We start from the raw sequence: 54,754 nt of genomic DNA on the forward strand, positions 1-54,754 counted from the left end.
CGAGGAGATCTCCAGCGCCCGCTCCAGGGCCATTTCGGTATAGGACGCCAGGTGCGCCCCGTCGTGCTGGCGATCCAGCTCGTTGATCACGAAGATCCCGCAGACGCCGCCCACCAGGGTGGTGGTGAACAGGATCAGCAGGATCCGTTGCCAGTCGATCCGGCCTTCGACAGCCGTCCCACGCTCGGACATACCTTCTTCCCGATGAAAGAATTGATGGAAAGCACGTCAGATTGCCGAACAGCTTCACGGGCCGGGGGCCGTGCGAAGAACCTTCTCAGATTTGTCCCGATCGTGACAACGCTACCTTCGCCAGCGCCGTCCAGTCCGATTCCCCGTCGCCATGGGCGATGGCCTCCAGCAGCACATCGTGCAGCAGGCTGGCCAGCGGCAACGGTACGTTGCGGCTCTTGCCGGCGGACAGCGCCAGGTCGACGTCCTTCAGCCCGAGGACCAGGCGGAAGCCGGCGGGAGTGAAGCGCTGCTCGACGATCTGCGGACCGTAGTTGCGGTAGACAGGCGCATCGAACAGCGTCGAGGACATGAGTTCCATGAAGCGTCCGGGGTCGACGCCCAGGCGTTTCACCAGGGCGACGCTCTCGCCCATGCTTTCGATGGCGCTGGCGATCATGAAGTTACCAGAGATCTTCACCGCCATTGCGCTGAGTGGATCTTTTCCGAAAAACCATGTCTTCTGTCCCATAATCTCCAGCAGCGGCTTGACATGCTCGATGGCCTCCTCCGGGCCACCGACGACGATGTTCAGCCTGCCGGCGGCGGCCACGTCGGTGCGCCCGAACACCGGCGCGGCGACGAACGCCAGCCCCAGGCGCCGGTGCTCTGCGGCGAGCGCCTCGACGCAGTCGATCGACAGCGTCGACATGCTCAGATGGATGAGACCGGGACGCGCCCGTTCGAGCACGCCGCTGTCGAGCAGTACCCCGCGGGTCGCCTGGTCGTCCGCCAGCATGCTGATGACCACGTCCAGGCCGAACAGCTCGGCGGCCTCGCCCGCCCTGGCGGCGCCCAGCGCCAGCAGCGGCTCGCAGGCCGCCGCGGAACGATTCCAGACCGTGACCTCGAGCCCCGCCTGTACCAGGCGGGTGGCCATCGCCGAGCCCATGCCGCCCAACCCGAGAAAACCGACTTTCATTTGCGTGACTCCTTATTGGTCGTGGGTCTCAACCCGGAATGGTGGTGGTGCGGGACGCCTCGTCCAGCTCCTCGAGGAGCAACGCCCGGCGCTTCCCCCCGCAGGCCGCCGAGCGCCTGGGTCGGCCGGCTCATGCGTCGGCTCCGACGCGGATCACCAGCTTGCCGAAGTTGCGTCCCTGGAGCAGGCCGAAGAACGCCTCGGGGGCGTTCTCGAGACCGTCGACCCGCTCCTCGCGATACTGGATGCGGCCCTCGGTGATCCATTGCGACATGTCGCGCTGGAACTCGCCGTAGCGATGACCGTAGTCGTCGAAGATGATGAAGCCCTGCACCTTGATGCGCTTGCGCAGGATGGTGCCCATCAGCGCCGGCAGGCGGTCCGGCCCCGGCGGCAGGTCGGTGTCGTTGTAGTGGGCGACGATGCCGCATACCGGGATCCGCGCCTTGGCGTTGAGCAGGGGGAATACCGCGTCGAAGACCTTGCCGCCGACGTTCTCGTAGTAGATGTCGATGCCTTGCGGGCAGGCTTCGGCCAGGCGCTCGGCGAAATCCGCGGCATGGTGGTCGAGGCAGGCATCGAAACCCAGGACCTCGACCGCGTGGCGGCATTTCTGCGCGCCGCCGGCGACGCCGATCACCGTGCAGCCCTTGAGCTTGCCGATCTGTCCGACGGTGGCGCCGACCGGGCCGGTGGCGGCGGCCACCACGAGGGTTTCGCCGGTCCGGGGCTGGCCGATGTCGAGCAGGCCCATGTAGGCGGTGAAGCCGGGCATGCCGAGCACGCCCAGGGCATGGGACGGATGTTCCGGGGCCTCGCCCAGCCGGGCCAGACCGCTGCCGTCGGACAGCGCATAGTCCTGCCAGCCGTTGGCCGAAAGCACCCAGTCGCCGACCTTGAAGTCGGCATGCTTGGATGCCTGCACCCGGCTCACCGTGCCGCCGACCATCACCGCGCCGAGCTCCACCGGCGGTGCATAGGACGGTGCGTCGCTCATCCGTCCGCGCATGTACGGGTCGAGCGACAGGTAGACGGTGCGCAGCAGCACCTGGCCGGCGCCGGGTTGCGGCACCGGGACCTGCTCCAGGCGGAAGTTTTCCCGGGTCGGGGCGCCGTGGGGGCGCGACGCGAGGACGATACGGCGGTTGACCTGCGTGGATTGGGACATTTCCAGGCTCCTCTGTCTGACGCTGCACGGCCGGTGCCGTGCAGGTTGAAACTAGACCAGTCGACTAGCTGCGGGCGGAAAAAATACCCGCCTCTTCCGGGGCGGGTCTTCTTGGTCTCGCGAAACTCAGGGCTCCAACTGGCTCCTGGTGGTTTCCATCGCGCTTTCCAGCGGACCGGGATGACGATGCAGCTTGCTCAGCAGGCTCGCCCCCAGCCACAGCTGGTACAGGGCGCTGGCCTTGCGACGGGCGTCGCAGGGCGCGAGGGAAGCGTCCGCGCGGCCCTGTTCGATGCACCCGGCGAGTCGCTCGATGATCCCGTCCGAACCGTCGCGCAGGGTGATCCGCATGCTCTCGGAAAGATCCGCGACCTCGGCGCTGAGCTTGACCACCAGGCACCTCTGCTCGTCGCAGGGAGTGCGGGAGTTGTCCAGCCACTTCTGCCAGTAGCTCATCAGCCGCTCGCGGCCATTCAGCCCGGGAGCGGCGAAGCGCTGGTCCATGTCCGCCAGGTAGGCGCGGAAGTAGTCTTCCAGCAGGGCCTGGCCGAACTGCTCCTTGGACTTGAAGTAGTGATAGAACGAGCCCTTGGGCACGCCCGCGGTCTGCAGGATTTCGTTGAGGCCGACTCCGGAGAAGCCTTTGACCGCCATGATCCGGTATCCGGTATCGAGCAGATGCTGGCGGGTATCGTCGTAGCTGGTTTTCATGGGGCGCACGGTAGCTTGAATTAGACCAGTCGTCTAGTGGGCTTTCCGGGTGAGCATACAACCGCCGCCATGTCCGCCGGCAAGCGTGGCGCGTTTCCCGCCAGCGCCCTGCCCCGGCGACCGAGTGGAGCGCGGCATGCCCCGCTCCGCCCGGTGCCTGTCGCCACCACGAAGCTAGCAGGCCGCCACCGCCACGGCGGAGCGCTCCGGCTGGAAGCGCGCCGCCAGGAATGGCGTGAGGTCCAGGGGCAGTTGCTCCCCGTGGACCAGACGGTCGAGCAGCACCCCGGTGATCGCCGAGGTGAGGATGCCGGTGCGGAAGTGCCCGCAGGCGTTCAGGTAGCCTTCCACCTCCGCCACCGGGCCGAGGATCGGCAGCTCGTCCGGCGAGCCCGGGCGCAGCCCGGCCCAGGTGCGCTTGAGGTTGACCTCTTGCAACTGCGGTACGCAGCGCACCGCGCCCTGCACCAGGCCGGCGATTTCCGGGAAGGTATTGCCGACGTCGAAGCCCTTGTCCTCGGTGGTGCTGCCGATCAGGATCTCGCCGTTGTCCTTCTGCGCCATGTAGCAGTCGCTGGTGGTCAGGCAGCCGTTGAGCAGTCGCGGCATGCGCTCGGTGAGGACGATCTGGCCCTTCACCGGCTTGACCGGGATGCGCCGGCCGCTGGCCATTTCGCTGAGCTCGGCGGCCCAGGCGCCGGCGGCGTTGATCAGGGTCTGGCAGTGCAGCACGCCGGCGTTGTCCGTGCGCACCCCGCTGATCCGCCGGCCCTGGCGCAACACGCCGGTGACGTTGCTTCCCAGCAGCAGCTCGACGCCGTTCTGCCGTGCCCCCTCCAGGTAGGCGTCGGCCAGGCGGAACGGGCTGACCTGGTGGTCGCAGAGGAACTCCAGCGCGCCGTGGGCCGCCTGGCTGACCGCCGGCTCGGCGCGGCGCAGGTCGTCGCGGTCGAGCCAGCGCACCTGATCGGCGAGGTGCGGGATCTGCGCCACGATGTGCTCGGCGTACTGGCGGTCCTCATCGTCCTGGATGACGTACTTCAGGCCGGTGCGCTCGAACTTGAAGTCCATGCCGTGGCGTTCGATGAGCTCGCGGTGCAATTCCGGATACAACGCGTTGGACTGCAAGGCGAAGTCGAAGAATGCCGGCGGCAGGATGTGCGGCGTGCTCGCGTCCACCGCCACCGCGGCGCCCTGGGCCTCGCGCCGGTTGCGGGCGGACATCATGCGGAAGAAGATCACCCCGCAGCCCAGCCCCACCGATTCGCCGATCGCCCATAGCCCGCCGGCCGAGGCGCGGGTGGCGTTGCCGGGGCGCTTGGCATCTACCACGGCGATGCGCAGGTTGCCGCGCTTGGACAGCTGGTAGGCGCAGGACGCGCCGATCACGCCGCCGCCGGCGATCACGATGTCATAGGTTCTGTTCATGTTCAGGCTTCCGTACCGAGGTTCTGAAATGCGGAAAACGGGATCGGGTCGATCGGGAACCGCGGGCGCAGCCAGCCGATGTCGGCGCGCCCGGTGGCGCTACGCAGGCGATCGCTGCAATAGCCGATGCACATGCGCCCCTGGCAGTCGCCCATGCCGACGCGGGTGCGCATCTTCAGGCCGGCGATGTCCTGTACGCCCTGCTCGAGCGCGCGTTCGACGTCGCCACGGGTGACCTGTTCACAACGGCAGATCACCGTATCGGCCCGAGCCAGTTCGACCTGGCGGGCGCCACGCCGGGTGTAGCGCTCGACCCCGGCGCGGAAGCGCTTGATCGCCTCCAGCCGGGCCAGATGGGAATCGCGCCGTTCGATGGCCTCGGCGGGGGACATCGCCTCGCGCTGCAACAGGATCGACAAGGCGGCGATGCGTCCGCCGATCATCGCCGCCTCGCCGCCGCGTATGCCCGCCATGTCGCCTGCCAGGTGGATATGCGGCTGGCTGCTCTGCTGCCAGACGTTGCACTCCGCGCGCAGGTAGCCGTCGTCGCTGAAGCCGTGCTCCAGGCCCAGTTGCTGGCTGAGCTGGGTGCGCGGGATGAAGCCGTAGCCGACGGCAAGGGTCGATGCCTGCACCGACCGGGCGTTTTCCAGGTCGGGCCGCCATTCTTCGTCGTAGGGCGCCACCGTCACTTCCGCCAGTTCCCCAGCGCCGCCGGCCTCGACCACCCCCCAGCCGTAATGCAGCGGGATGCCGTTGAGCTTGAGATAGCCAAGCATGCTCAGGCCGTCGAGGAACAGTTGCGGCTTGTTCAGCAGCGCCAGGCTTTCCCTGGCCATGCGGCCGAACGCGCAGGCCTCGTAGACCCCGGCGACGCGTACCCCCGCCGCATGCAGCTGGCAGGCCACCAGCGGCAGCAGCGGGCCGCTGCCGGCGATCAGGGTATCGCCCAGTGGCTTCACCACGCCGCTCTTGATTTGCAATTGCAGGCCGCCGAGCAGCATCACCCCCGGCAGGGTCCAGCCGGGGAACGGTACGCTGCGTTCGTGGCAGCCGGTGGCCAGGAGCAGGTGCGAATAGGTCATTTCGTGCAGCCGCTCCGCCTCGTCGAGGATCATCAGGCGCTGGCTGTCGCCGCCGACCACGCGGCTGTTCAGACGCAGGTCGATGTGCCCGGCGCAGGCGGCGAAGTCACGCCGCAGCTTTTCCAGGGCCCTGGTGTAGCGCGCGCCGAGGTAGGCCGGGTCGACGCCGGCGCGCAGCGGTCCGCGATAGACCACCCCGCCCGGGCGCGAGGCCTCGTCGACGAGCACGCAGGAGACCCCGTGGCGGGCCAGTTCGATGGCCGCGGCCATGCCGGCCGCGCCACCGCCGACGATCAGCGGACGCTGGCTCATGGACGATCCTCCCGGTCGAAGCGATTGACCTCGGTTTCCACCCGCATGCCTGGCCGCACCACGGTCTGGCAGGCGCGGCGCTTGGGCCGGCCGTCGATGGCGACCAGGCAGCAATGGCACACGCCCATGCCGCAGAAGGCGCCACTGGCCTGGCCGTGATCGTTGCGCGCGACGCGCCGCAGGCCGACCGCGTTGAGCACGTTGAGCACGGTCTCGCCGGCAGCCACCGCGACGGGCTGGCCATTGAGGTGGATGGTCATGTCTGCCCGCGAGAGGGGCTGGATATCGTGTTGGCGTTCAAGAAGGTGCATTGCCCTTTCATCCGTGAGAGAGAGTTGGGAGCCGGCGACACTAGGAGTCGGACCGGGCGTGGACATTGATCCACGACAGGTGGGCACCTTCTCCTGCCAATTCTGGTAGGTGGGCCGCAGGCGCTCGCGCGGAAAATTCGAACCCCGCGCCGGGCGTCGGGCTCGAAGCAGGAAAGCGGCTGTCGAAGCCGCCCAGGAGGTCCCATGCTGCAATCCTTCCAGCCGCCCTGGTGGAGGCGCGCGGTGATCTACCAGGTCTATCCGCGCTCGTTCGCCGACAGCAACGGCGACGGCGTCGGCGACCTGCCCGGCCTGATCGCCCGCCTCGACCACCTGCAGCGTCTCGGCGTCGACGCGCTGTGGCTGTCGCCGGTGTACCGCTCGCCGATGCGCGACGCCGGCTACGACATCTGCGACCACTGCGACATCGATCCGCTGTTCGGCAGCCTCGCCGACCTCGACCGCCTCCTCGCCGAAGCTCATGCGCGCGGCCTGCGGGTGTTGCTCGACTTCGTGCCCAACCACACTTCCGACCAGCACCCCTGGTTCCTCGCCGCCCGGCGCGGGCGCGACGATCCGCGGCGCGACTGGTACATCTGGCGCGACCAGCCGAACAACTGGCGCGCCGCCATCGATGGCGGCAGTAGCTGGACCTGGGACGAGGCCAGCCAGCAGTACTACCTGCATTTCTTCCTGGCGCAGCAGCCGGACCTGAACTGGCGCAACCCGCAGGTAGTAGAGGCGATGCACGAGGTTCTCAGGTTCTGGCTGGAACGCGGTGTCGACGGCTTCCGCATCGACGTCGCGCACTGCATCGGCAAGGATCCCGAGTTCGCCGACGACCCGCGCTGCGCGGCCGGCGAGAGCATCGCGCGGATCAACGACCAGCCCTACAGCCACGAGGTGCTGCGCGGGCTGCGCCGACTGGTCGACAGCTATCCCGGCGAGCGCGTGCTGGTCGGCGAGGTGAACATCCGCTCGACCGCGCGGGTCGCCGCCTATTACGGTGCCAGCGACGAGTTGCACATGTCCTTCAACTTCCCGCCGCTGGACGCGCCCTGGGACCCGGTGACCCTGCGCCTGTGCATCCGCGAGGTGGAAACCACGCTGAATCAGGCGGCGGCCTGGCCGACCTGGGTCCTCTCCAACCATGACAACAGCCGCCACCGCACGCGCTACGGCGGCTCCCTGGCGCGGGCGCGCGCCGCCGCGGTGCTGCTGTTGACCCTGCGCGGCACGCCGTTCATCTACCAGGGCGAGGAGCTGGGCCTGGAGGACGCGCCGATCGAGGCGGCGCATGGCGTCGACCCCGGTGGCCGCGACGGCAGCCGCGCGCCCTTGCCGTGGCGAGCCGCCGCACCCCACGGCTGGGCCGGCGAGCCCGCCTGGCTGCCCTTCCCGCCCGAGGCGGATACCCTGGCGGTGGAGGTCCAGGAGCGCGATCCCGGCTCGGTGCTGGCGCTCTATCGCCGGCTGCTCGCCTGCCGCCGCGGCAGCCCCGCGTTGCAGCTGGGCGACTGGGAGGAGCTGCCGTCGCACCCCGAGGTGCTGGCCTACCGTCGGCGCCATGGCGATGACCAGCGGCTGGTCTGCGTCAACTTCGCCGACGCCGCCCACGGCTTCCCGCTGGCCGGTGCCTGGCAGGTCGAGGTGGCCAGCGATGGCGTCGCCGCCGGGCAGCCCTACGCCGGCGAGTTGCGCGGCGGCCAGGCGCTGCTGCTGCGGCCAGGGGAGCGTGGCGATGGACGCTGAATGGTATCGCCACTGCCTGATCTACCAGATCGATCCATCGCTGTTCCGCGACAGCGACGCCGACGGTTGCGGCGACCTGGCCGGTATCGTCGAGCGCCTCGACTATCTGCGCGAACTGGGCGTCGGTGCGTTGTGGCTGATGCCGCTGTACCGCTCGCCGTTCCGCGACGCCGGCTACGATGTCAGCGACCACCTGGCGCTGGAGCCGCGCTTCGGCAGCGAGGAGGATCTCCGGCGGCTGGTGAGCGAGGCCGCCGCGCGCGGCATGCGGGTGATTCTCGAACTGGTGGTGCAGCACACCTCGGATCAGCACCCCTGGTTCGTCGCCGCCCGGCATGACCGCGAGGCGCCCTGTCGCGACTACTACCTGTGGTCGGACCGGCCGCTGGACGACGGCAACCGGCCGATCTTTCCCTCCGTGGAGGACGGCATCTGGAACTGGGACGCCCAGGCCGGGCAGTACTACCGCCATCTTTTCTACAGCCACGAGCCGGACCTGAACCTGAAGAACCTGCGGGTCATCGAGGAAGTCGAGCGGGTCATGAGCCACTGGCTGGAACTGGGCGTCGCCGGTTTCCGCCTGGATGCCGCCTCGCACCTGGTCGAACAGGCCGGCGGCGGCGACGAGCGACGTGGCGCCTGGCTGCTCGAACGGCTCGCCCGGCATGCGCCGGAGGCGCTGCTGATGGGCGAGGTGGACGTCGAGCCCGACCGTTACCGCCATTACTTCGGCGACGGCAGGCGACTGGGGCTGGTACTGGACTTCTGGATCAACAACCACCTGTTCCTCGCTCTCGCCCGGCAGAGCGCCGAACCGCTGCGCCGCGCGCTGGTCCGCCAGCCGGTGCCGCCGCCGGGCTGCGGCTACGCCCTGTGGCTGCGCAATCATGACGAGCTGGACCTGGAGCGCCTGAGCGAGGCCGAGCGCGAGGAGGTCATGCGCGCCTTCGCCCCCGAGCAGAACATGCGCCTCTATGGCCGCGGCATCCGCCGGCGCCTGGCGCCGATGCTCGGCGGCGACGTCCGCCGCCAGGCGATGGCCTACGCCCTGCTGCTGTCCCTGCCGGGCACGCCGATCCTGCGCTACGGCGAGGAAATCGGCATGGGGGACGACCTGCGGCGCCCGGAACGCCTGGCGGTGCGCACGCCCATGCAATGGAGCGACCAGCCCCACGCGGGGTTTTCCGACGCGCCCGCCGAACGCCTGGCGGTGGCGCCGATCGAGGACGGGCCGTTCGCCTGCACGCGGGTCAACGTCGCCGCCCAGGATGCGGCGCCGGACTCCCTGCTCAACCGGGTACGGCGCCTGGCCCGGGCGCGCGCGGAACTGCCGGAGACGGGCCTGGGCCAGGCCAGCCTGGTACCGACCGACCAGCCGGCGCTGTTCGCCATGCGCCATGATCGCGGCCAGGCGCCCGGCAGCCTGATGCTGGTCAACCTGTCCGAGCGGCCGCTACGCGCGTGCATAGGCGAGCTGGATCTCGGCGCCTACCGGGAAATCCTCGCCGATGACGACTACCCGCCTCCGCACGGCAACCGGGTCTCGCTGGCCGGCTACGGCTACCGCTGGTTCCGTCGCGACGGCTCACAGCCATAGCAGCAGCGCGGCCAGCAGCAGGGCCGCGCCGAGCAATCCCCAGGACACCGTCGCGGCGCTGAGCAACAGCGCCGAGCAGCGCGAGCGGCTGGCGAAACGGCCGCAAGTGGCGTGGCCTTCCTCCAGGGGCAGGAACAGGTTGTCCGGACGCCCTCCCGGCTCGGCCTGTTCGCTCATCTGGCCGACGTAGGCGCGCCGCGCCAGCAGGCGGTCGAGCAGGCCCGGCGCCACGCCGTTGGCAAGGATCGCCTGGAGGGTCGACGCGCCCAGCCAGAGTTCCCGTGGCGTCTTGTCGACCGCCGCGTAGATCGCATGGGCCGCCAGGTTGGGATGGTGGATCGGCGGTACCGGCTGCGGTTTTCGCGGCAGTCGGTTACGCGCCCAGTCGAACTGCGGGGTGTCGAGCGCCGGCAATTGCACCATGCACAGGCGGATCCCGCTGCCCTCCTCCAGCAGTTCGCAGCGCAGCGCGTCGGTGAAGCCGCGCACGGCGAACTTCGCCGCGCAATAGGCGGCCTGCAGAGGGATGGCCCGGTAGGCCAGCGCCGAGCCGACCTGGATGATCACCCCGCGGTCGCGCGGGCGCATGCGCTCCAGCGCGACCAGGGTGCCATGCACCGTGCCCAGGTAGGTGACCTCGGTGACACGGCGGATCTCCTCCGCAGTGAGCTGGCGCACTGGCGAGAACAGCGTGACCATCGCTGCGTTGACCCAGACGTCCGGGGTGCCCAGTTCATGCTCCAGGCGCTCGCTCGTCGCGCGCAACGCATCGGCATCGGCCACGTCGACGCTCAGCGTCGTCAGCGGCACGCCGTAGCCGCGCAGCTCCGCCTCGGTCTCGGCCAGGCCGCGTTCGCCGCGGGCCAGTATCGCCACCGCGTAGCCGGCGCGGGCGAAGACATGCGCGGTAGCCCGCCCGACCCCGGCGCTGCCGCCGCAGATCGCCACCAGCCGTCGTTCCGCCATGGCTGCCTCAGTGCGCGCGTGCCACGCCGCGCAAGAGATTGGCGCTGAGCTTGTCGGTGTTGCAGGTGGCGATGTTGGCCAGCGAGACGATCCCCACCAGGCGCTTGTTGCGATCCATCACCGGCAGGCGACGCTTTTCGAGTTGCGCCATGTTCTTCGCCACATGGTCCACCTCCTCGTCCTCGAAGCAGTAGCGCAGTTCCGCGCTCATCACTTCGCGCACGGGGCGGTCGGCCGCCAGGCCGTCGGCGAGGCCGCGCACCACCAGGTCGCGGTCGGTGACCACGCCGGTCAGGCGCTCGCCCTCGTTGACCAGCAAGGCGCCGATGTCGGCCTGGCGCATCAGCAGCGCCGCCTCGCCAAGGGTGGTCTGGGGGGTGACGGTGCGTACTTCGCGACTCATGATTTCGCGGACTTTCATCGGTCTGTCTCCTCCTTTCGACGCGCCGCTTCCCGGCGCGACTCTCCCTGCTTGTGAATGGCGGCGGCAGCGGGAGTTCGAAGTTTCTTCCCGGCGTCACTCCTGGCTACCGGGGTTGCTGGAGCGATCGCGCTGGCCGCCCTCGCCGGAATGCTCCGGCGAGGCATCCTGGTGGTCGCTGCGGTTGTTGCGCTCGCCGTCGTCGCTGCGCACGGCGCGGCCATCCTCGGTGCGTACCTTGCCGTTCTCGCGATGGGTTTCGTGAGGATCCTGGGCGGTGGGCCCGGCGCCCTGGCCATGGCTCGTACCCTCGCCGGGGCCGGGATGATTGCCGTCCGGCGTCGCCGGTTGCCCGGCCAGGGCGGCGCCACTGCAGAGCGTGGCAACCAGGAGGAAGGCGCGCAGCGGATGGCGGGAAGTGGGTCTGGACATGCTGAGTTCCTCTTCGTCTGATGGAAAAACGGCGCATCCCGGTGGGGATGCGCCGTACGCTTGCGCGGTTCTACATGATCAGGACGAACGGCCGCCGCCGTGGCTGTTCTGGCCGCCCTTGCGTCCTGCCTCGGAAGCTTTTTCCCGGTCGTTGGCGAAATTGCCGCCGCTCTGCTGGCCGCCCTTGCGGCCCGCCTCGGCGGCTCTTTCCCGGTCATTGGCGAAATTGCCCCCGCTTTGCTGGCCACCCTTGCGCCCGGCTTCGGCGGCGCGCTGCGGGTCGTTGGCGAAGTTGCCGCCGCTGGCCTGGCCACCCTTGTGGCCGATCTCCTGGTAGAACTCCTTGCCGTGGCTCCTGGAGGTGGCTTCGCCGCCTTTCTGCCCGGCTTCGCTGGTGCTCATGCCTTGTCGTTTGTCGGTCATGCTCGTTTCCTCCTCTCGAGGGTTGGAAGGGATGCGGCGCTTTTCGCCGCGTGCACTTACTCCGAAGGCTTCCGCCAGGGAACGTTCAAACTCTTTTGCGGATGTCCTGGGACGAAAAATTCATTAGCCGATTCAAGGCCTTCCGCTTGCCGGAATATGCTGGCCGAAGGCCGCCGCGCGTGACCCGGCAAGGCCTGCGCGGGTTCAGGAGTGCACGCTCCAGTGACAGGCGGAAGCGGGTATCGGCGAGTCGTCGACGCTCTGGATCAGCCCGCAGGCCAGCGCGTCGTCGGGACCGAGGATCCGCGGGTAGGCCATCAGGTAGCGCGGGATGTCCAGGCGCTCGGGGGCGTCGCGGGTGTGCTCGGCGACGATCTGCGCGTACAGCTGCAGGTCGTAGTCCAAGCTCATCGCGTATTCCGCCATCCGCGCGTGGTCCACCGCGCCATGCAGGGTCCAGTGGAACGGGTGGAACAGGAACTTGCTGTGGGCGCAGGCGCTGCGGCGCTCGCCGGCGAGGAACAGGATGTTGCCCATCGATTCGACGGTACCCAGGTTGTGGGTATGGACCGGGACCGGCAGCGCGCGCAGGAAGTTGTACAGGGTGAAGCCGTAGCTGCACTCCCCGCCCATGGTGGCGATGTTGATCCGCAATTCCTCGGCTTCCTGTTGCAGGGCTTTCGCGCAGGTATTGATCAGGTTGCCGCAGGTGGACGAATTGATCGGTCCGGTAAAATGGATGATGTGCTGCTTGGACATGCTCGCCTCTCTTCTTTCGTATCGGTTCCTCGACGATGGTTTTCCCTACGGAGGATTGTCGCTCGCGCGCCATGAGCCATCGCCGCGACGAATGGCACTCAGGGCGCCAGGACGAAGGCCAGCACATGGTCCCCGGCGCGGGTGCCCAGCGAGCCGTGGCCGCCGGCGACGATCACCAGGTACTGGCGTCCATCGCGCCCGCGGTAGCTCATCGGGCTGGCCTGGCCGCCTGCCGGAAGGCGCGCGCGCCAGAGTTCCTCGCCGGTGTCCAGGTCGTAGGCGCGCAGGTAGCGATCCAGGGTGCCGGCGTGGAATGCCAGCCCTCCGGCGGTGACCAGGCCTCCGCCGAGGCTGGGGACCCCAAGGGCGAATGGCAGCGGCAGCGGCGTGGCGTCGCGTACCGTGCCGCTGGGGCGGCGCCAGAGCAGGCGACCGCTGTCCAGCTCCAGGGCCATCACCTCGCCCCAGGGCGGGGCCTGGCACGGCAGGCCGAGCGGCGAGCGGAACGGCACGCCGTCGGCGCGATAGCGCGGTTCGCCCGGCGCGCCGGCGACCAGGCGCACGCGGAAGGCCATGTAGCTCGGGTTGAGGAAGGCGATGCGCCGGTGCGGGTCCAGCGCTACCCCGCCCCAGTTGAACACCCCGGCGCTGCCCGGATAGATCAGGCTGCCGGACTCGCCGGGTGGCGTATACGGACCCTCATAGCGCAGCCGGCGATAGGCCAGCCGGCAGAGCAACTGGTCCAGGGGGGTGACCCCCCACATGTCCCGCTCGCGCAGCGGCGGCGGGGAGAAGTCCAGGCTGGAGACCGGCTGGCTCGCTGCCGTGTGGTCGCCTTCGGCGGCGCCCGCCGGTGCCGGCACCTCGCGTACCGGCCAGAGCGGCTTGCCATTGCGCCGGTCGAGGACGAACAGGCTGCCCTGCTTGGTGGCCGCCAGCAGCGCCGGGATCCGCTGCCGCCCCCGGCGCAGTTCGAAGAGCGTCGGCTGGGCGGCGAGGTCACGGTCCCAGATATCGTGGCGGGTCGCCTGGAATACCCAGCGCGGCCGCCCGCTGGCGATCTCCAAAGCCACCACCGAGGAACTGTAACGCTCCGCCGCGGCGCTGCGCCGGCCGCCCCAGAAGTCCGGCTTGGCATTGCCGACGGGCAGGTAGGCCAGGCCAAGGCGCCGGTCGACGCTGATCGTCGACCAGACGTTCGGCGCGCCGCGCGGATACTGCTCGCCGGCGGCCAGCGGACGGCCGTCGACGCGGTCGTCGCCGTACCAGTTCCATACCAGGTGGCCGTCCTCCACGTCATAGGCGCGCAGCACGCCACTGGCGATCCGATGGGTGACATGGCCGCCGACCAGTACCAGGCCGCCGGCCAGCGCCGGCGGAGAGGTGGAGTAGTATTCGCCGGCCTGGAAGTCCGGCAGGCCGCGCGCCAGGTCCACCGTGCCGTCCTTGCCGAAGCCCCGGCAGGGCTTGCCACTGTCGGCATCGAGGGCGATCAGACGGGCGTCCGCGGTGGGCAGCAGCAGGCGGCGCGGACAACTGCCGCTGGAGGCCGGGCCGTGATGGTAGGCGAGCCCGCGGCAGGTCATGTGCGGCCAACTGCGGAAGCCGTCGGCGCGACGGCCGCGCAACTGCGGATCGAAGCGCCAGAGCTCGCGGCCGCTCTCCGCCTCCAGGGCGATCACCTGGCTATGCGGCGTGCACAGGTAGAGACGCCCGCCGACCATCAGCGGGGTGTTTTCCGCGGTGGTCTCCAGCGGGTCGTCCGGACCTGGCAGGTCGCCACTGCGGTAGTGCCAGGCCAGTCGCAGGCGCCGCACGTTGCCGCGATCGATCTGACGCAGCGGCGAGTAACGCTGCCCGCCGGCGTCGCCCGCGTAGAAGCGCCACTCGCCATCCGCCGCACCCGTGGCGCCTGGCCCGGCCGCGCCATGGCTGACCGCCGGCAACTCCACGGATGGCCGCAGCAGCGCCAGGCTCGCCAGCAGCGCGACCAGGCCCAGGGCGCAGGCCAGCAGCGCGGCGTCGCGCGACGCGTGCCGACCACGCAGTCGGCGACGCAACGCCGGCAGGCAGAGCAGGCCGCCGAGCAGGAACCACAGGGCCAGGCGCGGCACCAGCTCCCACCAGCGCAGGCCGACTTCCCACCAGGCCCACAGGCAACTGCCCAGCAGCAGCGTCGCGTAGGCGGCCAGGGCCCGCGCCCGGCCATGCCAGAGGGCGATGGCGCAGACCAGCAGTGCGCCGCCGGCGCACAGGTAGTAGGCGGAACCGTCGAGCAGCCACAACCAGGCGCCGCCGCCGAGCAGCCAGAGCGCGGCGAGCAGGAGCGGGACGGCGAGCAGGCGGTGGGTGCGCATGGGAAAGCCTCCGGTCCGGTCCCGTCATCCGACCGCGTGCCTGCCGCGTCGTTGAATGCGCGGGACCGACGGTGCCCGCCCGTCCCGGCGAATGAACTCCAGCGAGCGGGCGTGCGCCCCATCTGCATCAGCCACGGCCAGGAGCACCGCCATGCGCGCCCTCACCTTCCACGGCAGCCACGACGTCCGCATCGAACGGGTCGCCGAGCCCCGCCTGCAGGAGCCCGACGACCTGCTGCTGCGAGTGACCGCCACCGCCATCTGCGGCTCGGACCTGCATTTGTATCGCGGCAAGATCCCCCTGGTCGAACAGGGCGATATCCTCGGCCACGAGTTCATGGGCATCGTCGAGGAAGTCGGCCCGGCCGTCACCGCCGTGCGCCCCGGCGACCGCGTGGTGGTGCCCTTCGTGATCGCCTGCGGCGAGTGCTTCTTCTGCCGCCTGAACCTGCATGCCGCCTGCGAGACCAGCAACCCCGGGCGTGGCGCGATCCTCAACAAGAAGCAGATTCCGCCGGGCGCGGCACTCTACGGCTACAGCCACCTGTATGGTGGCGTGCCGGGCGGACAGGCCGAATACGTCCGGGTGCCCAAGGCCAACAGCGGGCCCCTGGTGATTCCCGACGCCCTGGATGACGAACGCGTACTGTTCCTCAGCGACATCCTGCCCACCGGCTACCAGGCAGTACGCAACGCCGGTATCCGCCAGGGCAGCAGCGTGGCGATCTACGGCGCCGGCCCGGTCGGCCTGATGTCCGCCGCCTGCGCGCGCCTGCTGGGCGCCGAACGGATCTTCATCGTCGATCACCACCGCTACCGGCTGGACTTCGCCGCCCGCACCTATGGCGCGATCCCCATCGATTTCGGCAGCGAGGACGACCCGGCAGCGGCGATCATCGAGCGCACCGAAGGCCACCGTGGGGTGGACGCGGCGATCGACGCGGTGGGTTTCGAAGCCAAGGGCAGCGTCACCGAAAGCATGCTTGCCGCGCTCAGGCTCGAGGCTGGCAGCGGCAAGGCCCTGCGCCAGTGCATCGCGGCGGTGCGGCGCGGCGGGACGGTGAGCGTGCCGGGCGTCTATGCCGGCTTCATCCACGGCTTCCTGTTCGGCGACGCCTTCGACAAGGGCCTGACTTTCAAGATGGGGCAGACCCATGTGCAGGCGCTGTTGCCGGCCCTGCTCGAGCACATCGGCAATGGCGAACTGCATCCCGAGGCGATCATCAGCCATCGCCTGCGCCTGGACGACGCGCCGCTGGGCTACGCGCTGTTCGACGAGAAGCACGAGGACTGCCGCAAGGTCATCCTGCGCCCCTGAGCCGTCACGGCGCCGTTTCAGGCGTCGCGCCGCTCCGGACTGGCGCAACCGCACTGGCGCTCCTCCTCGGCGGCGACGCTTTCCGGGGTCTCGCCATCCTGCTCGCCCATGCGCTGGTAGCGCTCGCGCAGCTTGCGCAGGGTGTCCGCATCCAGTTCATCCAGGCCCAGCAGCGCATCATGGGCGCGCTGGGTGCTGTGCAGCAGTTCGTCGATCTTGATGTGCAGCGCGTCGGTATCGCGGTTCTGGGTGTTCTGGATGAGGAAGACCATGAGGAAGGTGACAATGGTGGTCGAGGTATTGATCACCAGCTGCCAGGTATCGTTGAAGTCGAAGAACGGCCCGCTGAGCGCCCACAGCAGGATCAAACCGAGGGCGACGACGAAGGTCGGCGGGCGGCCGGCCCAGTTGGACAGGCGTTGGGCGAAACGGGAAAAACTCATGGTGGCGGACTCCCTGCTGCATTCTCCCTATTCATGACCGCCTGCCTCGCCGGGCTTTCCATCGACCGGACGAAATGACCGGCGCCCACGGCCGCCGGTGCTTCAGGCGGGCCGATCGGCTTCGCCACGGCCGGCGACGTCGGGATCGTCGGGGGCGAACTCCGGTTGCGCCTCGCTGGCCTGGTCGTGCTTGTGACGTTCCGGCCGCACGGCCGGCGAGTCCGGAGTCAGCGGGGCATCCTGCTGGTCGGGGGACGGTTTCGTGTTTGTGCACATGCGGAAATCCTCCTGCTTTCGGACTGCGATGCGGGGTATGTCGACGACGGCTTCGCACCTTCGGCAACCGGTCCTGTGCCGTGGCTTGCCCGATGTTTTCCGGAGCCCGGCATATATAGCTTCGAAGGCCCCGGCTCGACGAGGGTTCAGAACTTCTTGCGGACGCGCTGCGCTGGTCCCGGCCGTTCGGAAAAGAAACTGAACGCCACCGACCGGGGCGCCTCTGAGCAGACACATACACTCCGAGGAGAACCGCGATGACGAGCAAACAGGAAAACCTGCTGGACTGGCTGCGCGACGCCCACGCCATGGAGCAACAGGCCGAACAGATGCTGAAGGGCCAGGCGGCGCGCCTGGAGCACTATCCGCAGCTGAAGACGCGGATCGAACAGCACATCGAGGAGACCCGTGGCCAGCAGCGTCTGCTCGAAGAGTGCCTGGAGCGCCTCGACAGCAGTCCGTCGACCCTCAAGGACATGGGCGCCAAGCTGATGGCCTTCGGCCAGGCGGTGGCCGGCATGACGGTCAGCGACGAAGTGGTCAAGGGCGCGATGAGCGGCTACGTCTTCGAGAACATGGAGATCGCCGCCTACACCGTGCTGATCGCCGCCGCCCGCGAAGTCGGCGACAGCGAGACCCTCGCCGCGCTGGAGCGCATCCTGCCCCAGGAAGAAGCCATGGCCGACTGGCTGCGCGAGCACCTGCCGGAACTCACTCGGGCCTTCCTCGCCCGTGACTGCCAGCCGGACACCGAGGCCAAGCGGTGAACCCACGGGGGATCGGGGCGTGCTGCGGACGAGCGGATCCGCAGGCGCCCCTGCTCAAGACCCTGACCTTTGCCGTACTGCACTTCAGCATCGCTTTCGGCGTGGCCTATACGCTGACCGGCTCGGTACTGACCGGTGGCCTGATCGCGCTGATCGAACCCAGTTGCAACACCCTGGCGTTCTATTTCCACGAACGCATCTGGCAGCGCTTCGGCGCCCGGCCGCGGCGGGAAAGCGGGCACGGCCACGGCAACCTGGTGGCGTCGGAACGCCGCGACTGAGACGGTGCTTCTTCAGCCGCCATGCTCTTGGAAGAAGCGCAGCACTTCAGGAGTGGCGTCCAGGCCCCTGCCGCGGTTGCCGTTGCATGGTCAGCCGTGTCCGCCGCGAGCGATGCGCAATAGCACCACCAGGCAGGCCGCGAGCAGGCGGGTGCTGGATGGATGAAGAGCCGCGGATTGCGCCATGCAGATATCCCTCCGTGGTCAGTGGTAGCCGGCATCGGCGCTCTTGCCGCGAAACACGTAGTAGCTCCAGGCGGTGTAGCCGAGGATGAAGGGAATGATGAACAGCGCGCCGACCAGCATGAAGCTCTGGCTCTGTGGCGGCGAGGCGGCGGCGCGGAAGTCCAGCGCCGGCGGCACGATGTTCGGCCACAGGCTGATGCCCAGGCCGCTGTAGCCGAGGAAGATCAGCACCAGGGTGAGGATGAAGGGCCGGGCCTGGGCGTCCGCCGCCACCGCCCGCAACAACTGGCGGAACGTCAGCAGCACGAGGAGCGGCACCGGTAGCAGCCAGAGCAGGTTCGGCAGGCTGAACCAGCGCGCGGCGATCTGCGGATGGCTCAAGGGTGTCCACAGACTGACGATGCCGATCACCGCCAGCAGCGCAAGCGCCAGCGGTCGCGCCAGGTCGTGCATGCGCTCCTGCAGGCGGCCTTCGGTCTTCATGATCAGCCAGGTGCAGCCGAGCAGGCTGTAAGCCACCACCAGCCCCACGCCGCAGAACAGCGGAAAGGGTGCGATCCAGTCCAGCGAGCCGCCGGCGAAGCGGCGATTCTCCACCGGGATGCCATCGATGAAGGCTCCCAGGACCACGCCCTGGCAGAAGGTCGCCAGCAACGAACCGCCGATGAACGCCTTGTCCCAGACATGCCGCCTGGCCGGCCTGGCCTTGAAGCGGAACTCGAAGGCCACGCCACGGAACACCAGGCCGATCAGCATGAACACCAGCGGCAGGTAGAGCGCCGGCAGGACCACCGAGTAGGCCAGCGGAAAGGCTCCGAACAGGCCGGCCCCGCCCAGCACCAGCCAGGTCTCGTTGCCGTCCCAGACCGGCGCCACGCTGTTCATCATCACGTCGCGGTCGCGCGCGTCACGAAAGAACGGGTAGAGCATGCCGATGCCCAGGTCGAAGCCATCCATCACCACGTACATCATGACGCTGAACAGAATGATGATCACCCAGATCAGGGGTAGGTCGATGCCCATGCTCAGTTCCTCCCGGTGGCGTCCTGGTTGTCTTCCAGTTCCTCGCCGGCCGCCGACAGCGGGCGGGCCGGCGTCTGTCTGCGCCCGGCGCCGCCGCCCTCCTCCGTCTGCCGCCCTTCCGCCGTGCGCGGTCCCTTGCGAATCAGGCGCAGCAGGTAGACGAAGCCGACGCCGAAGACAGCGAAGTAGACCAGCACGAACAGCGCCAGGCTCAGGCCCAGCTGTTCGGCGCTGTGCGCCGAGACGGCGTCGCGGGTGCGCATCAGCCCATAGACGACCCAGGGCTGGCGGCCCATCTCGGTGGTGACCCAGCCGGCGAGGATGGCGAGCAGGCCGGACGGGCCCATCAGCAGCACCAGGCGCAGGAACGCCGGCGAGCGGTACAGTCGCTCTCCTCCGCGCCAGCGGAGCCACAGGCTGTAGAGACCGGTGGCGATCATCAGCAGGCCGAGCCCGACCATCAGGCGGAAGGTCCAGAAGATCACCGTCGAGTTGGGGCGGTCCTGCGGCGTGAACTCCTTCAGCGCCGGGACCGGCTCGCTCAGGCTGTGGCGGAGGATCAGGCTGCCGAGCAGCGGGATCTCCACCTTGAAGCGGGTCTCCTCGCGCTGCATGTCCGGCCAGCCGAACAGGATCAGCGGGGTCGGCCCGCCGCCGGCGTTGTCCCAGTGGCCCTCGATGGCGGCGATCTTCGCCGGCTGGTGCTCCAGGGTGTTGAGACCATGGGCGTCGCCGATCACCGCCTGCACCGGGGCGACGATCAGCGCCATCCACATGGCCATCGAGAGCATCTTGCGGATCGCCGGGTTGTCGCGCCCGCGCAGCAGGTGCCAGGCCGCCGAGGCGCCGACGAAGAAGGCGGTGGCGAGGAACGCGGCGACCGACATGTGCAGCAGGCGATAGGGGAACGACGGGTTGAAGATCACCGCCAGCCAGTCCACCGGGATCACCCGGCCGTCGACGATCTCGAAGCCCTGCGGGGTCTGCATCCAGCTGTTGGAGGCAAGGATCCAGAAGGTCGAGACCAGCGTGCCGATCGCCACCATAACCGTGGCGAAGAAATGCAACCCCGGCCCGACGCGGTTCCAGCCGAACAGCATGACGCCAAGGAAGCCGGCCTCGAGGAAGAACGCGGTGAGCACCTCGTAGGTCAGCAGCGGCCCGGTGATGGATCCGGCGAAATCGGAGAAGTGGCTCCAGTTGGTGCCGAACTGGTAGGCCATGACCAGGCCGGACACTACGCCCATGCCGAAGTTGACCGCGAAGATCTTCGACCAGAAGTGATAGAGGTCGCGGTAGACCTCTTCGTTCGTTTTCAGCCAGAGCCCTTCCAGCACCGCCAGGTAGCTGGCCAGGCCGATGGTGATGGCCGGAAACAGGATGTGGAAGGATATGGTGAAGGCGAATTGCAAGCGCGCCAGGTCCAGGGCTTCCAGTGCGGGCATGCGGCGGTCTCCTGTGGCTGGGGCTGGCGGCGGTGCCGCTGCGCCGGGGTTCTCGGGGTCCTGACGCTATGAATGCGCAAGGCCCGGAACGTTCAGGAAAACTCCTCGTCGGTGCCCTCCGGCCCGAAGCGGCGCGGCCCCGCTTCGCGAGGTGGGCGGCGGCGCACCCGCGCGAAACCGAAAAGCACCTCGCCCCCTGGTGGTTCGCGTCCTGTCCGCCCTCGAGGACGCTGGACTAGATCGCGGGCAGCGCCTGGAGGTTTTCCTCCAGCAGTTCCTCCACGAGCCGCCGCAGCGCCGCCTGGCGCCCCCTGCCCTCGGCGCGCAACGCCTGGTAGCGCTGCAACTGGCGATCGGCGGAGTTTTCCTCGAGCAATCGCTGGGCGTGGCCATAGGCCCACTCGTTGCCCTGGCGGGCCTGCGGGTGGCATTGCCGCCAGGCCCTCTCCAGCCAGTCCCTGGCGTTCACGCAGCGGCCGTCGACGAGATAGCGTCCGGCGCAACCGTGGCGCATCGCCTGCCAGTAGTTTTCTTCCAGGCAGGCGTCGCGGGCGGCCGGTCCGGCAGGCGCATCGCCGGCCAGCAGCGCTTGCCCCACCAGCGCCCTGAACAGCCCGGCCAGGCAGAGCGCGTCGGCCAGCCGCGGGCAGGCGTCGCAGATGCGCAGCTCCAGGGTGGGAACGTGGGAGGATGGCCGGACCATCCACCACACCTGGCCATCTTCGCGGATGCAGCCGCTCTCGCGCAGCAGCGCCAGGTGCCGGCGGTAGGCGTCCTCGTCGGGCAAGGCGGGAGGGATGTTCATCCTCGGCCACTCGCCGCACAGCGCCCGGCGGTAGCTCGCCAGACCGCTGCGGCGGCCGCCGCGGAACGGCGACGACGCGCTCAACGCCAGCAGCAGCGGCAGCCAGGGCAGGACCTGCTGGAGCACGACCATGCGGTCGTGGCTCGCGGGAATCTCGACGTGCACGTGCAGGCCGCAGACCAGGCTGCGCCGGGCCACCCGCCCCTGGTCCTCGAACAGGCGGGCGAAGTGCGCCGCTGGGTTGCTCCGCGCCCGCCGCCAGTCGGCGAAGGGATGCGTGCCGACGCACAGCGCACGCAGGCCGAAGCCGGCGGCCAGCTGCGCCAGGCGCTGGCGGGCCCGGCCATGGAAGCGCGCGGCTTGCGCCAGGTCGGCGAACACCGGGCTGGCGACCTCGACCTGGCATTCGAACATTTCTTCGGCGAAATGCTCGCCGAGGGCGGCGCGACAGGCCTCGAGGAATCCGGAGGGTGCCGTGCGGGCGATATCCAGGTCGGTGGCGTCGAGCAGGAAGAATTCCTCCTCGATGCCGAAGCGAAGGCCGTGGTCGGCCCGGGAATCAATCATCGGCGCGGCTCCGGGGGCTGTCAGCGGCAGACCCCGGGGCGCCGCCAGGGTTCGCTTTTGCCGTCGCACGGCGCCACGGCGCGCCACCTGTCCCGCCAGTGAAACCTTTTATTCCCGCGCTCGCTCGCAACGGTATGTGCGGTCGATCCGGCCGCCCCCGCAAACCCATGACAAGGAACGCGACATGAGCCTGTCCTCGCCCCTCCCTGCCACCACTGCAAACCCGTCGCCCCGGGTCCGCGAGCTGTACCATGCCCTGCTCGAGGCGCCGCAGGAGCATCTCGACGCCGCCGGCGTGTTCCTCGACCAGCAGCTGGGCCTGGCCGCCACCCGCGACGACGACCTGCCGGAACATCCCGAGGCCTGGCCCGCCTGGCTCGAAGCCGGCGCCCGGCGCACCGCCGAGGCCCATGTCGAGTACCTCAAGGCGCGTCGACGCGGCGAAGGCCGGCGCTATTTCCGCGTGCCGTCGCAGGCGATGCATTTCATCCGCAGCGTGGCGCCGACCAAGCTGGTCGATGGCGCCTGGCTCTACGGGCTGTTGCCGCATCACGCCGACGAACGCCTGCGTCCGCTGTTGCAGACCTTCCTCGAGGAGCTCGGTGACGGGGTTCCGGCGCGCAACCATGTGCTGCTCTACCGGCGCCTGCTGGCCAGCATCGGCAGCGAGGAGGCCGAGGGTCTCAGCGACCTGCACTACCTGCAGGGCACCCAGCAACTCGCCCTCGGTCACCTGGCGGCGGACTACCTGCCGGAGGTGATCGGCTACAACCTGGGCTACGAGCAACCGCCGCTGCACCTGCTGATCACCACCCACGAACTGCGCGAGCTGGGTTTGGACCCCTATTACTTCCAGCTCCACGTCACCATCGACAACGCCGCCAGCGGGCATGCGCGCAAGGCCCTGCGCGCGCTGTTCGACAACCTGCCGCAGCTCGGCGGGCGCGAAGCCTTCCTCGAGCGGGTGCGCAACGGCTATCGACTCAACGACGTCGGCCTGAGTAGCACGCAGATAATCGACGGTTTCGATCTGGAGGAGGAACTGCAAGCCATGCTCGAACGCAAGCGCGTCTATGCGGCGGGCATGCATTCGGATCGCTGCCGGATCGGCGGGCGCACGGTGAACCAGTGGCTTGCGGTGCCCGGAAGGATTCCGGCGTTCCTCGCCTGTCTGCAGGAGGAAGGCTGGATCAGGCGCAACGCCGATCCGCGTGGCAGTCGCTTCTGGGCCCTGGTGGACGGCGATCGGGCGGCGATGTTCGGGGTCTTCAGCGTCTACGAGCGGCAGTTGCTGCACGACTGGATCGCCGGCGACTGGCAGGCGCCGCCGCGCGCCGCCGACACCGTCCCGGCAGCGCTGGCGGAGCCCGCGCTGCCGGTCGGTGGCGAGGTGGAGGCCGAGCAGGTCGCGCTGCGCCGCGAACTCCTGCGCCTGACGCCCGAGCAGGGCGTCGCCCGCCTGCTGCAACTGATGGCCCCGCACCTCCACCACCGCCCCGCCGGCCTGCTCGCCACGCGGCTGTTCAGCCAACGCTGGAGGGCCGCCCATGCCCAGCCTGAATGACCCGCGCCTGGACGCCCTGGTCAGCCTCGGCAATTGGTTGCGCAGCCAGGATTACCGTTTCGTCACCGTCACCCCGGCTACCCATGAGCGCGTCAACGCCCGGCCGGAAAACCGCATGGCCCGGGACCTGGCCGGAATCTTCGGCTGGAGCCGGGCGTTCACCGCGCAATGCCTGCCGGCGGACTGGCTGGCGCTCCTCGCCGGGCACGACCTGATCCACCGCGAGGCCGAAGGCTGGCGCAGCCGGGTGCGCTATTCGAGCCTCGGCGACGAACTGCTGGTTCACTCGGCCTTCCCGACCCTGGCCGCCGACGCGGTGTTCTTCGGTCCCGACACCTACCGTTTCGACCGGCTGATCCGCAGCCACCTGGCCGCGCTCGATCCGACGGGCATCCGCCGTGCGGCGGACATCGGTTGCGGCGCCGGTCCCGGGGCGATCCGCATCGCCCTGGCCTGCCCGGACGCCGAGGTGCACGGGCTGGATATAAATCCGGCGGCGCTCGACCTGGCACGAGTCAACGCGGCGCTGGCCGGGGTAGACAATCTGACGCTGGCGCGCAGCGACCTGCTATGCCAGGCGCCCGGTCGCTTCGACCTGATCGTCGCCAACCCGCCATACCTCCTGGATGCCTCGGAGCGCGCCTACCGGCATGGCGGCGGCTCACTGGGCGCCGGGCTCTCGCTGGCGATCGTCGACGCCGCCCTCGAGCGCCTGGAGCCGGGCGGCAGCCTGCTGCTGTACACCGGCGTGGCGATGGTCGATGGCGCCGACCCGTTCCTCGCCCGGGTCCGGGAGCGCCTGGCGCAGCGCGCCCGGGGCTGGGACTGGGAATACCAGGAGCTGGATCCGGATGTGTTCGCCGAGGAACTGGAGAGCCCCGCCTACCGGGAGGCGGAGCGGATCGCCGTGGTCGGCCTGCGGGTCAGCCGTCGCGCCTGAGGCGCTCCAGGTCTTCCAGGCTTTCCACCAGGTCCTCGTTCAGGCGTTGCCAGCGCTCGACCACCTCGGCCTCGGCCGGGATCACCGCGAGGACCTCGTCATCCACCCACTCCCAGGGCTGGCACAGGCGTTCCGCCTCGGCGCGGCTGGCGGCGCGCACGGTGCGGGCGAAACGTCGCCAGCCGCGCATGTGCTGGATCTCGTAGGTGGTCATGGGCGCCTCCGCAAGTCAGAACCGTTTGCCTTTCGGCGCCCGCCGGCGCCTTCCGGTTCAGGCGCCTGGATGGGTGGTCGCGGACCGCCCGGCACGCGGCCTGAACCCGTGCGCGGCGAGCCGGTCCAGACTCCTGAACGCCACAGAAAGGAGGTGTCCGCCATGACCCGTGAAATGGCTCGGCTACTGATCAGTCCCGCCAGCGCCTGGCCGGAAATCCGCCAGGACTACGACCACCATCACTTCGCCTTCCTCGCCCCGTTGCTGCTCTTGCCTTTGCTGCCCGCCGCCTGCCTGTTCATCGGCACCACCCAGGTCGGCTGGTCGCTGCCGGGCAACGACAGCGTGCAGCACCTTTCCAGCGGCAGCGCCCTGCTGCTGGCGATCATGTGCTACCTGGGCTTCGTTGCCGGGGTGGTGATCATGAGCCTGATGGTGCGCTGGGTGCTGTTCCGCACGCCGTCGCGCCCCAGCCTGCCGGGCAGCCTGACCTTCACCACGGCGGTCGCCGTGCCGCTGATGCTCGCCGGCATCGTCGCCCTGGTGCCCTGGCGGATTCTCCTGCTCCTGGCCGCCGCCGCGGCCTGCGCCTACTCGGTGCGCCTATTGTTCACCGGACTGCCGTTGTTCATGCGCATGCAGCAGGGACAGACGCCGTTCTATGCCTTCTGCATCCTTGGCGTCGGCTTCCTGACCCTGCTGACCACCGCCTTCCTCTTCATCGAGTTCTGGGGGCAGGCGCTGTCGGGCAGCGGCGAGTACCTGCGCTGAGGCTCAGGCGACCTTCAGCGTGTCGGTCAGGAACAGGTACAGCTCTTCCTGGCCGAACGGCTTGGCCAGCTTGGGCAGTTGCGCGGCGGCGCCCTCGATCTTCTCGGCGAAGCCGGTGGCCAGGGCCATCTTCAGCGGCCGGCCCTGGGCCAGGACCCGCTCCACCAGTTGGCTGCCGTTCATCCGTGGCATCGCCTGGTCGGTGAGAAGGATATCCAGCTCCGGCGTCGCCGCGAGGATCTCCAGGGCGAGGCTGCCGGAGTCGGCCTTGAGCACCGAGCAGCCGAGATCCTCGAGCATCGCCGCGGTGTTGTTCAGCACCAGCGGATCGTCGTCCACCACCAGCACCCGGCAGGACAGTCGTACCCGCTCGCTTTCGCCGGGAGCCGCTGGCGGTTCGCTGCAGACGGGGCGGACGTTCTCCGCGTTGCGGTGGATGGCCGGTATCCAGATGATCGCGGTGGTGCCCACGCCCGGCTGGCTCTGCAAGGTGAGACGGCCGCCCAACTGCTCGGCGAGGCCGTCGACGATCGACAGGCCGAGCCCGGTACCGCGCCCCACCCCCTTGGTGGTGTAGAAGGGCTCCACCGCCCGGCGCAGGGTTTCCTCGTCCATGCCGCTGCCGGTATCGCTGATGCCCAGGCAGACATAGTCGCCAGGCGCGAGCCGATGCGGATTGCCGCTCTCCACCCGCTGGTTGCTCGCGGAGAAGGTGATGCGCCCGCCGTTGGGCATGGCGTCGCGGGCGTTGGTCGCCAGGTTGATGATCGACAGCTCGAGCTGGTTGGCGTCGGTCAGGGCGAGGTCGAGATCGAGGGGGAAGCGTGTCTCGATCGACACGCTCGGCCCCAGGGAATGGATCAGAAGATCGGTCATCCCGCGCAACAGGTCGGGTATCGCGCAGGGACGTGGATCGAGGCGCTGCTTGCGGGCGAAGGAGAGCATCCGCTGGGTCAGGGTGGCACCACGCTGGGCGGCTTCCAGGGCGTTCTGCAGCAGGTCGGCGGTGCGCTGGTCGCCGGGCAGGCGCTTCTTCAACAGGCCGAGGCTGCCGATGATCACCGTCAGCAGGTTGTTGAAGTCGTGCGCCACGCCGCCGGTGAGATGCCCCAGGGATTCCATCTTCTGCGCCTGGAACAGCTCCTGGCGGGCGCGCTCCAGCTCGCGCTCGGCCTCGATCCGGTGGGTGATGTCGCGGGTCACCTTGGCGAAACCGATCAGCCGGCCGTTGCCGTCGCGGATCGGATCGATCACCACGTTGGCCCAGAAGCGACTGCCGTCCTTGCGCACCCGCCAGCCTTCCTTCTCGAAGCGGCCCTCGCGCTCGGCGGCGGCCAGGCCGCGCTCCGGCTCGCCGGCTTCGCGGTCCTCGGGGGTATAGAAACAGGAGAAGTGCCGGCCGATGACCTCCTCCGGCAGGTAGCCCTTGATCCGCTGCGCGCCGAGGTTCCAGTTGGTGATCCGGCCGCGATGGTCGAGCATGTAGATGGCGTAGTCGGTGACGCTCTGCACCAGCAGGCGGAACTGCTCCTGGCTGTGCCGCAGGGCTTCCCGGGCCGCGCGTCCTTCGCTGAGGTCGTGGACCAGCTGGGCGAAGCCGAGCAACTGCCCCTCGCTGTCGCGGATGGCGTCGATCACCACCTGCGCCCAGAAGCGCTTGCCGCTACGGCGCACCCGCCAGCCTTCGCTGCGGAAGCGCCCGTCGCTGTCGGCCTGGCGCAATGCCCGCTGCGGCAGGCCCGCCTCACGGTCCTTGCGGGTATGCAGGCAGGCGTAATCCTGGCCGAGGATCTCGCTTCCCTCGTGGCCGAACAGCCGCATCGCCCCGGCGCTCCAGCTGGCGATCCGGCCGGTCCGGTCGAGGGTGTGGATCGCGTAGTCATCGACCGCTTCGTCGAGCAGGCGGTTGCGTGCTGCGTGGTTCAGGGGAACCTGCGGTTTTCCTGTGCTTTTCATGGATGTTCACTCGTCGGCAGCTCGGCGCGGGCTGCAAGGCATACCAAGCAAGGTAGTACGAAGAGCGACTTCCGGCCGTCGACGCGTGCAGGGAATTCGCCCGCCTTGCGGAAGACCCCGGCGCGGCCGGCGAATTCCCTTCGCGGGAACCTTGGCCGGCGGATGGCTTTCGATATGCAGTAAGGGACATCTCCTTCCACCGCTTCGACTCCGGGAGTTCCCATGCACAATCTGGAAAGCGACACCTTGAAGCTGGGGATCTTCCATCCCCACGACAGCCTGAGCCAGGCGCTGATCGCAGCGGCCCTGCAGCGGCAGGCCGAAGTCAGCGCCCTGCAGTCCGACCTCAACAGCCTGCAGGCCCGCCCCGGCCTGCGCTGCAAACCCGCCAGCCTGGAATCCTCGATTGCCGTCAGCCAGGCGGCGGCCGGTCTCGACGTTCTGTTCGCACCGTTGTCCGACTACAGCGCCGAAACCTTGCCACCGATCTGCGCGGCGCTGATCGACGGCGCCCTGCGCGCCGAGGTGCCACGCCTGTTCCTGCTCGGCCACTGGCGCTGGCTGGTCGAACCGCGCGATACCGCCGAGGAACAGCTGGGCGCGGGCCTGGAGCGCAGCCTGACGGTCAGTGGCCTGGAGTGGACCCTGGTGGAAGCCCCGGCGCTGCCCAGCGGCCTGCGGATCGATGATTTCAGCCGCGCCGGCGATGAGTCGCAGGTGGACGCCTTGCGTGTCCTTTCCTGCGCCGAGGCCCTGCTCGACGAAATCCACCTGCGCCTGCACAGCCGCCAGTGCATGCGCCTGATGCCCTAGGAGGCTCGCATGTCCGGACCCGATGCGCTCAGCCAGGCTTGCGCTACGCTGCTCCTGGCACTGGCCTTCAGCGCCTTCATCCTGTTCGTCCGTGGCTACCGGCCGGCGGGCGTCCGGGCCGCCTGGTACGACCTGGTCCTGGCCTTCATCGCCGTGTGGCTGGGCTTCTGGCCGGAAGCCGGGGTGCTGGCGAACGCGCCGAACCTGGACAACGCCCTCGGCCTGGCCCTGCAGGTCGGCGCGACCGTCGCCGGGTGCGTGCTGGGCTATGGGGTGGCGAAAGGGTTGCGGCGGGCGATGCGGGAAACCCGGCGGAAAAGATCGGCTTCTTCGCCGTCGAACCGCTGAAGCGCAGCGGTCGAACATCGAAAACGTGCATATAACCGTTTTCCCAGGCGTTTTTCCGAAGCCGCATAAGACCCTGCGGCCAGGCTTTTCGCACGTGGTGATTTCACTCTGACATGTGCAGGCTGCACGACCTCTTGCATTCTGCATCCCGCGTATCATGCGGGATGCGGCTAAACCCTCGAATTCTGGATATGGGCCGGCCTTCCGCCTTCGTGGCGCCTATAGTTATCCGTACCGTTGGCTCGACCCGACGGTTTCTCTCTGATTCAGGCTAATCCCGCTCCAGGGACGGAACGGATTTTTTTGCGCCTCGCAAACCTGGGGAGACCTGGCCAGATGAACCTTTCCTACCTGTACCTGAAGAAGATCCTCGAGGAGGAATTGCGCGACCACGACTGCCAATGCCAGCTGAACGCCGATTTCACCGTGACCATCAGCTGCCGCGTGGACGGCACCCGCGGCGCGCTCTACATAGTGCCCAACTGCGATTTCCTGCAGAGCAGCAGCTTCAGCGATCTCAGCGCCTTCATCCTCGAGTTGCGCGAGGAAATCCGTCGCTTCGGCGAACTCGAGGCCGAGTTGAAGACCGGAACCGGCTGAGCGCCACCCCCTTTCCCAGCCGCGCTTGCGCCGGGCGTCAGGGCTGCTGGTAATGTCCCGGAGTGGTCCCCGCTTCGTGGGTCCGCTCCACCTTGCTGACCTGGATGTCGCTGAGCGCCCTGGCGTCCCGCGGACGATGCAGCGCCTCCAGGTGGCGGCGCGCGTCCTCGCGGGTGAGGGTCGGCGCCTCGCTGTGCAGCTCGGTGGTCATCGGCTGGTCGTCGAGTATGTAGCTGATCAGGAACAGGTGGCCGGCCATCGCCTCGCCCTCCTCTCGTCGATGGGCCCTGCGCGTTGGCGCAGGGCCGGGATGTCACGGCAGGTTCGGCGACAGGTCGGCTTCCAGCGGAGCGTCCGGCCGCGAGTCGTCGCGCTGGCGCTCCTGCAGGCGTTGCAGACGCCGGGTCAGGTGCTGTACTTCCTCGCGCAGCAACTGCAACTCCTCCCGCGGCTCATTGAGCAGGCCCTTGACGTGGCAGTGTCCGCTCAGCCCGCGGCTGACCAGCAGGCCGCCGGCGACCGCCTTGCAGGCGCCTGGCAGGCCGCCGCGGGCCAGGCCGAACCCGGCCAGGACCAGTCCGGCACCGATGGAAGCGAGCCGCTCGCCGCGCTGCAGATTGTGCGGCAGCCCGTTGGTTGTCGATGTGGGCAGGTATTCGTTCATGGGGTTCTCCTTGCGTCGGTTGTCGGTCAGGCTTCGCCGTCCGGCGGCTCCACGAGGAATTCCACCAGCGTTCGCCGGCAGGCCTCGATACCTTCTTCCAGGACGATCTCGAAACCGTGGGTGTTCTCGGTCGGAATGCCGATGCAGCCGACCTGCGCCGACTCGCCATGGCTCAGCAGGGCGCTGGCGTCCGAGGCGAAGTCGAGCAGCAGCGCCGCCTGCGGCCGGTACAGGCAGCGCTCGGCGGCGCGCAGCAGGCGGTCGGTGAGGTGGCGACTGTAGTAGCCCTTGGCGTCGCCGCTGTTGATGATCGGGTCGCGGCACAGGCGAGTGCCGTACTCGGCGACGGTCGGCCCGACCTCCACCGCAATGCTCACGTCGCCAGGCAGGTGGCGCGCGGCGAACAGCGCGCCGGCGTTGCTCTCCTCCTCCATGGTGGTCAGCACCAGGTAGAGGTCGCCGCGCAGTTCGTCGCGGCGTCGGGCGATTTCGTCGGCCACGCCGAGCACGGCGAGCAGCGGCGCGCGGTCGTCGAGGAAGTGCGCGGCGACGCAGTCCTGGAAGTACAGCGGACGTCGCCACAGGCGGTTGAGCACCACCCGGGTGCCCGGGCGCACGCCCAGGCTGGCGAGTTCCTCGGCGCTGCGCCGGGTGACCACATGCACGTCGTGCCAGTGCACGGCGCCCGAGAGCACGTCGGAACCCTGCGGCGACTCGCCGGTGGCGTGCATGCTGCCGTAGGACAGCACGCCGTCGAGGACGCCCTCGCCGGCCAGTATCTGCACCGGGCAGACGCCGAAGCTCACCGGCTGCGCGCCACCCAGCGCGACTACCCGCAGGCTGCCGTCGGCCTCGACGCGCTTGACGATCATGGCGATCTCGTCGAGGTGTGCCAGCAGCCGCACCGCCGCCCGCCGCGCCTGTTCGCGCGGCAGGTGCGGCGGGCTGATGCGCGCGACCAGGTTGCCGGCGGCATCGCTGCCGACCTCGTCGCAGCAACGCTCCAGCTCCCGCTGGCAGACGGCCCGCACCTCGTCTTCCTGGCCTCCCGGCCCGCGTGCCAGCAGGAGTTCCTCGAGCAGTGCGCGGTCTGCGTCACGCATGCCTCAGGCCGCCCTTTTTTCCAGGCGCGCCTTGAGGGCCTTCTTGTGCTGCTGCATGGCTTGGCCGAGTTGCTCGAGGGTGGCGGCGTCGAGCAGTTGCCGGGCGCGCGGGAACAGCTCGCCCTCTTCTTCCTCGATGTGATGCTCCAGCAGTTCCCTCAGCACCTTGACCCGGCCGGCGAACTGCACGGTGTCCGGGCGGGTGCGCTTGAGGTCGGGCAGCACCAGGGAGTCCACCGTGCGGTGTTCCTCCTTGGCCTCGTAGTACATCTTCAGTTCTTCCTTGCCGCCGCTCTCCTTGAGCGCCGGGTAGAAAATCTCCTCCTCGATGGCGGTGTGCAGTACCAGTTCCAGCTCCAGCCTGCCCAGCAGCTCGCTGCGTTTCTTCAGCGCCCGCTCGGTGGTCTCGCTGAGGTCGCCGAGCAGTTTCTTCACGGTCTCGTGGTCATGGACCAGTAGTTCGATGGCATTCATTGTCGTTCCTCATCGTTTCGTTATCCGGGTGCCGGTGGCACTCCCTTTGGCTGAGCGCCCGATCCCCCGCCGAGTTCAGCCGCGAGGACGGGCGGTCGCGGCCCGCGGGCCGGCGACCGCCCAGATGAGCACGCCGATCACCGGAACCAGGGCGATCAGCAACGACCACAGGGCCTTCGAATTCACGCTGCGGTCGCTGCGGAACACGCTGACGAAGGCCCAGAGGTCATAGAAACCGACCAGCGTGGCCAGGCCGATGAGCAGGAAGGCCAGGGATTGGCTCATGGCGTGCTTCTCCTCGTGGCGTCGGGTTCAGGCGCGGGCGTCGCGCAGCGCGCGGACCCGGTCGTGGTGACGGAGCACGCCCTGGTATTGGCGCTCGATCACCTGCTGGATCTCCGCCGGCAGCGGCTTTTCCAGGGCCGCCTGGTAGCGGTGCTTGGCGACGTCCTCGCCGCGTTCGCATTCGTTGAGCACCGCCTCTTCATCCTTGCCGGTGACCAGCGACTTGAGGTCGACCCAGCGGCGGTGCAGGTCGCCGGCGAAGCTGGTGCTGTCCTTGGGCTTGCCGCCCAGCTCCAGGACGATCCGCTCCAGCTCGTCGGCGGCCGCCGCGCAATCGCGGCTCTGTTCCAGCATCGCCGCCTTCAGCTGCGGGTCGCGCAGGTCCTGGGCGCAGGCCTGGAAACCGGCCTCGCCGTCCTTGCTGGTCTGCAGCAGGTCGTTGAGCACGTCGAGGGTGTCGTCGAGATTGGTCTGGTTCATATCGCTCTCCTTGGCCCGGCAGCTGTCCGGGAGTTCTCGCGTCTGTCGGCGCCGGCGCGGGCCGGCACGAAAACGTGGGCAGGCACCCACGGAAGGTGGGAGAGCGGGTTTCGCGCAGCGTTCAGAAAGCCGGATGGATGGTGGCGTATGTCGGAGTGATGCTGAGCCGCTCGCCGACCACCATCTCGGTGATCCAGTCCACCAGGATCGAGGTATAGGCGTCCTGCGCCGCCTCGCTGCTGAGGGCGTGGTCGGCGTGGTCGATGATCCGGTGGGTCAGCGAATGGGTCTGCTGGAACGCCGCGCGGAAGCTCATGATGGTCGAGTGCGGGACGTAGCTGTCGAACTCCGACTCGACCAGCAGCACGTCGCCGCGAAACGCCGCGCAGGCCTGCAGTGCGCGGTTGCTCGCGGCCGGGATGAGGCTGCCGCGGTAGTCGATGAGATCCTGGCGGTCGAGCAGCAGCTTTGGCGTCAGCCAGTCCTCGTCGCGGTAGATCGCCGGCACCCGCAACGCCAGCCAGCGCACCGCGCGCAGCTGGCTGAGGATGGTCGCCAGGTAGCCGCCGTAGCTGGTGCCGACCACCGCCACCGCCTCGCTGTCGATCGCCGGGTGGGCGACCAGGCGGTCGTAGGCGGCAAGCAGGTCCTGCAGATTGTCCTCGCGCGTGACCAGGGCCTGGCGCCCGCTTTCGGCGCCGTGCCCGCGCAGGTCGAAGGTCAGGCATACGCAGCCGAGTCCGGCGATGCCCTGCGCGCGCTTCAGGTCGCGCTGCTGGCTACCGCCCCAGCCATGCACGAAGAGCACGCCAGGCACCTTCGCCCGGGGGCTGAGGAAGGTGCCCTCGATGCGTTCGTCGCCGACGTCGATACGGATGCGCTCGCTGTTGGCCGTCATGCCTCCCCCGTCATCGCGTACTTGAGCAGGAAGTCGCCGTGTTCGTCATGGCCGCGGTAGATGACCCGGCTGTTGTCCGGCAGGCGCTTGTCCTCGTGGATCTCGAACGAAGAGGCGCGTACCGCGGCGAGCCCCGGCTCGGCGCGGAAGGCTTCCAGCGCGGCGATTTCCGCGCTGCTCGCGCCGCCCACCCGCCAGGACTGTTCGAGCACGCCGAAGCGCTCGCGGCCGCGGCTGTCGACGCCCTGGGCAACGTCGTAGTTGCGCCGGGAGGCGAAGCAGGCGGGAAAGAAAATCGCCGCGGCGGTATCGAAGATCCGTGCGTATTCGATGGCCTGGCGCACCTCGCGGGCCAGGTCGAGGGCCAGCAGCTCGGCGTAGCCGCCACGCGCCACCAGCAGGTCCGAGCCGGCGTAGACCAGTTCGCCACGCCGGTTGCGGGTCTGGTGCTGGTGGCCGTGGTAGCTCATCAGGAAGCCATTGACCCGGACTTGCCCGACGCTGTGGGTGACGACCCGCTCCAGGTTGGCTTCCAGCACCAGGCCGAGGGCCAGCTGGCGTTCCTCGAGGCCGGCGAGCCAGCCGTCCAGTTCGTCGAGGTCGCGGGCGACATGCTGGCCGAGGCCGCCGCAGGCTTCCGCCAGCTTGGCGCGTACCGGCCCCTCGGCGAGCAGCCGGGCGCCGGCGCGATGGGCGTCGGCCAGGCTGAAAGCGCTCACCCCGGTCAGCACCACGTCGCGGACCTTCTCGGCGAACAATGGGTTCCAGCCCTCCGGCGCCAGGCCGCCGCGGGCCAGCGGGTGGGCGATGGCCTTGCCGCCGATGAAGGCGTGCTCGACGAACCCGCCGAGCAGGTCGTCGGCGCTGGCCACGCCCAACTGCCGCGCACTCTCCAGGCCGACCAGGGTCCGCGTGGGCACCAGGTAGAGAAGGCCTCGCTGGCGCAGTTCGGGTTCGAAGGCGCCGCCGAACGCCAGGTTCTGCACTTCGGCCAGCCAGCGCGCCAGCGCCAGGTTGCCCTGCACTTCGTGGTCGGCGGCGGCGGGGTCGACGCTGTGGGCCACCACCAGGCGTTGCTGCGGGTCTGCGCTCATGTTCCGCTCCTCCTCAATGGAAATCGGACCGCTCAGCGCTCCGGCATGGGCGAAAGAGGTTCTTCGCTCGGTTGCTCCATCGGTACTTCTTCCGGGAATTCCTGCGGGACGTGGCTCTCCCGATCGGGAACCGGGTATTCGTCCGGGTCCTGGGAAGGGTTGCGTGGGGTGGCTGTTATCGCATCGGGTGCAGAAGTGGAAAGACGCATATCCGCCTCCATCGTAAGGATGACCTCTAGATGGAGGGCTGCGCGGAGCGATTGGTTCGGACCATGCGTCGGAAGGGCCGGGGCGGCGCGCGGCGGCCACCGCCCCGGTACGAAAGCGTCGGCCTGCTCAGCGAGCCAGGCTCATGGTGCGCAGCTTGCCGCCGGCCACCAGGACCTTGCGGTGGGTGAGATGCTGGTTGTCGCAGTCGCGGAACGTCAGCAGGTCGATGCGCTTGCGGAAGTAGTCGCTGTCGCGCATCTGCAGCGGGCCCTGGTCGATGATCAGGTCGCGGCGGATGCGTTCGAGCACCTGGTTGAGCAGCAGCGGGCTGCTCTGTTCCTGCCCGGAGATCGCCCGGCTCATCAGGCGCTTGCCCTGGCTGTTGCGCAGGGTCACCAGCAGCGCGCCGTCAGGGCGGGACTCGCAACTGACGCGCACGTCCTTGAAATGCTCCTCCAGGTACTCGACCACGTTTTCATCGGTATCACGCATTGCTGGCCTCCTCATCCAAGAGTTTTTGACGCCGGTAAACAGGCGCATACCTCTGGAGCAGAAGGCGTACCAGCTTTGCCGAAAAATCAATTCCTTTCAAATCAATGGGTTATAAAGAAAAGCGGCGAAATGATATTTGCATTTTGCAAGAAGTGCCTCGGCCAGCGTTGCATTCGGCAACCCCGCTGTTCCGCTACCGTCCGCGCGACCCCTTGGTTCCGCCACATGCAAGCCGAGCCGCCGGGAAAAAAAACTAAACTTCCGTCGCTCCCCTCCGGTCCCCCTAGCAAGGACCTCGCCCTGCCGATGCGGCGATGGTTCCGACCTGATCAACGCCAAGGACAACGTACGACCGGAGGATGACATGGGACATTCTGTTGCAGGCGTCTGCCTGGAAGAACCCGCGGTACTGACCGCCTTTCCGTCGCTGCTGCACCCGCAGGACCCGCCGCAACAGAGGGACCGAATACTCTTCGTCACCGCCGAGCTCAGCGACTTCGTCAAGGTCGGCGGGCTCGGCGACTTTTCCGCCGCCCTGCCCCGGGTGCTCAGGCGCCAGCATGCGGTACGGGTCCTGCTGCCCGGCTACCGCCAGGTGCTGGAGCGCTGCAGTGACCTGCGAATCCTCGGCAGCCTGCCGGGCCGCGCGGCGATCCCGCCGTGCGAGATCGGCCTGGTGACCCTCGACGACGGCCTGGAGGTGATGCTGGTGCTCTGCCCGTTGCTCTACGAGCGCGAGGGCACCCCCTACATGGACGACCAGGGCAACGACTGGGCTGACAACCACCTGCGCTTCGCCCGCCTCTGCCTGGCCGCCGCCGAGATCGCCGGCGGTCACGGCGCCCAGGGCTGGCAGCCGGGCCTGGTGCACGCCAACGACTGGCCGTCGGCGCTGACCCCGGCCTACATGGCCTGGAACGGTGTGCGCACGCCGAGCCTGTTCACCATCCACAACCTCGCCTACCAGGGCCTCTGCGACCTGCAGTGCAGCGCCGAACTGGGCCTGCCCGACGAAGCGCTCAGCCCCGAGAGCATGGAGTTCCACGGGCGCCTGTCGTTCCTCAAGGCGGGCATCGCCCATGCCCATCACATCACCACGGTGAGCGAGACCTACGCGCAGGAGATCACCACCCCGGAATACGGCTGCGGCCTGCACGGCATCCTCAAGTGCAAGGTCGAGAAGCGCCAGCTCAGCGGCATCGTCAACGGTATCGATGACAGCTGGCAGCCGCATTGCGATCCGCACCTGGTGGCCGGCTTCAGCGCCCGCCAATGGGCCGGCAAGCGCGCCAACACACGCTATGTCGAGGAGCGTTTCGGCCTCGAGCCGGGCAAGGGGCCGCTGTTCGCGGTGGTCTCGCGGCTGGTGCAGCAAAAGGGTATCGACCTGACCCTGGAGATCAGCGACGCCCTGCTCCAGGCCGGTGGCCGGCTGGTCAGCATCGGGCGCGGTGAACCGTCGCTGGAGAAGGCCATGCTCGATCTCTCGCGGCGTCATCCGGGCCAGGTCGGCGTGCACATCGGCTTCGACGAGACCGACGCGCGGCGCATCTATGCCGGCAGCGACTTCCTGCTCATGCCATCGCGCTACGAGCCTTGCGGCCTGAGCCAGCTCTACGCGCAATGCTTCGGCTCGCTGCCGATCGCCCGTTGCACCGGCGGGCTCGCCGACACCATCGTCGACGGCGTCACCGGCTTCCTGTTCCGCGAGGAAACCGCGCAGAGCTATCTGGATGCGGTGCTGCGCGCGATCAACGTCTACCATTGCCCCGCTCTGCTCAATGCCATGCGCTGCAAGGCGATGGCCGCGCCGATGTTCTGGCGCGACTCGGTGGAACCCTACAACCGCCTCTACCGGCGCCTGCTGAGGAATACCGCGCCGGCCTGGCGCGGGGTGCGCCCGTGATGGCGATCCGGCGCCGCTTCGGCGCCCAGCCGGAAGGCGGCGGCCTGACCTGTTTCGGCCTCTGGGCTCCAGATGCGCGCGAGGTATTGGTCGAGACCGCCGACGGCCGCAACTGGCCGCTGGTGGGTAGCGACAGCGGCTGGTTCGAGGCGACCCTGCCCTGTCCGGCCGGCACGCGCTACCGCTACCGCATCGACGGCCGCCCCGGCGTAGCGGACCCGGCCTCGCAGTTCCAGCCCGACGGCGTGCATGGCGATAGCCAGGTGGTCGACCACGCGGCCTACGCCTGGCGGGTCGACGAATGGCGCGGGCGTCCCTGGCACGAAGCAGTGATCTACGAACTGCACGTCGGCCTGCTCGGTTCCTACGCCGAGGTCGAAGGCTTCCTGCCCAGGCTGGTGGAGCTGGGCGTGACCGCCGTCGAGCTGATGCCGCTGGGCGAGTTTCCCGGGCGTCGCAACTGGGGCTACGACGGCGTCCTGCCGTTCGCCCCCGCCTCGGCCTACGGCACCCCGGAGCAGCTCAAGCATCTGATCGACAGCGCGCACGGCATGGGCCTGATGGTCTTCGTCGACGTGATCTACAACCACTTCGGCCCGGACGGCAACTACCTCGCGCAGTACGCCGCCGCATTCTTCCGCGACGACCGGCAGACGCCCTGGGGCCAGGCCATCGATTTCCGTCGCGGCGAGGTCCGCGAGTTCTTCTACGAGAACGCCCTGATGTGGCTGCTCGACTATCGCGTCGACGGCTTGCGCTTCGACGCCGTGCATGCGATCCCCGACCCCGCCTTCCTCGTCGAGATGGCCCGCCGCCTGCGCGGCGCCGCCGGCCCCGGTCGCCATGTGCACCTGGTCCTGGAAAACGACGACAACCGCGCCAGCCTGCTGCGCCAGGGCTACGACGCGCAGTGGAACGACGATGGCCACCATGCGCTGCACGTCCTGCTCACCGGCGAGAGCGACGGCTACTACCAGGATTACCGGGAGCCGCTGCGCTGCCTGGCGCGCTGCCTGGCCGAGGGGTTCGTCTACCAGGGCGAGGCCAACCGCCACGGCCGGCCGCGCGGCGAACCGAGCGCCGACCTGGCGCCGGACGCCTTCGTGCTGTTCCTGCAGAACCACGACCAGATCGGCAATCGCGCCTTCGGCGAACGCCTCAGCGTTCTCGCCGAGCCCCAGGCGTTGCGCCTGGCGGTGGCGCTGCAACTGCTCGCGCCGATGATTCCGCTGTTGTTCATGGGCGAGGAATGCGCCGCGCGCGAACCGTTCCTGTATTTCACCGATCACCGTGGTGAACTGGCGGACGCGGTCCGCGAGGGGCGGCGCAAGGAGTTCGGCGAGTTCGGCCGCTTCGGCGACGGCGCCGCCCTGGCCTCGCTGCCCGATCCCAACGCGGTGGAGACCTTCGAGCGCTCGCGTCCCGGTCTAGCCGACTGCGACCCGGCCTGGCGCGGTTTCTACCGGCAGTTGCTGGAAATCCGCCATGAATACCTGATCCCGCGCCTGCGCGGTGCCCGTTCGCTGGGCGTGACCACCATCGCTGGCGCCGCGCTGTCGGCGCGCTGGCGGCTCGGCGACGGCAGCGGCTGGCGAATCGACTTCAACCCCGGGCCGCTCGAAGCGGAAGTCGAGCCGCCGGCGGCGGCGGACCAGGTGTTGTTCCTCGACAACCTCGCCTGCGCCGGGTATCGCGGCGGCCGCCTCGGCCCCCGCAGCATCGCGGTCAGCCTGGAGCCGGCCCATGAGTGACGCACGCCTGGCCGAACTGGCCGCCGCCGTGGGCCTGCAACTCGACTGGCAGGATGCCGGCGGGCGGCCGCAGCGGGTCGACCCGGAGGTCCAGCGCGGCCTGCTGGAAGCCCTCGGCTATCCGGCGCAGAGTCCGGAGCAGATCGGACAGAGCCTGGCCGCGCTGGTCCGGCTGCGCGAGGACAGCGCCAACCTCGGGCTGCTGGTCGGCGAATGCGGCCAGCCGCTGGAACAGAGGCTCGGGCCCGCCGGCACGCCGGGCGAACTGGTCTACGAGGACGGCACGCGGATCACCCTGCGCCTTGACGCCGAAGGCCGGCTGCCGGCGCAGACCCGCAGCGGCTACGCGCAGCTGGTCCTGGAGCGCCAGGCGTGGGCAGTGGCGATCGCGCCGCCGAGCTGTCCGTCCCTGGCCAGCCTCGCGCCCGGCCGCGCGCGGCGCTGGGGGCTGGCCGCGCAGGTCTATGCGCTGCGCCGCGCCGGCGATGGCGGGCTGGGCGACAGCGCCGCCCTCGAGGACCTGCTGCGCAGCGCCGCGCGGCACGGCGCCGATGCGCTGGCGATCAGCCCGCTGCATGCGCTGGCCGAGGACAATGGCCACGCCTACAGCCCCTACTCGCCGTCCAGCCGGCTGTTCTTCAATGTGCTGCACGCCGCGCCAGCGACCATCCTCGGTGCGGCCGCGGTGGAACAGGCGATCCACCGCGCCGGCCTGGCCGCGGAGATGGCGCGCCTGGAGCGCCTCGAACTGATCGACTGGGCGGCGGCCGCGAACCTGCGCATGCGCCTGCTGCGCCAACTCCACCGTGACTTCATCGAGCGCGCCAGTCCCTTGCGCCATGACCTCGCCGAATTCCGCCGCGAAGGCGGCGAGGCCCTGCTCCACCACTGCCGCTTCGAGACCCTGCAGGCGCGTCTCGGCGCCGGGCCCGACTGGCGCCGCTGGCCGGAGTCGCTGCGCCACCCCGGCGAGCCGGCGGTGGCCGCGTTCTGCGCCGAGCACGCGGAGGAGGTGGAGTTCCGCGCCTTCGGCCAATGGCTGACCCAGCGCTGCCTGCAACATGCCCAGCGGCAGGCGCGGGAAGCCGGGATGGCCATCGGCCTGGTCGCCGACCTCGCGGTGGGCGCCGAGGGTGGCGGCAGTCAGGCCTGGTCGCGGCAGGAAGAGCTGCTCGCCGAGGTGAATGTCGGCGCGCCGCCGGACATCCTCAACCAGTCCGGCCAGGACTGGGGCGTATCCGCGTTCAACCCGGAGGGCCTGCGCCGCCACGGCTACCGGGCGTTCCGCGAGATGCTGCAAGCCAACCTGGCCTGGCCCGGAGGGCTACGCATCGACCATGTGATGGGCCTGCAACGGCTCTGGCTGATCCCGCGTGGCCAGCCGCCCCACGCCGGCGCCTACCTGCGCTATCCGCAACGCGACCTGCTGCGCTTGCTGGCCCTGGAAGCCAGCCGCGCCTCGGCGCTGGTCATCGGCGAAGACCTCGGCACCGTGCCCGAAGGCCTGCGCGAGGAACTGGCACGGCGCCAGGTGCTCGGTACCCGCGTGCTGCTCTTCGAACGCCACGGCGAACGCTTCGCTCCCCCGGCGCAATGGCCGGCGGACGCCATGGCCACTACCAGCACCCACGACCTGCCGAGCCTGGCCGGCTGGTGGCGCGGCCACGACATCCACTGGCGCGGACGCGCCGGACTCCGTGGCGCCGAGGAGTGCGCCGCCGACCTGGAACTGCGGGCGGAGGAACGCCGGGCGCTGGCCGCCAGCCTCGAACCGCCGGCCGACCCTGCCGCCGAGGCGCCGCTGGAGGCCTGCATCGATTACGTCGGGGCGACTCCCGCGCCGCTGGTGCTGCTGCCGCTGGAGGACGCCCTGGGCAGCCTGGAGCAGCCGAACCTGCCCGGTCCCGGCGACGTCCACCCGAACTGGCGGCGGCGCTGGAACCTGAACGCCGCACAGATGCTCGACACACCACAGGTCGAACGACGCCTGCGCAGCCTCGACCGCAGTCGCCGGAACGCCGGGGAGGACACCCGTGATTGAGCCCCGCGCAACCCTGCGCCTGCAATTCCATGCCGGCTTCACCCTCGACGACGCCCTGCCCTGGCTGGACTATTTCGCCGACCTGGGCATCAGCCATCTCTATGCCTCGCCGCTGTTCCGCGCGCGGCCCGGCTCCAGCCACGGCTACGACGTGGTCGATCCGACCCGGATCAACCCGGAACTGGGTGGCGAGCCGGCGCTGCTGCGCCTGGTCCAGGGCCTGCGGCAACGCGGGATGGGCCTGCTGATGGACATCGTGCCGAACCACATGGGCATCGGCGGCGGCGCCAATCCCTGGTGGCAGGACGTGCTCGAATGGGGCCGCGAAAGCCCCTACGCCAGCTTCTTCGATATCCAGTGGAACTCCCACGACGCGGCGTTGCGCGGCCAGGTGCTGCTGCCGTTCCTGCGCAGCGACTACGGCGAGGTGCTGGCTGCCGGAGAGATCGGCCTGTGTCTCGACGCCGGGGCCGGCCGCCTGCTGGCCAGCCACGGCGAACAGCGTTTCCCGCTCTGGCCGGGCAGCTACCCGGAATTGCTGGAAGACAGCGGCGAGCCGCGCCTGGCGGCCCTGGCCGCCGGCTTCCGCGAGTCCCGGCAGGACCGCGAGGCCCTGCGCGAGATGCAGCGACAACTGGCGGCGACGCTCGCCGAGGGTGCGCCGCGCGCCGCCCTGGAGCGGACGCTGGGCGCACTCCAGGAGGACCATGGCGAGACTCGCCAGCGCCTCCACCGCTTGCTCGAGGCCCAGCACTACCGCCTGGCCAGCTGGCGCACCGCGGCGGACGACATCAACTGGCGGCGTTTCTTCGACATCAGCGAACTGGTCGGCCTGCGGGTGGAGCGCGGCGAGGTGTTCGAGGCCGTGCACGGCAAGGTCTTCCAACTGCTCGAAGACGGGCTGCTCGATGGCCTGCGCATCGACCACGTCGATGGTCTCGCCGATCCGCGCGGCTATTGCCGGCGCCTGCGTCGTCGCAGCGAGCGGATTCGCGCCCGTCGCGGCGGCGCGCCGATGCTGCTGTACGTGGAGAAGATCCTCGCTGGCGAGGAACGCCTGCCGGAGGATTGGCAGTGCGACGGCAGCACCGGCTACGACTTCATGAACCAGGTCAGCCTGCTGCAGCACGATCCGCGCGGCGAGCGCCCGCTGCGCGAACTCTGGCAGAGGGTCAGCGGGCGGCCGGCGGAATTCCTCGAGGAGGTTTATCAGGCACGCCAGCTGGTTCTGGCCGGGAGCCTCGCCGGCGACCTGGAAAACCTTGCCCAGGGCCTGCTGCGAGTGGCGCGGGCCGACCTGGCCAGTCGCGACCTGACCCTCGGCGGTATCCGCCGCGCGCTGTTCCAGCTGCTCGCGCGATTCCCGGTCTATCGCACCTACGCCGGAGCCTGCGGTCGCTCGGCGCAGGACCGCGCGGTATTCCGCATGGCGTTCGAGGCGGCCCGCGAGGACCTCTACGAGGCCGACCGGACGGTCCTCGACCATCTCGAACGCTGGCTCGGTGGCCAGCCACTGCGCGAGCTGCCGCCCGGTCCGCTGCGGCGCCTGCGCGGCGAGTTGCTGGCGCGCTTCCAGCAGCTGAGTTCGCCGACCGCCGCCAAGGCCGTGGAAGATACCGCCTGCTATCGCTCGGCGGCCCTGCTATCGCGCAACGATGTCGGTTTCGACCCGCAGCGTTTCGCCGCTTCCGCCGAGCGCTTCCACGCCGCCTGCGAAGCCCGGCGCCTGGCCAGCCCGCGTGCCCTGCTGGCCACCGCCAGCCACGACCACAAGCGCGGCGAGGACGCCCGCGCCCGTCTCGCCGCGCTCAGCGAGCTGGCGCCCTGGTTCGCGCGCAACGTCGAACATTGGCAGAACCTGGCCACGCCGTTGCGCCGCGACCTCGCCGAGGGGCCGGCGCCGAGCCCCGGCGACGAGCTGATCCTGTTCCAGGCCCTGCTCGGCAGCTGGCCGCTCGACGCTCCCCGCGACGGCGCCGCGCTGGACGAGACGTTCCTCGAGCGGATGAGCGAATGGCAACGCAAGGCACTGCGCGAAGCCAAGCTGCGCACGCGCTGGACCGCCCCCGACGAAGACTACGAGCGCGCCTGCGCCGACTACCTGGAACAGCTCCTGCGTGCGCCGCTGGCGCAGGCCCTGCGCCAGTCGCTGGGCAACGCGGCGGCGCGGCTGATGCCCGCCGGCGCACTGAACGGCCTCGCCCAGTGCCTGCTGCGCCTGACCTGTCCGGGCATTCCCGACCTCTACCAGGGCCGCGAGGGCTGGGACTTCAGCCTGGTCGATCCGGACAACCGCAGGCCGGTGGACTTCGCCCGTCACGCTGCCGCCCTGGCTGCGCCGACACCCTTCCCGGAACTGCTGGAAAACTGGCGCGACGGCCGCATCAAGCAGGCCCTGATCGCTCGCGTGCTGGGGCTGCGGCGGATGCAACCGGGCCTGTTCCGCGATGGCGATTATCTGCCCCTGGAGGTCAGCGGCGAGCACGCCGAGCGCGTCCTCGCCTTCGCCCGGCGCAGTCGCCACGGCTGCCTGCTGGTGGTGATCCCGCGCCTGGCCTGCGGCCTGCTTGGCCAGGCGGAGCAGCCGCGGGTGCCGGCCGAGGCCTGGGGCGACACCTGCCTGCTGTTGCCGCCGAGCCTGTCCGAGTGCACCTACAGCGGCCTGTTTTCCACCATACCGCTGCCCAGTGACGGCCATCTGAGCCTGTCCGAAGTGCTCGCCGACTTTCCCGTCAACCTGCTTTACCGGCTCGCCCAGGAGGACACCCCATGAGCGCCGACGAAAAACGCATACGAGAGTTCGCCTACCAGATCTGGGAATCCGAGGGTCGACCCGAAGGCCAGGCCGAGCGCCACTGGGCCATGGCCCGGCAACTGGCCGAGGCGGAAGCCGCGGCGCCCGCGGCGAAGAAGCCGCGCGGGCGGGCCAGGCCCGGCGAGGAGACTCCCGCCCTGCTCCAGCCGCCGGCGGCCAAGCCGCGCAAGCCGAGGGCCGCCGCGCCGGCGCGGCCGGCCAGCGAGAAACCGGCGGCGGCCAAGCCGCGCAGCCGCCGCAAGCCCGAAGCGGGCGAATGAGGAGTCCGATGAATGAGCAGAAAGCGTAGCCACGCCCCTTCGCGGATCAGCGAAGGACGCCCCTTTCCCCTCGGCGCCACCTGGGACGGCCTGGGGGTCAATTTCGCGCTGTTCTCGGCCCACGCGACCAGGGTCGAGCTGTGCCTGTTCGACGCGCGCGGGGAAAAGGAGATCGAGCGCATCGAATTGCCCGAGTACACCGACGAGATCTGGCATGGCTACCTGCCAGATGCCCATCCGGGGCAGATCTACGGCTACCGGGTGCATGGCCCCTACGAGCCGGACGCCGGCCACCGCTTCAATCCCAACAAGCTGCTGCTCGACCCCTACGCCAAGCAGCTGGTCGGCCGCCTGCGCTGGTCCGAGGCGCTGTTCGGCTACACCATCGGCGCGGCGGACGCCGACCTCAGCTTCGACGAGCGCGACAGCGCGCCCTTCGTGCCCAAGTCGAAGGTCATCGATCCCGCCTTCACCTGGGCCGAGCGCCCGCCGGTACGCGTGCCCTGGGACCGCACGGTGATCTACGAGGCGCACCTGCGCGGGCTCAGCATGCGCCACCCGCAGGTGCCGGAGGCGGTGCGCGGCACCTTGGCCGGGCTGATGAACGCCGAGTTGCTGGCGCATATCCGCCGGCTCGGGGTGACCAGCGTCGAACTACTGCCGATCCATGGCTTCGTCGACGACAAGCACCTGCTGGAAAACGGCATGAGCAACTACTGGGGCTACAACAGCATCGCCTTCTTCGCCCCGCACCCGGCCTACCTCGCCAGCGGCCAGGTCAACGAGTTCAAGGAGATGGTCGCGCACCTCCACGACGCCGGCCTGGAGCTGATCCTCGACGTGGTCTACAACCATACCGCCGAAGGCAACGAGCTGGGCCCGACCCTGTGCATGCGCGGCATCGACAACGCCTCGTACTACCGCCTGATGCCCGAGCAGCGGCGCTACTACATCAACGACTCCGGCACCGGCAACACCCTCGACCTCAGCCATCCCTGCGTGCTGCAGATGGTCACCGACTCGCTGCGCTACTGGGCCACGGAGATGCGCGTGGACGGCTTCCGTTTCGACCTGGCGACCATCCTCGGCCGTCATCCGGACGGCTTCGACGAGCGCCACGGCTTTCTCGTCGCCTGCCGCCAGGACCCGGTGCTGAGCCAGTGCAAGCTGATCGCCGAACCCTGGGACTGCGGCCCGGGCGGCTACCAGGTCGGCGGCTTCCCGCCCGGCTGGGCGGAATGGAACGACCGCTTCCGCGACTGCGTGCGCGCCTACTGGCGCGGCGACGACGGCATGCTGCCGGAACTGGCGCGACGCCTGACCGCCTCCGGCGATCTCTACGACCAGCGCGGACGGCGGCCCTACGCCTCGGTCAACTTCGTCACCGCCCACGACGGCTTCACCCTGCGCGACGTGGTTTCCTACGACCACAAGCACAACGAGGCCAACGGCGAGAACAACGCCGACGGCAGCGACCACAACCTGTCCTGGAACCACGGCTGCGAGGGCCCCACCGACGACCCGGAGATCCGCGCTCTGCGCCTGCGCCAGATGCGCAACCTGCTGTCTACCCTGCTGCTGTCCCAGGGCACTCCGATGCTGGTCGCCGGCGACGAGTTCAGCCGCACCCAGCAGGGCAACAACAATGTCTATTGCCAGGACAACGAACTGGGCTGGATCGACTGGCGGCTGGACGACGAGGGCCGTTCGCTGCTGGCCTTCACCCAGCGCCTGCTGGCCCTGCGCCAACGCTATCCGATCCTGCGCAGGGGGCGGTTCCTGGTCGGCGAGTACAACCAGGCGCTGGGGGTCAAGGACGTCACCTGGCTGGCTCCAGGGGGCGAGGAAATGACCGAGGAGCACTGGCACGACGAGCACGCCCGCTGTCTCGGCGTGCTCCTCGATGGCCGCGCGCAGCCCACCGGCATCCTGCGCAGCGGCGAGGACGCCACCCTGCTGCTGATCCTCAACGCCTACCACGATGCGGTGTCCTTCCGCCTTCCCGAGGTGGCCGAAGGCAGCGGCTGGAACTGCCTGCTGGATACCCAGCGCCCCGAGGAACCCCTCGGCGAGGGCTATGCCTTCGCCAGCGAGTTCCTGGTCGGCGGCCGCAGCTTCCTGCTCTTCGAGCTGCAGCCGCCGGGAACGGGAGCGCAAGGATGAACGGCGGGGAAAAAACCTGAACCGCCTCCGACACCTCCAGTCGGAACCTGTAGGTGCCGCACGCGGCGCCCGCACATCCACCCTACACAGGAGGACAGCATGAAGATCAGCGACATCATGACCCGCAACGTCCAGGTCGCCGACCCGCAGCAGAGCATCCGCGAGGCGGCCGCCACCATGGCGCGGATCGACAGCGGCGCCCTGCTGGTCGGCGAGGGCGACCGCCTGGTCGGGATGATCACCGATCGCGACATCGCCATCCGCGCGGTGGCCGATGGCCTGCCCGGCGAGACCCCGCTGGGCCGCATCATGAGCGGCGACATCCACTACTGCTTCGAGGACGAAGACGTCCAGCACGTGGCCCGCAACATGGCCGACATCCAGATGCGCCGCCTGCCGGTGCTCAATCGCGAGAAGCGGCTGGTGGGCGTGGTATCGCTGGGCAACATAGCCAGCTGCCGCGACCAGGCGTCCAGCGCCACCGTCCTGCAGGGCGTCGCCCAGGCCCACTACTGAGCCTTTCTTCCACCCGGCCCGGCCTCGCCGTTCCGGCCGAGGCCGGGCCCCAACCGGGAGAACGCCATGAAAGCCGTGGTATTCCATGATATCGGCGACATCCGCCTCGAAGACGTGGCCGAGCCGCGACTGCGGGAGCCCACCGACGCCATCGTGCGCCTGACCGCCTCGGCGATCTGCGGCACCGACCTGCATTTCGTCCGCGGCAGTGTCGGCGGCATGCGCCCCGGCACCATCCTCGGCCACGAGGGCGTAGGCATCGTCGAGGCGCTGGGCGACGAAGTGCGCAACCTGCAGGTCGGCGACCGGGTGGTGATCCCCTCGACCATCGCCTGCGGCAATTGCGTGTACTGCCGCGCCGGCTACTACGCCCAGTGCGACGTCGCCAATCCCGGCGGCGCGCAGGCCGGCACCGCGTTCTTCGGCGGACCGCAGGCCAACGGCGGCTTCCACGGGCTGCAGGCGGAAAAGGCGCGGATTCCCTTCGCCAACATCGGCCTGATCCGCCTGCCCAGCGCCATCAGCGACGACCAGGCGATCCTGCTCTCGGACATCTTTCCCACCGGCTACTTCGGCGCCGAACTGGCCGAGATCACTCCAGGAGACACCGTCACCGTGTTCGGCTGCGGGCCGGTCGGCCAGTTCGCCATCGCCAGCGCCCTGCTCATGGGGGCCGCCCGGGTGTTCGCCGTCGACCGCCACCCGGATCGCCTGCACATGGCCCGGCAACAGGGCGCCGAGGTGATCGACTTCGAGCGCGAGGACCCGGTCCAGGCCCTGCGCTGGCTGACCGGCGGGATCGGCGTGGACCGCGCCATCGACGCCGTGGGGGTGGACGCCGAGCACAGCCATGGCGCCGCCACTGCGGCGCCACGCCAGGACGGTACCAGCTGGAGCCCCGGCAACGCTCCGGCGCAGGCCCTGGAGTGGGCGGTCCAGGGCCTGGCCAAGGCCGGTACGCTGTCGATCATCGGCGTCTACGCCGAGGACTCGCGGCAGTTTCCGATCGGCCTGGCGATGAACCGCAACCTGACCATCCGCATGGGCAACTGCCACCACCGCAAGTACATCCCGCGCCTGCTCGACTACGTGCTTAGCGGCCGCATCGACCCGGCGCGGATCCTCACTCAGGTCAAGCCGATCGGCGACGCCATCGAGGCGTTCGAGGCGTTCGACCGCCGCGAGACCGGCTGGATCAAGGTCGAGCTGACGCCGCAGAAGCAGCGGGTCGAGGGCGACGAGGAGCGCGTCGACGAGAGCGTGGTGGACGAACTGGCGCGCCGGCCAACGCCGGAGAGCGGCGCCCGGGGGTGAGGCATGGACGCACAGGCGCGCCTGCGCATCGGCATATCCGGTTGGCGCTACGCACCCTGGCGGGGTGACTTCTATCCCGAGGGGCTGCGCCAGAGGGACGAACTGCGCTTCGCCTCGCGGGCGGTGAACAGCATCGAGATCAACGGCACCTTCTACGCCCTGCAGACACCCGAGCGCTTCCGTGGCTGGGCCGAGGACACTCCGGAGGACTTCGTCTTCAGCGTCAAGGCGCCGCGCTACATCACCCACGTACGGCGCCTGCGCGACATCGACGAGCCGCTGGCGAACTTCTTCGCCTCCGGCCCCCTCGCCCTGCGCCAGCGCCTCGGCCCGTTCCTCTGGCAGTTCCCGCCGAGCCTGCGCTTCGACCGCGAGCTGTTCGCCGACTTCCTCGCCCGCCTGCCGCGCGACGGCGCCGCCGCGCAGAAGCTCGCCCGGCATGCCGCCGCGCGCCTGCACCGCGAGGGCTACCTCGACGGCGATCCGGCGCAGCGCCTGCGGCATGCCGTGGAAATCCGCCACCCGAGCTTCGTCGACCCGGCGTTCATCGAGCTGCTGCGCGAACACCGGGTCGCCCTGGTGGTGGCCGATACCGCCGGCAAGTGGCCGCTGCTCGGCGACGTCTGCGCCGACTTCCTCTACCTGCGCCTGCACGGTGACAAGGAGTTGTACCGCAGCGGTTACTCGGAAGCGGCCCTGCGCCAATGGCAGGCGCGGATCCGCGCCTGGACCGACGGCGGCCAGGCCGCCGACCTGCAGCGAGCCAGCGACGAGGCGCCGGCCAAGGCAGCGGCACGCGACCTGTATTGCTATTTCGACAACGACGTGAAGGTCCGCGCGCCCTACGACGCCCGCCGCCTCCTGCACCTGCTGGGTCTGGACGGCGACCTGCGGACAGTGCCGGGGCGCTTGCCCGAGGACCTGCGGGAGAGCGCCGCATGAGCCTGCCGCGCCTGCAGGTGCTGACGGTGAACACCCACAAGGGTTTCAATCCGTTCAATCGCCGTTTCATCCTGCCGGAGCTGCGCGAAGCGGTACGCAGCGTCGGCGCCGACCTGGTGTTCCTCCAGGAAGTGCTTGGTTCCCACAGCCTGCACGCCGCGCGCCTGCCGGCCTGGCCGCCGGCGCCGCAATACGAATACCTGGCCGACAGCATGTGGCCGCAGTTCGCCTACGGGCGCAACGCGGTGTATCCCGAGGGTCACCACGGCAACGCCCTGCTCTCCAAGCACCCGATCCTCGATCACCGCAACCTCGACGTCTCGGTGGCCGGCAACGAGGAGCGCGGCCTGCTGCACGCGGTGATCGACATCGGCCGACCGCTGCACGCGGTCTGCGTGCACCTGGGACTGCGCGAGGCGCAGCGCCAGCGCCAGCTGCAACTGCTCTGCGAGCTGGTGACGGGCCTGCCGGAGCGCGAGCCGGTGGTGGTCGCCGGCGACTTCAACGACTGGCGCCAGCGCGCCGACCGCCTGCTCGCCGGGTGCGGCCTGCGCGAAGTCTTCGTCGGCGCCGAGGGCCGGCCGGCGCGCAGCTTCCCGGCGCGCTGGCCCTTGCTGCCGCTGGACCGCATCTACCTGCGCAATGCCCGCGGGCGCCAACCGCGGATCCTCTCGCGGCGGCCGTGGTCGCACCTCTCCGACCACCTGCCGCTGGCGGTTGAGGTGGAACCATGAACTTCCCCTGGCGCGACGGCAACCGCGTGGAGTTGCTGATCAATGGCGAGGAATACTTCCCGCGCCTGTTCCAGTGCATCGCCGCCGCGCGCCGGGAAATCCTCCTGGAGACCTTCATCATCTTCGAGGACGAGGTCGGCCTGCAGTTGCAGGAAGCTCTCAGCGCCGCCGCCGAGCGCGGGGTCGAGGTACAGGTCACGGTGGACGGCTACGGCACCGCCTCGCTCAGCCCGGACTACCTGGCCCGGCTCACCGCCTCCGGGGTCCGCGTGCACCTGTTCGACCCGCGTCCGCGCCTGCTCGGCATGCGTACCAACCTGTTCCGCCGGTTGCATCGCAAGCTGGTGGTGATCGATCGCCAGCAGGCCTTCGTCGGCGGCATCAACTATGGCGAGGATCATCTCGTGCGCCGCGGCAACATGGCCAAGCAGGACTACGCGGTGCGCGTCGAGGGGCCGGTGGTCCGTGACATCCGCCAGGCCTGCCTGGCGTTGCTGGAGCCGGACGCCGACTACCCGCCGTTGCGTCCCTCGGGCGCCGAGCAGCCGGCGCGGGTGCGCCTGGTGATCCGCGACAACGACCAGTCCAGCGACGATATCGAGCGGGAGTACCTGCAGGCGATCCGCCAGGCACGCCGGCGCCTGCTGATCGCCAACGCCTATTTCTTCCCCGGCTACCGCCTGCTGCGCGAACTGCGCGACGCGGCCCGCCGCGGCGTACGTGTCGACCTGGTGCTGCAGGGCATGCCGGACATGCCGCTGGTGCGCCTGTGCAGCCGCCTGCTCTACGATTACCTGCTGCGCGAGGGCGTGCGCATCCACGAATACTGCCAGCGCCCGCTGCATGGCAAGGTCGCGGTGATCGACGACGACTGGACGACCATCGGTTCGAGCAATCTCGATCCCCTCAGCCTGTCGCTGAACCTGGAGGCCAACCTGGTGATTCGCGACCCGGCCTTCAACGGTCAGCTCTACCAGCACCTGCGCCAGCTGGCCCGCCAGCACTGCCGGCGGATCAGCCGCCGGCACGCCAGGCGCGGCTACTGGTGGCGGGCGCCGCTGATCTTCCTCGGCTTCCACTTTTCCAGGCACTTCCCGGCCATCGCCGGCTGGGTCCCCGCCCATCTGCCGCGCCTGAAATCACTGGAGCCGCATCCGCCGAAGCGCTGGCGGGAGCGCCAGGGACAGCGGGGCAATCCATGAACGACGGCAGCCCCGGCAATGCCCCCGCGGCGCCGCGCCGCGGCTACTGGCGCGGGTTGCGCAAGCTGCTGACCCTGGCGTTCTTCGTGCTGGTCCCGCTGCTGCTGTTCCTGCTGGTGAAGAATCTCGACTGGCAGGAAGTGCGCCACGCCCTCGGCGAATACCGTCCCGCCACCCTGCTCCTCGGCCTGCTGCTGGCCACCGCCAGCTATACGGTGTTCAGCAGCTTCGACCTGCTCAGCCGCTACTACATCGGCCACTCGCTGCCCAAGCGACGGGTCTTCACCGTGGCGTTCGTGTGCAACGCGTTCAATCTCAACCTGAGTTCCTGGGTCGGCGCCGTGGCGCTGCGCTATCGCCTGTACAGCCGGCTTGGCCTGGGCATTGCCGACATCACCCGGATCCTTACCTTCAGCCTGGTGACCAACTGGTTCGGTTACCTGCTGCTCGCCGGCACCCTCTTCAGCTGCGGCCTGCCGGCCCTGCCGCCGGGCTGGAAGCTCGGCAGCGACGGCCTGCGCCTGATCGGGCTGCTCCTGCTGGCACTGGCCGCCGGCTACCTGCTGGCCTGCCGTTTCGCCCGGCGCCGGGCATGGGGCTGGCGCGAGCACCGGCTGACCCTGCCGTCCTGGCGGCTGGCGGCGTTGCAGGGCCTGCTCGGGGCGAGCAACTGGTCGCTGATGGCGTTGCTGCTGTACAGCCTGCTGCCGCACAGCGTGGATTACCCGACCGTCCTGGCGATCCTCCTGATCAGCAGCATCGCCGGGGTGGTCACCCATATCCCGGCGGGGCTCGGGGTGCTCGAGGCGGTGTTCATCGCCCTGCTCCAGGGGCGCCTGTCCCAGGGCGTGCTGCTGGCCGCGCTGATCGGCTACCGGGTGCTGTATTTCCTCCTGCCCCTGGCGCTGGCCTGCGTGGTCTACCTGCTGCTGGAACGCCGGGCGATCCGCTTGCGCCGCAAGCAGCGCCGCCTGCGCCAGGGGCAGGCCTGAGTCAGCCGGCCGGACGCAGCAGCAACGTGCCCAGCGGCGGCAGTTCGAGCAGCAGCGACTGCGCCTGGCCATGGGCCCCGGCCGGTTCGCTGGCGACCCGGCCCTGGCTGCCGGCGCCGGAACCGGCGTATGCCTGCGCGTCGCTGTTGAGCAGCACGTCCCAGTCGCCGCCTTGCGGTACGCCGATCCGATAGCCCTGGCGCGGTACCGGGGTGAAGTTGTGCACCGCCAGCAGCGAGGGCTCGCCGGCCGCGTGGCGCAGCCAGGCGTAAACACTGTTGGCCTGGTCGTCGCCGATCAGCCATTCGAAGCCGAGGGCCTCGCCGTCGCGCGCATGCAGCGCGGGAAGCTCGTGGTAGAGGCGGTTGAGCGTCGCCACCAGGTCCTGTACGCCCTGGTGTTCCGGATAGCGCAACAGGTACCAGTCCAGCTCGCCGTCATGGTTCCACTCGCGCCACTGGCCGAACTCGCAGCCCATGAACAACAGCTTCTTGCCCGGGTGCGACCACATGAAGCTCAGGTACAGGCGCAGGTTGGCGAACTTCTGCCAGCGGTCGCCGGGCATCTTGTCCAGTAGCGAATGCTTGCCGTGCACCACCTCGTCGTGGGAGATCGGCAGGATGAAATGCTCGGAGAAGGCGTAGAGCAGGCCGAAGGTCAACTGGTGGTGGTGATAGCGCCGGTGCAGCGGGTCTTCGCCGATGTACGCCAGGCTGTCGTGCATCCAGCCCATGTTCCACTTGTGGCTGAAGCCGAGGCCGCCCTCCGCCACCGGACGGCTGACGCCGGGCCAGGCGGTGGATTCCTCGGCGATCACCAGCGCCCCGGGGGTCTCGCTGGCGACCACCTGGTTGAGATGATGGAGGAAATCGATGGCCTCCAGGTTCTCCCGGCCGCCATGGCGGTTCGGCAGCCATTCGCCTTCCTTGCGCGAATAGTCGCGGTAGAGCATCGAGGCCACGGCATCCACCCGCAGTCCGTCGACGTGGTAGGTGCGCAGCCAGTGCAGCGCCGAGGCCAGCATGAAGCCGTGCACCTCGCTGCGGCCGAGGTTGTAGATGTAGGTATCCCAGTCCTGGTGGAAGCCTTCGAAGGGATGTTCGTACTCGTACAGCGCCGTGCCGTCGAAACGGCCCAGGCCATGGGCGTCGGTGGGGAAATGCGCCGGTACCCAGTCGAGGATCACGCCGATCCCAGCCTGGTGGCAGGCGTCGACGAACCCGGCGAAGTCCTCCGGCGTGCCGTAGCGCGCGGTCGGCGCGAACAGCCCGAGCGGCTGGTAGCCCCAGGAACCGCCGAAGGGGTGCTCCATCACCGGCATCAGTTCGATATGGCTGAAGCCGAGCTGGCGCACGTAGGGAATCAGTTCCTCCGCCAGCTCCGACCAGCGCGGCGGCCGGCCGTCGCGATGGCGCCAGGAACCGGCGTGAACCTCGTAGATCGACAGCGGCGCCGCGTAGCCCTGGCGCTCCGCGCGCCGCGCCAGCCAGTCCTGGTCGCGCCATTCGTGGCGCAGCGCCGCGCAGGTCTTCGAGGCGGTCCCGGGCGGCGTCTCGCAGGCCAGTGCCAACGGGTCGGCCTTCAGCGGCAGGAGGCCGGCGTGGCCCTGCAACTCGTATTTGTACAGTTCGCCCGCGCCGAGACGCGGGATGAACAGTTCCCAGACGCCGGAGGGATAGCGCCGCCGCATCGGATGGCGGCGCCCATCCCAACCATTGAAATCGCCGACCACCGAGACGCGCACGGCGTTCGGCGCCCATACCGCGAAGCGCACGCCGTCCACGCCTTCGTGACGGGTCAGTTGTGCGCCCAGGCAGGAAGCCAGCTGGCGGTGGTTGCCTTCGGCGAACAGGTACAGGTCGAGTTCGCCGAGCAACGGCCCGAAGGCATAGGGGTCCTCGCTTTCCTGCACGCCGTCCGGCCAGTGCGTGCGCAGGCGGTAGCGCGCCGGCAGGCGCTCCAGGTGGTGCTGGAACAGGCCGCTGCCCGGGTCGCTCTGCTCCAGCTCGGCGAGCGTCGCGCCGTCTTCGTCGAGCAGTTCGACGCGCTGCGCGCCGGGCAGGTAGGCGCGCAGCACGCCGCCTTCGCCGTCGGCGTCGCGTTGCGGGCCGAGGAAGGCGAAGGGATCGCCCTGCAGGCCGCGTTGCAGCTTGTCCAGTTCCAATTGCCAGCGTTCGCGTTCGGACATCGGTTCGCTCATCGGTTCTTGCCCTTCAGGAGGTGTTCGGTGAGTTCGGCCAGACCGGCGAGCGGCACTTCCAGCCAGTCGGGGCGGTAGTCGGCTTCGTAGAGCAGTTCGTAGGCGGCCTTTTCCAGGCAGGCCAGGGCCAGCGCCGCGCCCTCGCCTTCGCGGCCGTGCCAGGCGTGCGCGAGGCCCGCCGCGGCGGCGCGGTAGCCGGCCAGGAAGGCGTCGCGGGCCTCGCCGCGATAGCGCGTGGCGACCTTGCGCCGGGCGCTGTCGGCCTGTTCCGAGCTGTCGGTGCTCTGCGCGTTGCGCAGGACCATCGCCGCCGCGTAGTCGAACGAGCGCAGCATGCCGCCGACGTCCTTCATCGGGCTGTGGCGCTGGCGGCGTTCTTCCAGGCTGCGCGCCGGCTCGCCTTCGAAGTCGATGAAGCGCGCGTCGCCCTGGACCATCAGCACCTGGCCCAGGTGCAGGTCGCCGTGGACCCGGATCAGCAGCCCGCCGGCGGCCTGCCGGGCCAGCAGCGGCAGGCGTTCGAGCAGCGCCGGCAGGCGTTCCAGCAGGTGCCGCGCCTGTTCCGCCGCCTCGCCCTGCAACGGCCGCGGCGGCTCGCCCAGGCGCTCGGCGGCCTCGCGCAACTGCTCGGCGATGCGCAGCGCCCAGGCCTGGACGCTGGCGTCGTCGCTCTCGCGGCTGCCGAAGGCCGGGTCGTCCGACTCGCCGGCCAGTACGCTGTGCATTTCACCGAGCCGGGCCCCGAGGTTGGCGGCGAAGCCGCGCAGTTCGGCGAGGCTGTCGTATTGCCCCTCGAGCGCCTCGCTGGCCCCGGAGATCTCGTCGCGCACGGCCCGCTCCAGGTTGTCCAGGGTCCAGTTCCAGGCGTCGCCCTGGTTGCTCAGGTAACCCTGCAGGATCGCCAGGGTATGCGGCACGCCCGCGGCGTCGACCCGCCGCACTTCGCCGAGCAGCGGGGCGATGCCCGGGTAGCCGTGGCGGGTCAGGTAGCCGCCGACCTCGATCTCCGGGTGCAGCCCGGGAAGG

The 54,754-nt window shown here is 69.4% G+C and carries 55 protein-coding genes (2 of these 55 cut by a window edge); 23 read left to right on the plus strand and 32 right to left on the minus strand.

Annotated features, from left to right (window positions below):
* The 7 genes from PSPA7_RS14750 to hcnA form a co-directional block, all read right to left on the minus strand.
* Positions 1-192 carry the start of an EAL domain-containing protein gene (locus PSPA7_RS14750; protein WP_012075856.1) on the minus strand. Its footprint begins 1,410 nt before the window's first position, so 192 of the gene's 1,602 nt are visible here — the first part of the coding sequence; its start codon is at positions 190-192; its stop codon lies off the left edge, out of view.
* An 85-nt stretch (positions 193-277) separates the two neighbouring features.
* Positions 278-1,153 carry an NAD(P)-dependent oxidoreductase gene (locus PSPA7_RS14755; protein ID WP_012075857.1) on the minus strand — a complete coding sequence of 292 codons (876 nt, stop codon included), beginning with the start codon at positions 1,151-1,153 and terminating at the stop codon, positions 278-280.
* 130 nt (positions 1,154-1,283) lie between these two features.
* Positions 1,284-2,321, minus strand: a complete 1,038-nt coding sequence (gene curA, locus PSPA7_RS14760; RefSeq protein WP_012075858.1) for an NADPH-dependent curcumin/dihydrocurcumin reductase — start codon at positions 2,319-2,321, stop codon at positions 1,284-1,286.
* Between the two features lie 126 nt (positions 2,322-2,447).
* On the minus strand, positions 2,448-3,032 hold the full coding sequence (gene curR, locus PSPA7_RS14765) for a TetR family transcriptional repressor CurR (RefSeq protein ID WP_012075859.1): 585 nt from the start codon (positions 3,030-3,032) through the stop codon (positions 2,448-2,450).
* A 174-nt stretch (positions 3,033-3,206) separates the two neighbouring features.
* Positions 3,207-4,460 carry a cyanide-forming glycine dehydrogenase subunit HcnC gene (gene hcnC, locus PSPA7_RS14770; protein ID WP_012075860.1) on the minus strand — a complete coding sequence of 418 codons (1,254 nt, stop codon included), beginning with the start codon at positions 4,458-4,460 and terminating at the stop codon, positions 3,207-3,209.
* A gap of 2 nt (positions 4,461-4,462) precedes the next feature.
* Entirely contained in the window at positions 4,463-5,857 is a 1,395-nt protein-coding gene (gene hcnB / locus PSPA7_RS14775) for a cyanide-forming glycine dehydrogenase subunit HcnB (RefSeq protein WP_012075861.1), read from the minus strand.
* Complete coding sequence (hcnA, locus tag PSPA7_RS14780; RefSeq protein ID WP_012075862.1) at positions 5,854-6,168, minus strand: cyanide-forming glycine dehydrogenase subunit HcnA; 315 nt, start codon at positions 6,166-6,168, stop codon at positions 5,854-5,856. Before hcnA ends, hcnB begins: the two co-directional genes overlap by 4 nt.
* A gap of 204 nt (positions 6,169-6,372) precedes the next feature.
* On the opposite strand from hcnA, the gene PSPA7_RS14785 reads away from it, so the two are divergent.
* Together PSPA7_RS14785 and PSPA7_RS14790 are read left to right on the plus strand one after the other, a co-directional pair.
* Positions 6,373-7,920, plus strand: coding sequence for an alpha-amylase family glycosyl hydrolase (locus tag PSPA7_RS14785; RefSeq protein WP_012075863.1), 1,548 nt, complete (start codon positions 6,373-6,375; stop codon positions 7,918-7,920).
* Positions 7,910-9,517 (plus strand): alpha-amylase family protein, encoded by a 1,608-nt coding sequence (locus PSPA7_RS14790; RefSeq protein ID WP_012075864.1) that lies wholly within the window; start codon positions 7,910-7,912, stop codon positions 9,515-9,517. Before PSPA7_RS14785 ends, PSPA7_RS14790 begins: the two co-directional genes overlap by 11 nt.
* Here the strand turns inward: PSPA7_RS14790 and PSPA7_RS14795 are convergent.
* From PSPA7_RS14795 to PSPA7_RS14820, 6 genes are all read right to left on the minus strand, one after another.
* Positions 9,506-10,483, minus strand: a complete 978-nt coding sequence (locus PSPA7_RS14795; protein ID WP_012075865.1) for an SDR family oxidoreductase — start codon at positions 10,481-10,483, stop codon at positions 9,506-9,508. The genes PSPA7_RS14790 and PSPA7_RS14795 overlap by 12 nt on opposite strands.
* A gap of 7 nt (positions 10,484-10,490) precedes the next feature.
* Positions 10,491-10,904, minus strand: a complete 414-nt coding sequence (locus PSPA7_RS14800; RefSeq protein WP_012075866.1) for a CBS domain-containing protein — start codon at positions 10,902-10,904, stop codon at positions 10,491-10,493.
* Positions 10,905-11,000: 96 nt separating this feature from the next.
* On the minus strand, positions 11,001-11,336 hold the full coding sequence (locus PSPA7_RS14805; RefSeq protein ID WP_012075867.1) for a hypothetical protein: 336 nt from the start codon (positions 11,334-11,336) through the stop codon (positions 11,001-11,003).
* A 78-nt stretch (positions 11,337-11,414) separates the two neighbouring features.
* The gene (locus PSPA7_RS14810) at positions 11,415-11,759 is read right to left on the minus strand and encodes a con-10 family general stress protein (RefSeq protein ID WP_012075868.1); all 345 of its coding nucleotides are present in this window, start codon (positions 11,757-11,759) and stop codon (positions 11,415-11,417) included.
* A 204-nt stretch (positions 11,760-11,963) separates the two neighbouring features.
* Complete coding sequence (locus PSPA7_RS14815) at positions 11,964-12,518, minus strand: ClpP family protease (RefSeq protein ID WP_012075869.1); 555 nt, start codon at positions 12,516-12,518, stop codon at positions 11,964-11,966.
* A 98-nt stretch (positions 12,519-12,616) separates the two neighbouring features.
* Positions 12,617-14,875 carry a membrane-bound PQQ-dependent dehydrogenase, glucose/quinate/shikimate family gene (locus PSPA7_RS14820; RefSeq protein WP_012075870.1) on the minus strand — a complete coding sequence of 753 codons (2,259 nt, stop codon included), beginning with the start codon at positions 14,873-14,875 and terminating at the stop codon, positions 12,617-12,619.
* Between the two features lie 151 nt (positions 14,876-15,026).
* On the opposite strand from PSPA7_RS14820, the gene PSPA7_RS14825 reads away from it, so the two are divergent.
* Positions 15,027-16,193, plus strand: coding sequence for a zinc-dependent alcohol dehydrogenase (locus PSPA7_RS14825; RefSeq protein ID WP_012075871.1), 1,167 nt, complete (start codon positions 15,027-15,029; stop codon positions 16,191-16,193).
* A gap of 17 nt (positions 16,194-16,210) precedes the next feature.
* On the opposite strand, the gene PSPA7_RS14830 is transcribed toward PSPA7_RS14825, so the two are convergent.
* On the minus strand, positions 16,211-16,636 hold the full coding sequence (locus tag PSPA7_RS14830) for a low affinity iron permease family protein (RefSeq protein WP_012075872.1): 426 nt from the start codon (positions 16,634-16,636) through the stop codon (positions 16,211-16,213).
* 102 nt (positions 16,637-16,738) lie between these two features.
* The gene (locus PSPA7_RS32460) at positions 16,739-16,912 is read right to left on the minus strand and encodes a hypothetical protein (protein ID WP_012075873.1); all 174 of its coding nucleotides are present in this window, start codon (positions 16,910-16,912) and stop codon (positions 16,739-16,741) included.
* Positions 16,913-17,169: 257 nt separating this feature from the next.
* Here PSPA7_RS32460 and PSPA7_RS14840 point away from each other — a divergent pair, with 257 nt between their 5' ends.
* Together PSPA7_RS14840 and PSPA7_RS14845 are read left to right on the plus strand one after the other, a co-directional pair.
* Complete coding sequence (locus PSPA7_RS14840) at positions 17,170-17,679, plus strand: ferritin-like domain-containing protein (RefSeq protein ID WP_012075874.1); 510 nt, start codon at positions 17,170-17,172, stop codon at positions 17,677-17,679.
* Positions 17,676-17,960 carry a DUF2061 domain-containing protein gene (locus tag PSPA7_RS14845; protein WP_012075875.1) on the plus strand — a complete coding sequence of 95 codons (285 nt, stop codon included), beginning with the start codon at positions 17,676-17,678 and terminating at the stop codon, positions 17,958-17,960. The genes PSPA7_RS14840 and PSPA7_RS14845 overlap by 4 nt, the downstream gene beginning before the upstream one ends.
* Positions 17,961-18,164: 204 nt before the next feature.
* Here PSPA7_RS14845 and cydB read toward each other — a convergent pair whose 3' ends face one another.
* From cydB to PSPA7_RS14860, 3 genes are all read right to left on the minus strand, one after another.
* Positions 18,165-19,169 (minus strand): cytochrome d ubiquinol oxidase subunit II, encoded by a 1,005-nt coding sequence (cydB, locus tag PSPA7_RS14850; RefSeq protein WP_012075876.1) that lies wholly within the window; start codon positions 19,167-19,169, stop codon positions 18,165-18,167.
* A gap of 2 nt (positions 19,170-19,171) precedes the next feature.
* Positions 19,172-20,614: a cytochrome ubiquinol oxidase subunit I gene (locus PSPA7_RS14855; protein WP_012075877.1), complete on the minus strand. Its 1,443-nt coding sequence runs from the start codon at positions 20,612-20,614 to the stop codon at positions 19,172-19,174.
* A gap of 235 nt (positions 20,615-20,849) precedes the next feature.
* Positions 20,850-21,986: a carboxylate-amine ligase gene (locus PSPA7_RS14860; RefSeq protein WP_012075878.1), complete on the minus strand. Its 1,137-nt coding sequence runs from the start codon at positions 21,984-21,986 to the stop codon at positions 20,850-20,852.
* Between the two features lie 184 nt (positions 21,987-22,170).
* On the opposite strand from PSPA7_RS14860, the gene PSPA7_RS14865 reads away from it, so the two are divergent.
* Positions 22,171-23,550 carry an iron-containing redox enzyme family protein gene (locus tag PSPA7_RS14865; protein ID WP_012075880.1) on the plus strand — a complete coding sequence of 460 codons (1,380 nt, stop codon included), beginning with the start codon at positions 22,171-22,173 and terminating at the stop codon, positions 23,548-23,550.
* Positions 23,534-24,490 carry a methyltransferase gene (locus tag PSPA7_RS14870; RefSeq protein WP_012075881.1) on the plus strand — a complete coding sequence of 319 codons (957 nt, stop codon included), beginning with the start codon at positions 23,534-23,536 and terminating at the stop codon, positions 24,488-24,490. Before PSPA7_RS14865 ends, PSPA7_RS14870 begins: the two co-directional genes overlap by 17 nt.
* Here PSPA7_RS14870 and PSPA7_RS14875 read toward each other — a convergent pair.
* Positions 24,474-24,704, minus strand: coding sequence for a hypothetical protein (locus PSPA7_RS14875; RefSeq protein ID WP_012075882.1), 231 nt, complete (start codon positions 24,702-24,704; stop codon positions 24,474-24,476). The genes PSPA7_RS14870 and PSPA7_RS14875 overlap by 17 nt on opposite strands.
* Before the next feature lie 162 nt (positions 24,705-24,866).
* On the opposite strand from PSPA7_RS14875, the gene PSPA7_RS14880 reads away from it, so the two are divergent.
* Positions 24,867-25,475, plus strand: a complete 609-nt coding sequence (locus PSPA7_RS14880) for a Yip1 family protein (RefSeq protein WP_012075883.1) — start codon at positions 24,867-24,869, stop codon at positions 25,473-25,475.
* A gap of 3 nt (positions 25,476-25,478) precedes the next feature.
* Here PSPA7_RS14880 and PSPA7_RS14885 read toward each other — a convergent pair whose 3' ends face one another.
* Complete coding sequence (locus PSPA7_RS14885) at positions 25,479-27,431, minus strand: hybrid sensor histidine kinase/response regulator (protein ID WP_012075884.1); 1,953 nt, start codon at positions 27,429-27,431, stop codon at positions 25,479-25,481.
* A 222-nt stretch (positions 27,432-27,653) separates the two neighbouring features.
* Here PSPA7_RS14885 and PSPA7_RS14890 point away from each other — a divergent pair, with 222 nt between their 5' ends.
* The 3 genes from PSPA7_RS14890 to PSPA7_RS14900 all read left to right on the plus strand — a co-directional run bounded on the left by PSPA7_RS14890 (position 27,654) and on the right by PSPA7_RS14900 (position 29,192).
* The gene (locus PSPA7_RS14890; protein WP_012075886.1) at positions 27,654-28,244 is read left to right on the plus strand and encodes an NAD(P)-dependent oxidoreductase; all 591 of its coding nucleotides are present in this window, start codon (positions 27,654-27,656) and stop codon (positions 28,242-28,244) included.
* Between the two features lie 9 nt (positions 28,245-28,253).
* Positions 28,254-28,592 (plus strand): hypothetical protein, encoded by a 339-nt coding sequence (locus PSPA7_RS14895; RefSeq protein ID WP_012075887.1) that lies wholly within the window; start codon positions 28,254-28,256, stop codon positions 28,590-28,592.
* 336 nt (positions 28,593-28,928) lie between these two features.
* Positions 28,929-29,192 carry a hypothetical protein gene (locus PSPA7_RS14900; protein WP_012075888.1) on the plus strand — a complete coding sequence of 88 codons (264 nt, stop codon included), beginning with the start codon at positions 28,929-28,931 and terminating at the stop codon, positions 29,190-29,192.
* Between the two features lie 37 nt (positions 29,193-29,229).
* Here the strand turns inward: PSPA7_RS14900 and PSPA7_RS14905 are convergent, their stop codons facing one another.
* From PSPA7_RS14905 to PSPA7_RS14945, 10 genes are all read right to left on the minus strand, one after another.
* Positions 29,230-29,451: an Ntn hydrolase family protein gene (locus PSPA7_RS14905; protein WP_012075889.1), complete on the minus strand. Its 222-nt coding sequence runs from the start codon at positions 29,449-29,451 to the stop codon at positions 29,230-29,232.
* 54 nt (positions 29,452-29,505) lie between these two features.
* Positions 29,506-29,856, minus strand: coding sequence for a YgaP family membrane protein (locus PSPA7_RS14910; RefSeq protein ID WP_012075890.1), 351 nt, complete (start codon positions 29,854-29,856; stop codon positions 29,506-29,508).
* 26 nt (positions 29,857-29,882) lie between these two features.
* Positions 29,883-30,959 (minus strand): zinc-binding metallopeptidase family protein, encoded by a 1,077-nt coding sequence (locus tag PSPA7_RS14915; RefSeq protein ID WP_012075891.1) that lies wholly within the window; start codon positions 30,957-30,959, stop codon positions 29,883-29,885.
* A 3-nt stretch (positions 30,960-30,962) separates the two neighbouring features.
* Positions 30,963-31,433: a PA2171 family ribosome-binding persister protein gene (locus PSPA7_RS14920; RefSeq protein ID WP_012075892.1), complete on the minus strand. Its 471-nt coding sequence runs from the start codon at positions 31,431-31,433 to the stop codon at positions 30,963-30,965.
* Positions 31,434-31,508: 75 nt separating this feature from the next.
* A complete protein-coding gene (locus tag PSPA7_RS14925; RefSeq protein WP_012075893.1) occupies positions 31,509-31,718 on the minus strand; it encodes a PLD nuclease N-terminal domain-containing protein in 210 nt (69 codons plus the stop codon).
* 27 nt (positions 31,719-31,745) lie between these two features.
* Entirely contained in the window at positions 31,746-32,198 is a 453-nt protein-coding gene (locus PSPA7_RS14930) for a ferritin-like domain-containing protein (protein ID WP_012075894.1), read from the minus strand.
* A gap of 121 nt (positions 32,199-32,319) precedes the next feature.
* Complete coding sequence (locus tag PSPA7_RS14935) at positions 32,320-33,096, minus strand: alpha/beta hydrolase family protein (RefSeq protein WP_012075895.1); 777 nt, start codon at positions 33,094-33,096, stop codon at positions 32,320-32,322.
* A complete protein-coding gene (locus PSPA7_RS14940; RefSeq protein WP_012075896.1) occupies positions 33,093-34,190 on the minus strand; it encodes a DUF3182 family protein in 1,098 nt (365 codons plus the stop codon). Before PSPA7_RS14940 ends, PSPA7_RS14935 begins: the two co-directional genes overlap by 4 nt.
* Before the next feature lie 32 nt (positions 34,191-34,222).
* The gene (locus tag PSPA7_RS32465) at positions 34,223-34,399 is read right to left on the minus strand and encodes a hypothetical protein (RefSeq protein ID WP_012075897.1); all 177 of its coding nucleotides are present in this window, start codon (positions 34,397-34,399) and stop codon (positions 34,223-34,225) included.
* A gap of 127 nt (positions 34,400-34,526) precedes the next feature.
* Complete coding sequence (locus PSPA7_RS14945) at positions 34,527-34,892, minus strand: DUF3509 domain-containing protein (RefSeq protein WP_012075898.1); 366 nt, start codon at positions 34,890-34,892, stop codon at positions 34,527-34,529.
* A gap of 364 nt (positions 34,893-35,256) precedes the next feature.
* On the opposite strand from PSPA7_RS14945, the gene glgA reads away from it, so the two are divergent.
* The 12 genes from glgA (at position 35,257) to PSPA7_RS15005 (ending at position 51,528) form a co-directional block, all read left to right on the plus strand.
* Complete coding sequence (gene glgA, locus PSPA7_RS14950) at positions 35,257-36,798, plus strand: glycogen synthase GlgA (RefSeq protein WP_012075900.1); 1,542 nt, start codon at positions 35,257-35,259, stop codon at positions 36,796-36,798.
* Positions 36,798-38,549, plus strand: coding sequence for a malto-oligosyltrehalose trehalohydrolase (treZ, locus tag PSPA7_RS14955; RefSeq protein WP_012075901.1), 1,752 nt, complete (start codon positions 36,798-36,800; stop codon positions 38,547-38,549). The genes glgA and treZ overlap by 1 nt, the downstream gene beginning before the upstream one ends.
* Positions 38,542-40,590 (plus strand): 4-alpha-glucanotransferase, encoded by a 2,049-nt coding sequence (gene malQ / locus PSPA7_RS14960; RefSeq protein ID WP_012075902.1) that lies wholly within the window; start codon positions 38,542-38,544, stop codon positions 40,588-40,590. The genes treZ and malQ overlap by 8 nt, the downstream gene beginning before the upstream one ends.
* Positions 40,583-43,363 (plus strand): malto-oligosyltrehalose synthase, encoded by a 2,781-nt coding sequence (locus PSPA7_RS14965; protein WP_012075903.1) that lies wholly within the window; start codon positions 40,583-40,585, stop codon positions 43,361-43,363. The genes malQ and PSPA7_RS14965 overlap by 8 nt, the downstream gene beginning before the upstream one ends.
* Positions 43,360-43,665, plus strand: a complete 306-nt coding sequence (locus PSPA7_RS14970; protein ID WP_012075904.1) for a DUF2934 domain-containing protein — start codon at positions 43,360-43,362, stop codon at positions 43,663-43,665. Before PSPA7_RS14965 ends, PSPA7_RS14970 begins: the two co-directional genes overlap by 4 nt.
* A gap of 12 nt (positions 43,666-43,677) precedes the next feature.
* Positions 43,678-45,828, plus strand: a complete 2,151-nt coding sequence (gene glgX / locus PSPA7_RS14975; protein WP_012075905.1) for a glycogen debranching protein GlgX — start codon at positions 43,678-43,680, stop codon at positions 45,826-45,828.
* Positions 45,829-45,927: 99 nt separating this feature from the next.
* Positions 45,928-46,344, plus strand: coding sequence for a CBS domain-containing protein (locus PSPA7_RS14980; RefSeq protein ID WP_012075906.1), 417 nt, complete (start codon positions 45,928-45,930; stop codon positions 46,342-46,344).
* Between the two features lie 66 nt (positions 46,345-46,410).
* Positions 46,411-47,658 carry a zinc-dependent alcohol dehydrogenase gene (locus tag PSPA7_RS14985; protein WP_012075907.1) on the plus strand — a complete coding sequence of 416 codons (1,248 nt, stop codon included), beginning with the start codon at positions 46,411-46,413 and terminating at the stop codon, positions 47,656-47,658.
* 3 nt (positions 47,659-47,661) lie between these two features.
* On the plus strand, positions 47,662-48,600 hold the full coding sequence (locus PSPA7_RS14990; protein ID WP_012075908.1) for a DUF72 domain-containing protein: 939 nt from the start codon (positions 47,662-47,664) through the stop codon (positions 48,598-48,600).
* Entirely contained in the window at positions 48,597-49,334 is a 738-nt protein-coding gene (locus PSPA7_RS14995) for an endonuclease/exonuclease/phosphatase family protein (RefSeq protein WP_012075909.1), read from the plus strand. The genes PSPA7_RS14990 and PSPA7_RS14995 overlap by 4 nt, the downstream gene beginning before the upstream one ends.
* Positions 49,331-50,536, plus strand: a complete 1,206-nt coding sequence (gene clsB, locus PSPA7_RS15000) for a cardiolipin synthase ClsB (RefSeq protein ID WP_012075910.1) — start codon at positions 49,331-49,333, stop codon at positions 50,534-50,536. Before PSPA7_RS14995 ends, clsB begins: the two co-directional genes overlap by 4 nt.
* On the plus strand, positions 50,533-51,528 hold the full coding sequence (locus tag PSPA7_RS15005) for a lysylphosphatidylglycerol synthase domain-containing protein (RefSeq protein ID WP_012075911.1): 996 nt from the start codon (positions 50,533-50,535) through the stop codon (positions 51,526-51,528). Before clsB ends, PSPA7_RS15005 begins: the two co-directional genes overlap by 4 nt.
* Before the next feature lies 1 nt (position 51,529).
* Here PSPA7_RS15005 and glgB read toward each other — a convergent pair whose 3' ends face one another.
* Both glgB and treS read right to left on the minus strand, forming a co-directional pair.
* Entirely contained in the window at positions 51,530-53,728 is a 2,199-nt protein-coding gene (glgB, locus tag PSPA7_RS15010) for a 1,4-alpha-glucan branching protein GlgB (protein ID WP_012075912.1), read from the minus strand.
* Positions 53,725-54,754, minus strand: partial view of a maltose alpha-D-glucosyltransferase gene (gene treS / locus PSPA7_RS15015; RefSeq protein ID WP_012075913.1) — the final stretch only. Its footprint extends 2,273 nt past the window's final position; the window shows 1,030 of its 3,303 coding nt (coding positions 2,274-3,303); its start codon lies off the right edge, out of view — the gene reads right to left on this strand; the stop codon is at positions 53,725-53,727. The genes glgB and treS overlap by 4 nt, the downstream gene beginning before the upstream one ends.

This window comes from Pseudomonas paraeruginosa PA7 (genome assembly GCF_000017205.1).
Taxonomy (GTDB): Bacteria; Pseudomonadota; Gammaproteobacteria; order Pseudomonadales; family Pseudomonadaceae; genus Pseudomonas; species Pseudomonas paraeruginosa.

Bases quoted from the DNA above. Each gene is read 5' to 3' on its own strand.
- PSPA7_RS14900 (WP_012075888.1), top strand. From the start codon at position 28,929: ATGAACCTTTCCTACCTGTACCTGAAGAAGATCCTCGAGGAGGAATTG.
- PSPA7_RS14985 (WP_012075907.1), top strand. From the start codon at position 46,411: ATGAAAGCCGTGGTATTCCATGATATCGGCGACATCCGCCTCGAAGAC.
- PSPA7_RS15005 (WP_012075911.1), top strand. From the start codon at position 50,533: ATGAACGACGGCAGCCCCGGCAATGCCCCCGCGGCGCCGCGCCGCGGC.
- PSPA7_RS14920 (WP_012075892.1), bottom strand. From the start codon at position 31,433: ATGAATGCCATCGAACTACTGGTCCATGACCACGAGACCGTGAAGAAA.
- PSPA7_RS14910 (WP_012075890.1), bottom strand. From the start codon at position 29,856: ATGAACGAATACCTGCCCACATCGACAACCAACGGGCTGCCGCACAAT.
- PSPA7_RS14830 (WP_012075872.1), bottom strand. From the start codon at position 16,636: ATGAGTTTTTCCCGTTTCGCCCAACGCCTGTCCAACTGGGCCGGCCGC.
- hcnA (WP_012075862.1), bottom strand. From the start codon at position 6,168: ATGCACCTTCTTGAACGCCAACACGATATCCAGCCCCTCTCGCGGGCA.
- PSPA7_RS14945 (WP_012075898.1), bottom strand. From the start codon at position 34,892: ATGCGTGATACCGATGAAAACGTGGTCGAGTACCTGGAGGAGCATTTC.
- PSPA7_RS14820 (WP_012075870.1), bottom strand. From the start codon at position 14,875: ATGCGCACCCACCGCCTGCTCGCCGTCCCGCTCCTGCTCGCCGCGCTC.
- PSPA7_RS14855 (WP_012075877.1), bottom strand. From the start codon at position 20,614: ATGCCCGCACTGGAAGCCCTGGACCTGGCGCGCTTGCAATTCGCCTTC.
- PSPA7_RS14815 (WP_012075869.1), bottom strand. From the start codon at position 12,518: ATGTCCAAGCAGCACATCATCCATTTTACCGGACCGATCAATTCGTCC.
- PSPA7_RS14755 (WP_012075857.1), bottom strand. From the start codon at position 1,153: ATGAAAGTCGGTTTTCTCGGGTTGGGCGGCATGGGCTCGGCGATGGCC.
- PSPA7_RS14925 (WP_012075893.1), bottom strand. From the start codon at position 31,718: ATGAGCCAATCCCTGGCCTTCCTGCTCATCGGCCTGGCCACGCTGGTC.
- PSPA7_RS14805 (WP_012075867.1), bottom strand. From the start codon at position 11,336: ATGTCCAGACCCACTTCCCGCCATCCGCTGCGCGCCTTCCTCCTGGTT.
- PSPA7_RS14790 (WP_012075864.1), top strand. From the start codon at position 7,910: ATGGACGCTGAATGGTATCGCCACTGCCTGATCTACCAGATCGATCCA.
- PSPA7_RS14875 (WP_012075882.1), bottom strand. From the start codon at position 24,704: ATGACCACCTACGAGATCCAGCACATGCGCGGCTGGCGACGTTTCGCC.
- hcnB (WP_012075861.1), bottom strand. From the start codon at position 5,857: ATGAGCCAGCGTCCGCTGATCGTCGGCGGTGGCGCGGCCGGCATGGCC.
- malQ (WP_012075902.1), top strand. From the start codon at position 38,542: ATGAGTGACGCACGCCTGGCCGAACTGGCCGCCGCCGTGGGCCTGCAA.
- clsB (WP_012075910.1), top strand. From the start codon at position 49,331: ATGAACTTCCCCTGGCGCGACGGCAACCGCGTGGAGTTGCTGATCAAT.
- PSPA7_RS14890 (WP_012075886.1), top strand. From the start codon at position 27,654: ATGCACAATCTGGAAAGCGACACCTTGAAGCTGGGGATCTTCCATCCC.
- PSPA7_RS14980 (WP_012075906.1), top strand. From the start codon at position 45,928: ATGAAGATCAGCGACATCATGACCCGCAACGTCCAGGTCGCCGACCCG.
- curR (WP_012075859.1), bottom strand. From the start codon at position 3,032: ATGAAAACCAGCTACGACGATACCCGCCAGCATCTGCTCGATACCGGA.
- PSPA7_RS14995 (WP_012075909.1), top strand. From the start codon at position 48,597: ATGAGCCTGCCGCGCCTGCAGGTGCTGACGGTGAACACCCACAAGGGT.
- cydB (WP_012075876.1), bottom strand. From the start codon at position 19,169: ATGGGCATCGACCTACCCCTGATCTGGGTGATCATCATTCTGTTCAGC.
- PSPA7_RS14785 (WP_012075863.1), top strand. From the start codon at position 6,373: ATGCTGCAATCCTTCCAGCCGCCCTGGTGGAGGCGCGCGGTGATCTAC.
- PSPA7_RS14905 (WP_012075889.1), bottom strand. From the start codon at position 29,451: ATGGCCGGCCACCTGTTCCTGATCAGCTACATACTCGACGACCAGCCG.
- PSPA7_RS14935 (WP_012075895.1), bottom strand. From the start codon at position 33,096: ATGACGGCCAACAGCGAGCGCATCCGTATCGACGTCGGCGACGAACGC.
- PSPA7_RS14865 (WP_012075880.1), top strand. From the start codon at position 22,171: ATGAGCCTGTCCTCGCCCCTCCCTGCCACCACTGCAAACCCGTCGCCC.
- PSPA7_RS14970 (WP_012075904.1), top strand. From the start codon at position 43,360: ATGAGCGCCGACGAAAAACGCATACGAGAGTTCGCCTACCAGATCTGG.
- PSPA7_RS14870 (WP_012075881.1), top strand. From the start codon at position 23,534: ATGCCCAGCCTGAATGACCCGCGCCTGGACGCCCTGGTCAGCCTCGGC.
- PSPA7_RS14825 (WP_012075871.1), top strand. From the start codon at position 15,027: ATGCGCGCCCTCACCTTCCACGGCAGCCACGACGTCCGCATCGAACGG.
- PSPA7_RS14930 (WP_012075894.1), bottom strand. From the start codon at position 32,198: ATGAACCAGACCAATCTCGACGACACCCTCGACGTGCTCAACGACCTG.
- glgX (WP_012075905.1), top strand. From the start codon at position 43,678: ATGAGCAGAAAGCGTAGCCACGCCCCTTCGCGGATCAGCGAAGGACGC.
- curA (WP_012075858.1), bottom strand. From the start codon at position 2,321: ATGTCCCAATCCACGCAGGTCAACCGCCGTATCGTCCTCGCGTCGCGC.
- PSPA7_RS14990 (WP_012075908.1), top strand. From the start codon at position 47,662: ATGGACGCACAGGCGCGCCTGCGCATCGGCATATCCGGTTGGCGCTAC.
- PSPA7_RS14895 (WP_012075887.1), top strand. From the start codon at position 28,254: ATGTCCGGACCCGATGCGCTCAGCCAGGCTTGCGCTACGCTGCTCCTG.
- PSPA7_RS14840 (WP_012075874.1), top strand. From the start codon at position 17,170: ATGACGAGCAAACAGGAAAACCTGCTGGACTGGCTGCGCGACGCCCAC.
- PSPA7_RS14885 (WP_012075884.1), bottom strand. From the start codon at position 27,431: ATGAAAAGCACAGGAAAACCGCAGGTTCCCCTGAACCACGCAGCACGC.
- PSPA7_RS32465 (WP_012075897.1), bottom strand. From the start codon at position 34,399: ATGCGTCTTTCCACTTCTGCACCCGATGCGATAACAGCCACCCCACGC.
- glgA (WP_012075900.1), top strand. From the start codon at position 35,257: ATGGGACATTCTGTTGCAGGCGTCTGCCTGGAAGAACCCGCGGTACTG.
- hcnC (WP_012075860.1), bottom strand. From the start codon at position 4,460: ATGAACAGAACCTATGACATCGTGATCGCCGGCGGCGGCGTGATCGGC.
- PSPA7_RS14880 (WP_012075883.1), top strand. From the start codon at position 24,867: ATGACCCGTGAAATGGCTCGGCTACTGATCAGTCCCGCCAGCGCCTGG.
- PSPA7_RS14860 (WP_012075878.1), bottom strand. From the start codon at position 21,986: ATGATTGATTCCCGGGCCGACCACGGCCTTCGCTTCGGCATCGAGGAG.
- PSPA7_RS14800 (WP_012075866.1), bottom strand. From the start codon at position 10,904: ATGAAAGTCCGCGAAATCATGAGTCGCGAAGTACGCACCGTCACCCCC.
- treZ (WP_012075901.1), top strand. From the start codon at position 36,798: ATGGCGATCCGGCGCCGCTTCGGCGCCCAGCCGGAAGGCGGCGGCCTG.
- PSPA7_RS14940 (WP_012075896.1), bottom strand. From the start codon at position 34,190: ATGAGCGCAGACCCGCAGCAACGCCTGGTGGTGGCCCACAGCGTCGAC.
- PSPA7_RS14915 (WP_012075891.1), bottom strand. From the start codon at position 30,959: ATGCGTGACGCAGACCGCGCACTGCTCGAGGAACTCCTGCTGGCACGC.
- PSPA7_RS14795 (WP_012075865.1), bottom strand. From the start codon at position 10,483: ATGGCGGAACGACGGCTGGTGGCGATCTGCGGCGGCAGCGCCGGGGTC.
- PSPA7_RS14810 (WP_012075868.1), bottom strand. From the start codon at position 11,759: ATGACCGACAAACGACAAGGCATGAGCACCAGCGAAGCCGGGCAGAAA.
- PSPA7_RS32460 (WP_012075873.1), bottom strand. From the start codon at position 16,912: ATGTGCACAAACACGAAACCGTCCCCCGACCAGCAGGATGCCCCGCTG.
- glgB (WP_012075912.1), bottom strand. From the start codon at position 53,728: ATGAGCGAACCGATGTCCGAACGCGAACGCTGGCAATTGGAACTGGAC.